The organism is Aeromonas sp. QDB34, from assembly GCF_027705405.1.
GTDB lineage: Bacteria > Pseudomonadota > Gammaproteobacteria > Enterobacterales > Aeromonadaceae > Aeromonas > Aeromonas hydrophila.
In genome coordinates this window covers 509,150-565,847 of sequence record NZ_JAPDBT010000001.1, presented here as the reverse complement: position 1 = coordinate 565,847, position 56,698 = coordinate 509,150, and the positions used below count along the sequence as shown (strand labels likewise).

Genomic DNA, 56,698 nt, shown 5'->3' with positions numbered 1-56,698 from the left:
GGCGGACGAGGCCAACTCCAAGCCCGATCCCCTGATGTTGACGCAAATTCTGGATGAGCTGGGCATTGCCCCGCACCAGGCGGTGATGATCGGCGATTCCATCCACGACATGGCGATGGCCGAGGCGCTGGCCATGCCACGGATCGGGGTGAGCTGGGGCGTGCACGACCGTGCGCGCTTGCTGGCCCATCATCCGCTGGCGGTGGTCGATACCATGGCGGAGCTTCAGCGATTGCTGAGTTAGCCTTGCGATATGACCGATGAATAAACGAAAAACGGGAGCCTTGGCTCCCGTTTTTCATGGCTGGCATGCAGCTCCCATCAGGGCAGGGCGATACCGTGGCAGCCCAGCAGCTCGATCAGGCCGATCAGCGGCAGGCCGATCAGCGCATTGAGATCGCGCCCTTCCAAGGCCTTGAACAGCACGATCCCCATGCCTTCACACTTGAAGCTGCCCGCACAGTCGAGGGGCTGTTCAGCCGCTACATAGCGGCGAATGGCCGCCTCATCCAGCTGGCGAAAATGAACGGTGAAGGGTTCTATCAGCTGTTCGGCGCGGCCAGACGCGGCGTCCAGCACGCACAGGCCGGTATAAAAGGTGACGCTGCGCCCCTGGGCCGCCATCAGCTGGGCCACCGCTCGCTCGACCGTTCCCGGCTTGCCCAGGATCCGACCATCACAGACGCACACCTGATCCGAGCCGATGATCAGCCCCTGATCATGCTGATCGGCGATGGCACGGGCCTTGGCATGGGCAAGGCGAGCCACCAGCGTCTGTGCATCTTCACCGGGCAGCACGGATTCATCGACAATTGGCGCGGCACACTCAAAGGGGAGGCCCAGCTTTTCCAGCAGGGCTTTGCGGTAACGGGAGGTGGAGGCAAGGATCAGGGGGCGCGACATGGCAATCAGGTATCCAGGTTCAGAAACGGGCAGGTGTGGATGGTATCGCCCCCGTGCGGCGAGGGCAAATATCGCCGCCATTCTCTTTTCCAGCATGTCGAGATTGGAAAACACCGCTATCGGCTTATTCATCCGGCCTGACGCTATAGTGCCCCGTCGATGCTACCCATTCGCTGAGGAGTCACCATGGGCCGTTACATGCTCTGCTGTTTTTTGATGATCACGCTCTACCCGGTGGGGATCGATCTCTATCTGGTGGCGTTGCCCAACATAGGCGCCAGCCTTCAGGCCAGCGAGGCTCAGCTGCACACCGCGTTTTCCCTCTATCTGCTCGGCATGGCCGCGACCGTCCCGCTGGCCGGCCTGCTGGCGGATCGCCACGGCCGCAGGCCGGTGATCCTGAGCGGGGCCGGCTTGTTTATGCTGGCGTCGCTACTGGCCGGCAGCGCCGACGACACTGCGCAGTTTCTGCTGGCACGGGTGTGCCAGGGGGCAGGGGCTGGCGCGCTCTACATCATGACCTTCACCGTGCTGCGAGACGTGTTGCCACCGGCCCGGCTGGCGGCCGTGCTGTCGGCAATCAATGGGGTCATCTGCGTGATCCCCGTGCTGGCGCCGCTGCTCGGCTATCTCATCCTGACCGGCTTCCCATGGCCTGCCATCTTTCAGGCCATGGCGCTGCTCGGCGGCGTGGTGCTGCTGATCAACCTGCTGGTGCTGAAAGAGAGCCTGCCGGCGCACCCTGAGCCATCCTCGAGTGCGTCAGCAGCCCGCTTTGCCTTCTTGCGAGTGCCGCAGTTCCTCTGGATGTGTGGGTTGAGCAGTGCCGGCATGACCTGCATTCTGACCTACGTCAGCACTTCGCCCATGATCCTGATGACCCAGAAGGGGCTGGCAACCGCAGAGTATGCCCGCATCATGATGATCATGGCGATGATCAGCATGATCACCTCCTTCTTCGCCCCCTTGTTGCTGCGTCGGCTTCACAAGCACAACTTGCTTGCACTGGCCCACGGTGGATTGGGGTTGGCGCTGCTGCTGATCCTGGCCTCTCATCTTGAGAGCTCCTGGGGCCTGTGGCTGCTGCTGGCGGGCTTTGCCTTCACTTGCATCGGTTTTTCCGCGAGCTTCGGCATCGCCATGGGCGAGGCGCTGGCCAGTTGCCGTCATCAGATAGCCCTTGCCAGCGCCACCCTCTGTCTTGCCCAGATAACCGTGAGCGCCGGCTATATCTGGCTGATGGGGTGGCTTGGCTGTGCACCCAGCACGCTGCTTGCCTGTGCCCTGCTCGGCACCGTGTTACTCTATCTGCTCTTTCGCGCCCTGGGGCCGGTCTTCGACAGCCCCGCCCACGGCGCCCCGGTCATGGAGAATCCCTGAGCATGCGTCCCTTGATCGACCTCGATCTCAATTTGTTGGTGGTATTTCGGCTGTTGCTGCAAGAGCGCAGTGTCACCAAGGCTGCCAAGAAACTCAATGTCACGGCACCCACCGTCAGCAAGGCGCTGGCGCGGCTGCGCGACTGGTTCGACGACCCGCTGTTCCTTCGCACTCAGCGGGGGCTGGAGCCTACCAATCTGTCGCTCACCCTGGAGGAAGAGCTCAAGGAGTGGTTCCAGCTATCGGGCAACATCGCCTCCCTCTGCGGCAATGCCATCCCGGCGGGGGCCGCGTTCAGGCTGGTGCTGGAATCGCCCTTTTACATCAGCTTTCTCAATGATCTACCCATGGTGATTTATGAAACCTATCGCAAATCGACCATCCGGATCATGAACTGGGACCATCACTCCCTCAACGACATCATCAATGGCGATGCCGATCTCGGCTTCTGTGCGAGGGAAACCCACCCCAGCTCGCTGGCCCGGGTCAATCGGCTGCCCTATTACATCGATCACGAGGTGTTGTTCGAAGACAGGCCCATGGTGTTTTTGCGCAAGGATCACCCGCTGCTGCCCCGCACCTGGAACCTCGACAACTTTCTCGCCTATCCCCATGTCAGCGTGGTGTGGGAGGCGAGCGATGCCTGGGCGCTCGACAGCCTGCTGGATGATGAGGGGCTCAGCCGGCAGGTGCCGATCCGGGTCTCCAGCTTCGAGCAGGCGCTGCATATCGCAGCCCAGTCTGACCACGAACTGATCGCGGTGGTGCCCTCCTATTGCGCCAGCTATGCCCGCCAGCACCACAACAATCTGATCTCCTTGCCGCTGCCGCTGGATGAAGCCCTTTATCGGCAACTCGACATCGCCTTCATCCTGCTCTGGCACAAGCGCAACAACCACAACACCAAGGTGCTGTGGCTGCGCGACGAGATCAAACGACTCTACCACCAGCATATCGGGGCAACGGGCGCGGGTTAACCCTGGTCAGCACCTCGCAGGGCCAGAAAAACGGCTATAAGCATAGGAATGGGCAAGGCGGGGTCATGGATGATGAGAGTCGGGATATGGCTGTTATGGTTGCTCTGCGTGCCGGCTTGGGCACAGGGCTGGCACCTGCAGGCGGGGGAGGCGGGCATATTGCTGTGGAGCCGGGCTCATCCTCCCGGCGCCTTTCTGGCTTTGCGCCTGGAGATGAACGTGGCCGCTCCGCCGTCGGCGCTGCTGGCCGTACTGCGTGATACTGCCCGCCATCAGGAGTGGCTGCCCCAGAGCCTGGAGGTAAGGGTGCTGGCCAAACCGGCGCCCGATGAAGATCTGGTCTATACCCGGCTCTCTGCGCCCTGGCCAGTGCAGGAGCGGGAGCTTATCACCCACTCCCGCCTGCAACGCCTGCCAAATTGTGCTCTGGTGCTGACGGTATGGGCCGCCCCTGATGCTCTGCCGCCTTATCCCGGTCGGGTGCGGATCCGCACCAGTGAAGGACGCTGGGAGGCGGTGCCGCAACTCAACGGCACTACCCTGATACGCCTCGAAACCTATACCAACCCGGGTGACAACCTTCCTGGCTGGCTTATCAACCCTATTGCCGCCCAGGCGGCGCTGGACAGTTTTCGGGCCATTCGTCGCCTGATGGAGGCCATCCCGCCCGAACCTTGCGCTTGTCCCCATATGCGGCAGGGGCGCCAAGTCGGGCTGTGCGGCAACCATCCATGAACCCCGTGGGGGCAGGGGAGTGGTTGAGTCACCTGCGCTGTGAAATGCTGCTGTCAAGGAGTGAGCCGGATCCCCACCGTCAGCACAAATGCGGCCAGGATCCGGTGTTGGATCCGTTGGTTTATGGCATAATCAGCCACCGGTGAGCACAAGTTCCGCCATGTGCGGGGGTTGTGAGGTTAAAATCATCGGCGGTAAGGACTTTTTCCTTTGACTATCAGTTGTTGGACCTATAATATTCGCGCCCTATGCAAAAGGTGAAGTTGCCCGTAAAGGTTGATCCAGTCCGTAGTGCCTCGAAGCTGCTCGATTATGTCGGGATAGTGGAAAAGTCGCAGATGCCCAGGCTGGAGGAATCAACCGCAGGCTTGCAGAGTGATATCGATGTATCGCTGCACTTTGGCAAAGATGTCCAGAAGTTGACCGTTATGAAAGGCACTGCCCATGCCAAGGTTGACCTGGTTTGCCAGCGTTGTGGAGAAACATTCGAGCATCTCTGTGAAGCTGAATTTATCTACACTCCGCTGTTCGAGAGAACAAACGAGGAAGAACTGCCGGAAGCTTATGAGCCCATTGAGTTGGACGAAAACGGCGAGATTGATCTTCATCAAATCCTGGAGGATGAACTCATCCTCTCGTTGCCGCAGGTGGCCATGCATCCCATGGATGCTTGCCCGCGCGGTAACATGGAGATGACCTGGGGTGAAATCGAACCTGCTGATGAGCGGCCGAATCCCTTTGCAGTTCTTGAAGAGCTTAAACGTAAGTGAATTTAGGAGTTAGCCTACAATGGCCGTACAACAGAACCGTAAAACCCGTGCCAAGCGTGGCATGCGTCGTTCCCACGATGCGCTGACCACCGCTGCCCTGACTGTTGATCAGACCAGTGGCGAAATTCATCGTCGTCACCACGTGACTGCCGATGGTTTCTACCGCGGTAAAAAGGTAATCGCTTAAGGATTGCCTTTGTCTACGCAAACTGTCGCGCTAGACATCATGGGGGGAGATATTGGCCCCTCGGAAACAGTGCCTGCCGCCGTGCAGGCACTGTCTCTTTTACCCCAGTTAAAACTGATCCTGGTTGGTGACCAACACCAGACCACCCTTCTTTTGCAGCAACATGGCTTGCTGAATCACCCCCGCGTTCGTTTCGTGCATGCATCCCAGGTGGTTGGCATGGGCGACAAACCTATCGTGGCGCTGCGCACCCTGAAAGACTCCTCCATGCGGGTCGTCCTCAATCTGGTGAAAGCTGGCGAGGCCGATGCCTGCGTCAGCGCCGGCAATACCGGTGCGCTGATGGCCATGGCCAAGTGCGTGCTCAAATCCCTGCCCGGGGTCGACCGACCCGCCCTCATCAAGGCGCTGCCCACTCTTTCCGGCAAACGTACCGTGATGCTGGATCTTGGCGCCAACGTCAGCTGCGATGCCGATACCCTGCTGCAATTTGCGGTGATGGGGGCCGTGGTGGCTGAAAAGGTGGAGGGCATTGCCACTCCCAGGGTGGCCCTGCTCAACGTGGGGGAGGAGGAGATTAAGGGCAACGATCTGGTGCGCCACAGTGCCGAGTTGCTGCGCCAGTGCCAGGCGCTCAACTTCGTCGGTTTTGTCGAAGGGGACCGGATCTTCAGCGGCGAGTGCGACGTGATCGTCTGCGACGGTTTTGTCGGCAACGTGGCCCTCAAGACGGCGGAAGGGGTCGTGCGGATGATGGCCCAACTGGCCGGATATCCCCGCAAAAAACGCAGTTTTCTTGGTCGTATTGCCGGATTTATGTTCAAACGGCGTTTTTCTTACCTGAACCCCGACCAGTATAACGGTGCAAGTCTGTTAGGATTGCGCGGCATTGTGGTAAAAAGCCACGGGCGGGCCGAACGGCGCGCCCTGTGTAACGCGATCCTGCTGGCCACGCAAGAGGCCAAGCATCAACTTCCATTGCAAATAGCAGATCGCCTTGAATCTGTCTTTTCCGACAGGGATCTATAAGAACTCTATGCATAGCAAAATTTTGGGTACTGGCAGTTATCTGCCGAACTCGGTACGTACCAATGCCGATCTCGAACAGATGGTGGAAACCAGCGACGAGTGGATTGTGGAGCGTACCGGGATCCGTGAACGTCGCATTGCCGGTGCCGATGAAACCGTCGCCACCCTGTCTCACCAGGCTGCTCTGCGCGCCTTGGACGCGGCGGGCCTGACCGCTGCCGATCTCGACATGATAGTGCTGGCCACCACCAGTGCCGAGAACGCCTTCCCGGCCGCCGCCTGTGAGTTGCAGGGCCTGCTCGGGGTGCAAGGGATCCCGGCTTTTGATGTGGCCGCTGCCTGCGCCGGCTTTACCTACGCGCTCTCCATCGCCGATCAGTTCGTCAAATCCGGTGCTGCCCGCCACGTACTGGTGGTCGGGGCCGATGTGCTGTCACGCATGTGCGATCCGGAAGACCGCGGTACCATCATCCTCTTCGGTGACGGGGCAGGGGCCGTGGTGATCGGCGCCAGCGACACGCCGGGCATTCTCTCCACCCATCTGCATGCCGATGGCCGTTACGGCGATCTGCTCAAGCTGCCGCAGCCGCGCCGCGGTATGCCGGGGGCCGAACTCGAAGCCTACATGTACATGAAGGGCAACGATGTGTTCAAGGTGGCGGTCACCCGTTTGAGCGAGATCGTCACCGAAACCCTGGCTGCCGCCGGCATCGCGCCGAGCGAGCTGGACTGGCTGGTGCCTCATCAGGCCAACTTCCGCATCATCAGCGCCACCGCCAAGAAGCTTGGCATGGGACTGGACAAGGTGGTGCTGACCCTCGACAAGCACGGCAACACCTCTGCCGCCTCCGTGCCCATCGCCTTCGATGAAGGGGTGCGTGACGGCCGGATCAAACCGGGCCAGCTGGTATTGCTGGAGGCCTTCGGCGGTGGTTTTGCCTGGGGCTCGGCGCTGGTTCGCCTCTGATCGTGGTCGGGATGAGCAATCTGGCTCATCCTGCCGCTCTCATTTTTGTCTTATCTAAAGGAATCAATGATGACCCAATTTGCCATTGCCTTCCCGGGACAGGGCTCCCAAACCGTCGGCATGCTGGCCGAGCTGGCCGAACAACATGCCGTGATCAAGGAGACCTTCGCCGAGGCGAGCCAGGTGCTGGGTTATGACCTGTTTGCCCTGGTGATGGATGGTCCGGCCGACGATCTGAACAAGACCTGGCGCACCCAGCCCGCTTTGCTGACAGCCTCTGTCGCGCTGTGGCGCCTGTGGCAACAGCAGGGTGGGGCAACTCCCGCCGTGATGGCTGGCCACAGCCTGGGTGAGTACTCCGCCCTGGTGTGCAGCGGTGCACTGGCCTTTACCGATGCGGTCAAACTGGTCGAGCTGCGTGGTTTGGCCATGCAGGAAGCCGTGCCGGAAGGCACCGGCGCCATGGCCGCCATCATCGGCCTGGACAATGACGCCATCGCCGCCAACTGCGAAAAAGCGGCACAAGGACAGGTGGTCTCCCCGGTCAATTTCAACTCTCCGGGCCAGGTGGTCATCGCCGGCCACAAAGAGGCCGTCGAGCGTGCCAACGTGCTGATGAAAGAGTCCGGCGCCAAGCGTGCACTGCCGCTGCCGGTCTCCGTGCCTTCTCACTGCGCCCTGATGAAACCTGCCGCAGAAAAATTGGCAGCTGCGCTGGACGGGATCGAGATCAAGGTTCCTGCCATCGCTGTCATCAATAATGTCGACGTATCCTGTGAACAGGATCCGGCCGCCATCAAACAGGCTCTGGTGCGTCAGCTGTTCAGCCCGGTTCGTTGGACCGAGACTGTCGAGCGGATGGCCAATGAGGGGGTTACCCTCGAGATCGAGATGGGACCGGGCAAGGTATTGACCGGGCTCGCCAAGCGCATCGACAAGCGCGTGGAAGGTATTCATGCCAACGATGCCGCCTCTTTCGAGCAGGCGCTGGCCCAGATCAAGTAAACAGGAGCAAGTAATGAGCTTTACCGATAAGGTTGTGTTGGTGACCGGTGCCAGTCGTGGCATCGGCCGTGCAATTGCCGAAACTTTTGCGGCCCGTGGCGCCAAAGTCGTCGGCACTGCGACCAGCGAGAGCGGCGCCGAGGCGATCAGCGCCTATCTGGGTGAACAGGGTTGCGGCATGGCACTGAACGTGACCAGCCAGGAATCCATCGAAGCCGTCTTCGCCGCCATCAAGGCGCGTTTTGGCGACATCGACATCCTGATCAACAACGCCGGTATCACCCGTGACAACCTGCTGATGCGGATGAAGGACGATGAGTGGAACGAGATCATCGACACCAACCTCACCTCCCTGTATCGACTGAGCAAACCGGTGCTGCGCGCCATGATGAAGAAGCGCAATGGTCGCATCATCAGCATCGGCTCCGTGGTGGGCACCATGGGCAACGCCGGTCAGGTCAACTATGCGGCCGCCAAGGCGGGGCTGGTTGGTTTTACCAAGTCGCTGGCCCGTGAAGTGGCCTCCCGCGGCATTACCGTGAACGCGGTTGCCCCCGGTTTCATCGAGACCGATATGACCAAGGCGCTCAATGAAGAGCAGCGTGCCGGCATCATGAGCCAGGTGCCTGCCGCTCGTCTGGGCGATCCAAAAGAAATTGCCGCTGCTGTGGTATTCTTGGCATCGGATGATGCCGCCTACATCACTGGCGAAACCCTGCATGTTAATGGCGGGATGTACATGGTGTAATCAATTTGTCGTGAGATCTGTTCAAATTTGCGATAGTACGCCGAAGTTTGGCGAATTTCGTGGTTTGACCAGCGGCAAGCCACTTGCAAACTCACGTCAATTGAATAAACTACCCCAACCAGACGCAATAGCGTATTTTTAAAGGAAAATTCAGGTCATGAGCAACATCGAAGAACGCGTAAAGAAAATCATCATCGAACAACTGGGTGTTAAAGAAGAAGACGTTAAGAACGCTGCCTCCTTCGTCGACGACCTGGGCGCTGACTCTTTGGATACCGTTGAACTGGTAATGGCGCTGGAAGAAGAATTCGATACCGAAATTCCTGATGAAGAAGCCGAGAAGATCACCACTGTTCAAGCGGCTATCGACTACATCACCGCTAATCAGGAATAAGTTCCTGTTCTGAAAGAAGCGGCCCAAGGGCCGCTTCTTTTATGTTTACCCCTTTTCAAAACACCTCTCGGAGACTACCTCAGTGTCAAAACGCAGAGTCGTGGTGACCGGCTTGGGGATGCTTTCCCCGGTAGGCAACACTGCCGAATCCAGCTGGCAAGCCCTGCTCAACGGGCAGAGCGGCATTTCTCCCATCGAACACTTTGATGCCAGCGAGTTTGCGACCCGTTTCGCAGGCCAGGTCAAGGATTTCGATCCCGAGCAGTACGGTATCAACCGCAAAGAAGCTCGCAAGATGGACCTCTTCATCCAGTACGGTATCGCCGCAGGCATACAGGCGCTGGATGATGCCGGTCTCGTCATCAACGAGGCAAATGCCGAGCGCGTCGGTGTGGCGATCGGTTCCGGTATCGGCGGCCTGGGTCTGATTGAACAGAACCACAGCAGCCTGGTCAACGGCGGCCCCCGCAAGCTGAGCCCCTTCTTCGTGCCGTCCACCATCATCAATATGGTGTCCGGTCATCTCTCCATCATGAAGGGTCTGCAAGGGCCGAACATCGCCGTGACCACCGCCTGTACCACAGGTACCCATGCCATCGGCATGGCCGGCCGGATGATCGCCTACGGTGATGCGGACGTGATGGTGGCCGGCGGCGCCGAGAAAGCCTCCACCCCGATGGGGATGGGCGGTTTTGCGGCAGCCAAGGCGCTCTCCAACCGCAACGACGAGCCCACAAAGGCCAGCCGTCCGTGGGATAAAGATCGCGACGGTTTCGTGCTGGGTGATGGCGCTGGGGTGCTGGTGCTGGAAGAGTACGAACACGCCAAGGCCCGCGGCGCCAAGATCTACGCCGAGCTGGTTGGTTTTGGCATGAGTGGCGATGCCTACCACATGACGGCGCCTCCCGCTGACGGCAACGGTGGCGCCCGCGCCATGCAAAATGCCATCAAGGATGCCGGCATCGCCCCCGAGCAGGTGGGTTACATCAACGCCCACGGCACTTCCACCCCCCTGGGTGACGTGGCCGAACTGCGCGGCATGAAAGCGGTGTTTGGCGAGCATGCCAAATCCCTGATGATCAGCTCCACCAAGTCTATGACCGGTCACCTGCTGGGTGCCGCCGGTGCCATCGAGGCGATCATCACGGTACTGGCGCTGCGCGATCAGATGGCGCCGCCCACCATCAACCTGGACAACCCGGATGATGAGTGTGATCTGGACCTGGTGCCTCATGTTGCCAAGGCTGGCAACTTCGAATATGCCCTCTCCAATTCCTTCGGTTTTGGTGGCACCAATGGCTCACTGATCTTCAAACGCGTATAATTCGCCCTGGGCGGATAGTATGGGCCCGATACGACAGTATCGGGCCTTTTTTATCGGAGGGATCCTTTTGCTGATCAATGGAATACCGACAGACAGCGTTTCCGCCATGGATCGTGGCCTGGCTTATGGCGATGGCCATTTCACCACCTTGCTGGTCAAGGATGGTCGCCCCGTCTGGTGGCCGGCTCATCTGGCACGGCTGCAGCAAGCGAGCGCCAGACTCGGCCTTGCCGAGCTGGACTGGCAACGCCTTGGCGACGAGGTCGCCGGGATGGCTCGCGACCAGACGCTGGCGGTGATCAAGGTGATGCTGACCCGAGGCAGTGGTGGCCGGGGGTATGATGGCACTGCCTGCCATGCACCGACCCGGATCCTGTCGCTGGCCGCTTACCCGGCTCACTATTCAGCGTGGCAGCAAACCGGTATTCCCCTGCTGGTGTGTCAACAACGGCTGGGGGATGCCCCCATGCTGGCGGGCCTCAAGACCCTCAACCGGCTGGAGCAGGTGCTGCTGAAAAGCGAACTTGCGGCGCGTTCGGGAGTCGAAGGTATAGTCTTGAACAGCCGGGGATTTCTGGTAGAAGGGGTCAGTGCCAATCTGTTTTGGCGCCGTGGCAGAACGGTATTCACGCCGGATCTAACCCACTGCGGCATAGACGGCATCATGCGGCGCCATGTGATGGCGATGCTAAAACAGATGAGCATTGAACTGCGTGTCGTGGAGGCTCCGCTGGAGTCACTGTGGCAGGCCGAAGAGGTATGGCTGACCAATACCCTGATGGGCATAGTGCCGGTGACCGGCATCGGGGAGACCCAATATGCCAGTCCGGTATTGATCCGCCGCTTACAGGAGCGTTTGGTCATTGAAGTTTAATCGGCTTTACACCCTGCTCGCGGGCGCGGCGCTGACAGTCGCCGTGGCCGGGGGCTATGTACATTACAAATGGCAGCAGGTGGAGACGCTCACCAACAAGGGGCCGACCCGCCTCTTTACCGTCGAGAAGGGGGCCCATGCGGCGCGCCTGATCGCCGAACTGGGGGAGGGGGAAACCAGCCCCTGGGCGGTGCGGCTCTGGCTGCGCGGTCACCCCGAGCTGGTTGCCATCAAATCCGGCACTTATGAAATCAAGGAAGGGGCTCCGCTCAAGGAGACTCTCTCCCTGTTCGCCTCCGGCAAGGAGTTCCACTTCAGCCTGACCTTCGTCGAAGGATCCCGTTTTGAGGATTGGCTGAAGCAGCTGGCCAGCGCCCCTTATCTGGAGCGCTTGACGGTGGAGCAGAGCGAAGCGGATCTGGCCCAGGAGCTTGGCATCGACAATGGCAAGCTGGAGGGGTGGTTCCTGCCGGAAACTTACGCCTATACCACCCATGCCAGCGATATTTCCATCCTGCGCCGCGCCTATCAGGACATGCGAGCCTTCCTGCAGCAGAGCTGGGACAAGCGCCAGGCCAATCTGCCTTACAAGACCCCTTACGAGGCGCTGATCATGGCCTCGATCATCGAGAAAGAGACCGGTCAGCCGGAAGAGCGGGCCCAGATTGCCTCGGTATTCGTCAATCGCCTGCGCCTTGGCATGAAGTTGCAGACCGATCCCACCGTCATCTACGGGGTGAAGGACAAGTATGATGGCAACATCCGCCGCAGCGACCTGACCGATGTGAACCCCTACAACACCTATGTGATCGACGGCTTGCCGCCCACGCCCATCGCCATGCCGGGCAAGGCTTCCATCGAGGCGGCGCTCAACCCCAAATCGACCGACTACCTCTATTTTGTCGCCAAAGGGGGCGGTGCCCACTACTTCTCCAAGACCCTCGATGAACACAATCGGGCGGTCCGCGAATACATATTGAAGAAACCCTAATGTCTAAATTTATCGTGATTGAAGGACTGGAAGGAGCAGGGAAGAGCTCCGCGGTGCGTTATGTGACCGACTATCTGCATGGCCACGGCGTGGCGCGGATCGAGTGTACCCGTGAGCCGGGTGGTACCCCGCTGGCCGAGCGGATGCGGGCCATCGTCAAGGAGGTGCACGACGAGCGCCTTACCATTGAAGCCGAACTGTTGCTGATGTACGCCTCCCGGGTCCAGCTGGTCGAAACCCGCATCAAGCCGGCGCTGGCCGACGGTGTATGGGTGGTGGGCGATCGCCACGATCTCTCGTCCCAGGCCTATCAGGGGGGGGGCCGTGGTATCGATGCCAATCTCATCGGTGCCATCAAACGGGCCGTGCTCGGTGACTTCAAACCGGATCTGACGCTCTATCTCGACATCGATCCAGCCATCGGCCTGCAGCGGGCCCGCCACCGCGGTGAGCTGGATCGGATCGAGCTCGAGCAACTCAGCTTCTTCGAACGCACCCGCCAGCGCTATCTGGAATTGGCTGCCGCCGATGAGTCAATCAAGGTGGTCGATGCTGGCCAAGCGCCGGAGCAGGTGAAGGCGGCCATCGAGGCTGCACTGGCCCACTATCTGAAAGATGAGCCCTCATGTATCCCTGGTTGATCCCGGACTGGCATGCCTTGAGTCAGACCGCCGCGGCCGGTCGACTCGGTCACGCCTGGTTGCTGCTAGGCGATCCCGGTCTTGGCAAGGAGCAGCTTGCGGAACAATTGGCGCGCTTGCACCTCTGCCATCGGCCCGAACGGGGTGAGCCCTGTGGCCAATGTCACTCCTGCCAGCTGTTTGAGAAGGGCCATCATCCGGATCTGGGCACCCTGACGACGGAGAGCAAGACCATCGGGGTCGAGGCCATTCGCGAGATCTGTTCGCGCCTGCAGAATTCGGCCCAGCTTGGTCGCGGCAAGGTGGTGATTATTCCCGATGCGGAGCGCATGACGGAGTCGGCCGCCAACGCCCTGCTCAAAACCCTGGAAGAGCCCGCCGGCGACAGCTTGCTGCTGATGATCGCCTCCCAGGTTTCCCGTTTGCTGCCGACCATTCTCAGTCGCTGTCACAAACATGTCTGCCAGTTGCCTGCCGAGGGTGAGACGGTGCGCTGGCTGGCCGAGCAGGGTCATCAGGCCACGCTGGCCCAGGTACGGATCTGCCAGGGGGCGCCGCTGCGGGTGCTGCGCTATATCGAAGAGCAGCAAGACAGTGCCCGCCGGGATCTGCTGGAGAGTTTTCTCGCGCTGGCACAGACGCCGACCCGGGCCAACCACGTGTGCGGTCTGCTGGCGAGCGATACCCAGGTCAGGTTACACTGGTTGCAGCTGTTCTTGTGCGATGCCCTCAAGACGCAGGCCGGTTGCGGCCATCATCAGCTGGCGATGCCGGATCTGACGGCGCTCAGCCAGCAACTGGCCGATCTTCATTCCAGCGAGAAGCTGCTGGAGGCAGAGCAACAGCTGGTCGAGCTGAAGATGGCCTGCCAGCCGGGGCAGCTCTCCAATCCTACCATCCATCTGATGAACTGGCTGACTCGCTGGTTATAGATCTCGCTACAAAGGTTTTATATGTTACTCGTTGATTCCCATTGTCATCTCGATCGCCTGAGTTATGGCAGCAAGCAGACCAATATGGCCGATGTGCTGGCCAAGGCCGCCGAGCAGGACGTGGGATATTTTCTGTGCGTGAGCGTCACCCAGGCGCAGTTCCCGACCATGCTGGAAGCGATCGCCCCTTATCCTCAAGTGTTTGCCTCCTGTGGCGTGCACCCTCTCAACCAGGAACCTGGCGTCGATGCCGCCTTGTTGTTGACCCAGGCGGCAGATGAAAGGGTGGTGGCCATCGGCGAGACCGGGCTCGACTACTTCTATTCGCCGGAGAACAAGGAAGTACAGCAGACCTCGTTCCGCGAGCATATCCGGGTGGCCCGCACCCTGAACAAACCCCTCATCATCCATACCCGCGATGCCCAGCAGGATACCCTGCAGATCATGCGCGAAGAGGGGGCCGAGCAGGTCGGCGGGGTGTTGCACTGCTTCACCGAGTCGCTCGAGATGGCGGAGGCGGCCATGGCGATGGGTTTTTATATCTCCATCTCCGGCATCGCTACCTTCAAAAATGCAGCTGATCTGCAGGCGGTGGTCAAGGCGCTGCCGCTGGAGCGACTGCTGGTTGAAACCGACTCACCTTATCTGGCGCCGGTTCCGCACCGGGGCAGAGAGAACGAGCCGGCCTTCGTGCGCGACGTGGCCCAGTTCATCGCGGATCTGCGGCAAATGCCGCTGGCTGAATTGGCGCAAGCGACCAGCCACAACTTCTTCGAGTTGTTCAAGTTGGCAAAGCGATAACAAACAACGCCCCGCATAGCGGGGCGTTTTACTATGACAATCAGCACTATCATGGCCCACCCAAAAAACGATCACTGCAGGTTGTTATCTCTCACTTGGTGTCGTGGGTACTGATAAGATCAAATCCACAACCCCTGATAAAACGGAGCAGGGTTGAGAGGGAGCTGAGGAATAAATGAGGGGGGCTGAAATAGGCTAAAAGCACTCTTCATAAGTATCGATAATATTCATTATCGATACTTGATAGATCTGCAAGATCCTGTAAGATCCAACAAAACTCCGCATTAAATCATAGAGTTAAGTGAACTACCCACACATCCAGTCCCAAACTCAGCAGGCTTTGCAGAGTGTCTTCGATCCTCAATTGAACAGCCGGGCCAGACGCTTCCTGCGCAGCGCCAAAGCCGACTCCACTCTCAATGCCTATCAGGCCGATACCCGCATCTTCGTGTTCTGGTGTCAGCTGCATGGGCTCGATCCGCTGCAGACCACCCATCATCACATCATGAACTTCCTGGCAGATCAGGCCGACGGCATCCTGGCTGACTGGGTCTGGCTGGACAAGGAAGAGGGGAAGGGGGAGCTGCGCAACGGTGAACCCCGCAAGCCCGCCACCCTGGTAAGACGGCTCGCCGGCATTCGTTATGCCTTCAAGCAGAAGGGGATCCACCCCATGCCGACCGAGCACGCGGAGATAAAGGAGATGATGCGGGGCATAGTGCGGCTCGGTGACAACCGCAAACGCAAAACGGGGGCACTGACCCTGAAACCACTGGCCTGTGTGCTCGACGAAATCGACACCGGCAATCTGGCGGGGCTGCGGGATTACACCCTGTTGCTGCTGATGTTCAGCGGCGCCTTGCGACGCTCGGAGGCGGCAAGGATTGAGGTGGATGATCTCGACTTTGTGGGGCAGGGGATCCGTCTTCGGCTCAAGCCCAGCAAGCATCAGCTGCATGAAACGGAGATCGCCCTGGTGCCAGGTAAACAATATTGTCCGGTGTCGGCACTGGCGCGCTGGCTCAAACAGAGCAGGATCAGCGAGGGCGCCCTGTTTCGCCGCATGAATCGCTGGGGTCAGCTCATGCCAGAACCGCTCGGTCCGCAGGGTATCAACCTGATGATCAAGCGGCGTACCGGTCAGGCCATCGACGATCTCCAGGTCAGCGGCCACAGTCTACGGCGCGGCTTCATCACCTCGGCGGTCACTGCCGGCAAACCGATGAACAAGATCATCGAGGTCACCCGTCACAAGGACATCCGCACCTTGCAGGAGTATTTCGACGATGCCCACAAGTTCTCGGATCACGCCCTGGATGGCTTGCTGTAATATAACCGCGTCACTCATATTTTTATGTTAAATGATATCTTGTTGATCCAATGATATATTTGCAGCGCACTGAGCTCACCCCATCTAGAGGGGAGAGGAGAGCTAGGCTCCTCACGTTCGCCAGTGCACGGTGAAGAATCGATGAGAGATAACAGGCTATAAAAATCAAAGTTGCAAGGTGATATGAGCCAGGAAATGAAAGTGAGCAGTGCGCAAGACAACGCCGAGCGGCAGCGCCAGCACGTGAAACGCAAGCAGGAAACTCACAGCCGATTGCAATGCTGGATCAGCAATCGCCACGCCGAACGGTTGGCCATGCTGGGGTTGCAGCTCGAAGACAGCCAGGCCTCTCTCATCGAGCAGGCCATCGATCTGCTCTATCAACATGAGCTGGAACAGGAACAAGCAGTACCGCATGTCGAAGTGCCAGAGCCGGCAGAGGTGCTCGAGTAAACGCACCGGCGGCATGATGCTTCATTGCGACATGCGAACGGCGAGCATAAAAAAAGCCAGGTACGAATTCCTTGTACCTGGCATAGGGGAATTGGCTCCTTGCAGAGCCGTGCGCTAACTGGTGTTCGGATAGCCTTAAGCTTAGACAAGGCTCGAGGCTTTTCAAGATCCACGCAAAAGTTCAACCGGAGTGTGGGTTTTCCTGCTCCGGCCACACTCGTTACACGAACAGATTGTTGTCGCGCACCAGCTCGCGGGGCAGGGCATTCTTGACCCGGCTGCCCACCCATTTCCCCATGCCCAGGGTATGACCCTGATAACGGACGATCACCTCGCCAGTGCCGGCGGCTTGCTTCGGCCACACATCCCGCCCCATCATGAACTCCCGTGCATCAGCAATGCCGAGCTCGACGAATCCCTTACTCGCACCGTCACCATAGGCCAGCGCCCACTCATGGGTCAGCCGGTAACCTTTTTTGAAGGTCTCCGCCAGTTTCAGCCCGATGCGATCGAAACGCAGCTTGCCTTGTACCTGTTCGAACAGCTGAGGGAAGAGCCAGATCTCCTCGCTGCGGCCAAACAGATTGCCCTGCGGCACGACCCCGAAGGCGGCTTCAATCTCGCGCAGCATGGGCTCTGACTCCTTGGCCGGCAGCGGCGAGAAGGGAAATTTGCCGAGCTTTCCTGGTTTGAACATGGTGTTGGGCACGGAGTGGTGCTTGCGCAATCTGGCAACGAAAAAGCCTTCACTGTCGAAGATTTGGGGCCAAACATGCAGGTATCCTTCCGGCGTGCAGGCCTGCTCTGCAGCAGGGAAGAGATCGGCCAGCGAGTCAAAGCTGAACGCATCGCCAAACTTGTCCAGCAGTGACTGACAGACGGCCTGGTTCTCCTGCAGGCTCAAGGTGCAGGTGGAGTAAACCAGTACGCCGCCCGGTTTGAGGGCATGAAAGGCACTCTCCAGCAACCCCTGCTGCACCGCGGCAATCTCGTCGATGCTCTCGATACTCCAGTTACGCAAGGCATCTTCATCCTTGCGCACCGAGCCCTCGCCGGAGCAGGGGGCGTCGAGCAGGATGGCATCGAAGGTTTCCGGCAACCACTGGCCGAATACTTTCGCATCGAAATGAGTCATGCCTACGTTGGTCACGCCGCAGCGCTGCAGATTGGCGCTGAGCACCTTGAGCCGGCTACTGGAGTATTCGTTGGCAACCAGCATGCCCTGGTTGTTCATCAGGGCCGCGATCTGGGTGGTCTTGGAGCCGGGAGCCGCCGCCGCGTCCAGCAGCATACCATCGCGCCGGGTCTGCTCGCAGGCAAACAGGGCGGTGACCGGCAGCATGGAACTCGCCTCCTGAATGTAGAAGAGCCCGCTCAAATGCTCGGCGGTGTTGCCAAGGGGCACACTCTCGTCTTCGCGGCTGAGCCAGAAGCCGGTGTCGCACCAGGGCACAGGATCGAGCAGCCAACCGAGCGGCTGCATCCGTGCCACAAACGCCGCCACCGATATCTTCAGGGTGTTGACCCGGATGCTGCGCCGCAGCGGTCGTCGACAACTGGCCACGAACTCATCCATGGAGAGGTGCGCCGGCATGATGGCCGCAATATGGCGCAAGAAGTGATCGGGAAGATAGGTGTTGTCGTGCACGGTGCAGTCTCGTTGACCGAAAAAGAGGGGCGACATCTTATCACAAGGGTAGGAATATTCTGAAAGCGCGACGGGTAAAAACAAGCCCGGCACAGTGCCGGGCTTGAGTGAGCGTGAGTGAGGGGAGCGATCAGGGCTGGATGCGGGGGCTCCACTCCTGCCACTCTTTCTCTGCCTTGGCATGCAGCGGGTAGCTGTGACCGGCCTTGACGGTCGGTCCCATCTCTTTCTCCGGAGTGTTGAAGGCGATACCGCCGGCGAGCAGGCTCTGCACCGTCTCCACCTCGATGGTGCCGCCGGTCAGGCCGATATCCGCCTTGACCCCGGAGACATTCCAGAAGCGGGAGTTGGCCCGCACCAGATGGGCGTACTCCTGCTCCACGTTGACATCGATCAGCACCTCGCTGCCATCGCGGGCCAGCGCTACCTTGGTCACGCTGCCCACCACCATCTTGCGAAACAGCAATGGACTGCCGACGCTCAAACCGTTGACCGACGCGCTCTTGAGGGTGAGCGCCAGACCGGCCGGGCCGCTTTGGCTGAGGGGGAAGCGATCCTTGCCAGCACCCTGACCGGGCTGCGCCTCCACAAAGGCGCCCTTGATCAGGGTATCGAGGTGGGCCACGCCGCCCAGCCCCAGCTTGGCCTGGACCAGGGTAAAGCGGGCACCAGACTGCAGGAAGCGCGCGGCATACTGGCCATCCAGCTCGGCCTTGAAGATCACCTGGCCCAGGGTCGGCTCCAGCTCAATCTGTTCAATCTTGCCGATGTCGACCCCGCGGTAGCGGATCGGGCTGCCGACCCCGAGTCCCGGGTTGCTGTCGGCCACCAGGGAGAGGGTCCGTACCTTGGCCTTGGCCTGCTCCTTGCTGTCAAACAGCTGGTGACTGCTGCGACCCGTGCCGAGCCGATCGAATTCGATGGCGCCGCGCAGCAGGGTGGCGAGGTTCCCCACCTTGACCTGCACGCCATCCACCCGCACCCGGGTATCCAGCGCCGGCTTTTTCCAGAATTGCGGCTGCTGCTCCAGCAGGGGGGCATAAACACCGGCGATCTCAAGCTCGATCTCCACCCCCTCCTTGGCGGCGCGCAGCGCGTTGACCTTGCCAGCCTCGAGCCCCAGATAGAGCACGGGGGAGCCGATGCCGATGCCGTCAGCCTGCTCCGCCTTCAACACCCAGCGACGGGGCTTGGCATCCCGGGTACCGAGCAGGGCCAGCTCCTGGCTGGGATAGAGCCGGTTGACCCGCTCGCCGGCGGGGGCCTGCACCAGCTTGATGCCGCCGCCAATCCAGGCGCTGGCCGGGCTGGTTTCCACCTTGATGCCGCTCAGGTCGGCATCGATCTGCAGCGGCGCCGCCCGATAGAAACGGGCCCGGTTGAGCAGATGCTGATACTGGCTCTGCACGACCAGGGCCACGCTGGCGTTGCCACCGCCATCCAGGGTGAGCTGGCTGATCTGGCCCACCTGCAGACCCTTGTACCAGAGCGGCGCCCCTTCGTTGAGGCCGGCCAGATCGTCGGCCTGCAGCACCAGCTTGATGCCACCCGGTTGTTCTTTGCTGCTCAGCGTCATGGCCTTGACCCGCTCGCCCGCCACATAGTCGAGGCGAATGGCCGGGCCCGCCAGCAGGCGATCCGCATGCTTGATGCCACCGGCGCCGAGGGAGACGCTCTCCCACACCAGACGGCTGTTGCCGGTGATCCGAAACGCCTGTTCCGGGTTGATCAGCGCGGTCACCACCCGGCCCTTGTCGGTGAGGCGAATGGGGTCGATGCGGCCGATCTCGATGCCTTCGAACAGGATGGGCATCCCCTCCTTGATGGGCAGATCCCCCGCCTGGATGGCGATCCGCTCACCGCGGGCCGCCTCGGCCAAGCCTTTGTAGAGGGTAAAGACCTGGCCTTTTTCCGGCTCCGGAGAGTCCTTGGGAGAGTCGAAGGCGATGCCGCCGCTCAGGATGGAGGTGAGACTACCGGCCTCCACATTGACCCCGGCCAAGCTGAAGGAGCCCTTGATGCCGCTGATGTTCCAGAAGCGGGTGTCGGCCTTGATGAGGTGCTCAAAACGCGGCTCGATCACCAGATCCAGGATCACGTTCTGGTTCTCTTCGCCAAGGCGGGTGTTGATGACGCTACCCACCTCGATGCCGCGAAAATAGAGTTTGGCGCCGATGCCGACCGAGCCGAGCGAATCGGCGGTCAGGTGCAGCATCCGTCCCTGGGCCTGATAACCGGGGGGAGGGCCATCCAGCGCGTCGAACTCCTCCTGCAGCGGGTTGTTGTCCCGCCCGGGCTGCAAGTTGATGTAGTTGCCGGAGACCAGGGTATCGAGGCCGGAGATCTCGGTGAGCGATGCCTTGGGGCTCACCAGCCAGAAGTCAGAGCCTTTGCGGATGAGCGGGCGAGCCCGGCTGTCAATCTTGGCCAGCACGGCTATCTTGCGGCCATCCTCGGCCAGCTCCAGCTCCTGCACCACCCCGATGGCGACCCCCTGATAGCGCACCTGGGTCTTGCCCGGCAGGATACCGTTGCCCTGGGCGAAGTTGATGCGGATCAGCTGGCCACTGCTGGCAAACTGCTGGTAGATGAAGCCCCCCGCCAGCAACAGGGCGATAAAGGGCAGCAACCAGACGGGTGACAACCAGCGACGCTTCTCAATGACGGGTTCAGCCCCGATCATACCGACTCCTTAATTGGCTGAGATAAACAGCAGTTCAGATAAAGACAAACAGTTTCAGGCATATGTGATGGCCGACCCTAGCGGGCCGCCTTGTCCCACAGCAGGCGCGTATCCAGCATGCGAGCCGACATCATGGTCAGCACCACCACGCCGGCAAAGGCGGTGGCGCCGGGGCCGGCCCGCACGTTGAGCAGCACGCCGCGATCCACCAGGGCCACCATCAGCGAGATGACGAACAGGTCCAGCATGGACCAGCGGCCGATGAAATCGATGATGCGATACATGATGAGCTGGCGTTTGCGGCGCACCGGCTTGGTTCGCTGCAGCTGCCAGCAGATCCAGCCCAGCCCCAGGATCTTGCCCACCGGCACTATGATGCTGGCGGTGAGGACGATGGTGGCGATGCCCGACATCTTGCTGCGATAGAGCATCATGATACCGCTGAAGATGGTGTCGGACTGCAACAAACCTTTGTTGTAAAAATGGGTGATGGGCAGCAGGTTGGCGGGCAACAGCATGAAGCTGGCCAGCGCCAGCAACCCCCAGGACCAGGCCAGGGAGTGGGGGATGCGCACCTGCAGCCGGCTGTGACAACGAGGGCAGACGCTACCCGCCTGATAGCGTACCAGCAGGCCGCAGGTGTGGCAGCGGCAGAGCCCCAGTTCACGGGCGCTGGTCTGGGACATGATCCGGCTCCTCCAGTGGTACTCGCTCCCAGTAGGGGGCCGGGTCAAACAGGATCAGCAGGGTCAGGTTGAGCAGCATCAGGATCCCCAGGCTCAACAGACCGCCGCCGAGACGCACGTCAGCGATGTCGATCAGCTTGAACAGGGCGACCAGCAGGCTGACGATGTAGACCTCCAGCATGGCCCAGTGACGAAACACCTCCACCGCCTTCAGGGTCGGCGCCAGTATGTGCCAGCGTTTGGCAAGGCCCGAGGCCAGCGCAAAAATCCCGAGCAGCAAGCCCACCGGCGCCAGCACGGCGCACCAGAACACCAGCCCCGCCACCCAGATCTCGTGCTCGAGCAGCAGCACCATGATGCCCTTGAGCAGGTTGGCGTCCGAGTTGACGCCGGCCAGGCGCAGGTAGATCAGCGGTTCGAAGAAGGCGGACGGGAGCAACAGGAAGCCGGTGATGGTCAGCGCCATCAGTTGGGAGGGGCGAAATGCATAACGCCCGTACAGATGCTGATGACAGCGGGGGCAGTGGGCGTGGCGCCTTAGCGGCAATAACTTGCGTTCGATCAGCAAGTCGCAAGCCGGGCAGACGATCACGGGATTGAGATCCGACATTACGATTCAACCTGTTGAAGGAATTGGTGAAATTTACCCTAAAACCCGCGTCCTGTCTTGCCTGGCGGGGGCATGCCACGAAAGTATGATTGACGTTAACGTAAACGTGATATTAGATGGTCTCACCAGACAAGTGAAAGGAGTCATGATGTCCAGCCTTACCCCCTCGGCAGGCCTGCGTTTTCGCACCGCCCTCGCCAACGAACGCCCCCTGCAGATCGTCGGCACCATCAATGCCTACATGGCGCTGATGGCGGAGCGCAGCGGCTTTCAGGCCATTTATCTGTCAGGCGCCGGTGTTGCCAACGCCTCCTATGGCCTGCCGGATCTCGGCATGACCTCCCTCAACGACGTACTGATAGACGCCGAGCGCATCACTGCAGCCACCCGTGTGCCACTGCTGGTCGACATCGACACCGGCTGGGGCGGGGCATTCAACATCGCTCGCACCGTGCGCGCCTTCGAGCGGGCCGGAGTGGCCGCCGTGCACATGGAAGATCAGGTGGCCCAGAAGCGCTGTGGCCACCGGCCCAACAAGGCGGTGGTCTCGCAGGAGGAGATGTGCGATCGCATCAAGGCGGCGGTGGATGCCCGCGAGAATGGCGAGTTCGTCATCATGGCCCGCACCGACGCGCTGGCGGTGGAGGGGATTGGCCCGGCGCTGGAGCGCGCCGCCGCCTACGTGGCCGCCGGGGCCGACATGATCTTCGCCGAGGCGGTGACCGAGCTCGGTCAGTATGACCTGTTCAAGCAGGCGGCCGGGGTGCCCATTCTCGCCAACATGACCGAATTCGGCAAAACCGAGCTATTCGACAAGGAGGCGCTCGCCGCCCATGGCGTCGACATGGTGCTCTATCCCTTGAGTGCCAGCCGGGCGGCCAATCAGGCGGCCCTCAACGTCTATCAGCACCTTCGCCAGGATGGCCATCAGCGGGCCGTCGTCGACACCATGCAGACCCGGGAGTCACTCTACGACTTCCTCGGTTATCACCACTACGAGCAGACGCTGGACCGTCTGTTTACATCCAGGGACTAGGAGGAAAGGCAATGGGACAGCAAAAACCGTTGGGTGGCGCCGGCCTGCGTGGCCAGAGCGCCGGGGAAACCAGCATCTGCACCGTGGGCAAGAGCGGCACCGGGCTCACCTATCGCGGCTATGACATCCAGGAGCTGGCCGATGGCGCCCAGTTCGAAGAGGTCGCCTACCTGCTGCTCAAGGGCGAGCTGCCGGACGAGCAGCAACTCGAGGATTACAAGCGGACGCTGCGCAGCCTGCGCACCCTGCCTGCCGCCCTGCTGGAGGTGCTCGAGCGCATTCCCGCCGATGCCCACCCCATGGATGTGCTGCGTACCGGCTGCTCCATGCTCGGCGATCTGGAGCCGGAAGATGGCTTCGAGCACGAGCATGAGGTGGCGGATCGGCTGCTGGCTGCCTTCCCGGGCATTCTCCTCTACTGGTACAAATTCAGCCACGACGGGGTACGCATCCCCCTCGACACCGACGAGGAGTGCATCGGCGGCCACTTCCTGGCACTGCTGCACCAGAAGGCGCCGAGCGAGCTGGAGCGCCGGGTAATGCACGTCTCCCTCATTCTCTACGCCGAGCATGAGTTCAACGCCTCCACCTTCGCGGCGCGGGTCTGCGCTTCGACGCTCTCTGACATGTTCTCCTGCGTCACTGCGGCCATCGGCACCCTGCGCGGCCCGCTGCACGGCGGCGCCAACGAGGCCGCCATGGCGATGATCGCCCCCTGGCAGGATGAGGCCCAGACGCGGCGCGAGCTGCTGGCCAAGCTGGCGGCCAAGGAGAAGATCATGGGCTTTGGCCACGCCGTCTATCGCACCTCGGATCCCCGCAACGTCATCATCAAGGGGTGGTCGGCCAAGCTGGCCGAGGCAGTGGGCGATGACCGGCTCTACCGTGTCTCCTGCGAGGCGGAGAAGGTGATGTGGGAAGAGAAAGAGCTCTTCCCCAACGCCGACTTCTTCCACGCCAGCGCCTATCACTACATGGGGATCCCTACCAAGCTGTTCACCCCCATCTTCGTCTGTTCGCGGGTCACCGGCTGGTGCGCCCACGTGATGGAGCAGCGCGAACACAACCGGATCATCCGCCCGAGCGCCGATTATGTCGGCCCGGCGCCCCGTCATTTCGTCTCGCTGCAGCAGCGATAAACATGGGCAGCCCTGTCACTCCCTTGCCTCACCCGACCCCGGCAGCACCGGGGTCGATGCGCGCAAGCGGGCGGGCAGGGCGCCGTTTCATCACCCTGTTTCATTCACAACAACGATAAGGAAGTCACGATGTCCGCCAACGTCGACGTCAACCACAGACCAGACCCCGATCAGGTACTGGTCGATATTGCCGATTACGTCTGCAATCACCCCATCACCAGCCAGGCCGCCCTCGACACCGCCCGTTACTGCCTGATGGATACCCTGGGCTGTGGCCTCTTGGCCCTGCGTTTTCCCGAGTGCACCAAACACCTTGGTCCCATCGTGCCGGGCACCGTCGTGCCCTTCGGGGCCCGGGTACCCGGCACCCAGCTCTGCCTCGACCCGGTCAAGGCGGCCTGGGATATCGGCGCCATCATCCGCTGGCTTGATTACAACGACACCTGGCTGGCCGCCGAGTGGGGGCACCCCTCCGACAACCTGGGTGGCATCCTCGCCACCGCCGACTGGCTCTCCCGGACCCGCGTGGCCGAAGGCAAGGCACCGCTCACCATGAGCGATGTGCTGACGGCCATGGTCAAGGCCCACGAGATCCAGGGGGTGCTGGCGCTCGAAAACTCCTTCAACCGGGTCGGTCTCGATCACGTGGTGCTGGTGAAGGTTGCCAGTACCGCCGTGGTGACCCACATGCTGGGCGGCAGCCGCGATCAGGTGATCGATGCGGTCTCCCAGGCCTGGGTCGATGGCCAGAGCCTGCGCACCTACCGTCATGCGCCCAATGCGGGTTCCCGCAAGAGCTGGGCTGCGGGGGATGCCACCTCCCGGGCGGTGCGCCTCGCCCTTATCACCATGAGCGGCGAGATGGGGTATCCCGGCGCGCTGAGCGCCCCCAAGTGGGGCTTCTACGACGTGCTGTTCAAGGGCAACCAGTTCGCCCTGCATCAGGGGTACGCCAGCTATGTGATGGAGAACGTGCTGTTCAAGATCTCCTATCCCGCCGAGTTCCACGCCCAGACGGCGGTGGAGTGCGCCATGAAGCTGCACGAGCAGGTGAAGGGACGGCTCGACGAGATTGACCGCATCGAGCTCACCACCCATGAGTCGGCCATTCGCATCATCAGCAAGGTCGGCGCCCTCAACAACCCGGCCGACCGGGATCACTGCCTGCAGTACATGGTGGCGGTGCCGCTCATCTTCGGGCGCCTCATCGCCGAGGATTACGAGGACGCCGTGGCCATCGATCCCCGCATCGATGGGCTGCGCGGCAAGATGGTGGTGCAGGAGGACAAGCGCTACAGCCGCGAATATCTGGAAGCGGACAAGCGCTCCATTGCCAACGCCATCCAGGTCTTCTTCAAGGACGGCACCCACACCGCCAAGGTGGAGGTGGAGTACCCGGTCGGTCATCGTCGCCGCCGCGAAGAGGGGATCCCGCTGCTGGTAGAGAAGTTCCACCACAACCTGGCCACCCGCTTCCCGGCCAAGCGGGCCGAGGCGATCCTGGCCCTTTGCCAGGATGGCAAGCAACTGGCCGCCACCCCGGTGCACGCCTTCATGGACCTGCTGGTGATCTGACCGCTTGCCTATCGGCGCACTCTGATAAACAAAAAGCGGGCCACTCGGCCCGCTTTGTCATGTCTGCCCGCATGGCTCCCAGGGTCAATCCAATACTGTGTCGTCGCCCGCCAGCAGCGCCTGCATGATGGCCGTCTCGCGGCTGGCGATGGTCTCGAGAAACTCGTTGGCTCGCCCCATGTGATGACATACCCGGTAACCCCGTTCGACAAAGGTAAACAACTCGCCCAGTCCCGCCAGATGGGCCGGCCCCGAGATCAGCCTCAAGGTTGCCCCGAGCAGCGGCTTTCTCGCCAGCCGATCCAGAGTCATCCCCAGTTCGTTGACCAGTTGCAACTGATGACGGCGGCGTACTTCTTCACCGACCTCCTGATAGGCGAGGGCATAGGCCTTGGCGTTCAGCCGCGCCATGCTGCCACCGCGACGCAGAGCCACCACCATCAGGTAGTCGAGCTCCTCGGAGAGGGCATCGAGTTCAATGGCCTGCGCCAGCACCTTGAGACCGGATTCCGGCAACAGTCGCTCGGCGGTCGGCATCACCCGCATCACGTCCGCATCCCGGCGGGCACAGTCCCCCGGCCCATAGAGATCAGTCAGGAAGAACTGCGCGGCCGGCCCGTAGCGCTTGCTCTCCAGCAGATCGCGGTGGGTGCGCCCCAGCCGATCGGCCTGCCATTGGCGCAATGCGTCCCTGTCTTGCTGATCCTGCGGATGGGTGCGCATCTGCTCGCGCAGCGCGGCCACCCGGTTGAGCTGGCGATAGAGTCGCGCCAGGGTACTCTCTTCATCCGGTTGCTGGTCATCGAATGGTTGTTGCTGTTGGGTCATCTGCGGCTCTCTTGACCTGTTTCCAATGGCCTGTCACGGATAGACATGACGACAGGCGGCACCTTGCCGAGGCTCGTCACGTGTTGCCGGCCCAGTGTAACGCGGCGGCAGCCCAGGCGGAATCGATGGAGCTTTTACTCAACAGGCTTTGTTAAGTGAGTCCCAAAAATGTTGCAAATGGCTTTCACTTGTTTGATTCATGTGTTTAATATCAATAAATGTTGTCATCGCTCAGAGAGTTAGCATGTTTCTATACGATCCCCTTGCCGGCAGCAGCCTGTCGACCATCCAGGTCAGCCGCCAACACCCGCTGGGCCTTGCCGGCGCCAGACTGGCCGCCGAAGCCATCGCCCAGGACATGAGCGAAGTGTACGAACTCGACTGCGAGTGGGAAGACGAGGAGGAGACCCGCTTGCTGTTTCGTGGCGCCGGGGTCAACGGCTCTTTGTTCCTCACCGACGATACCCTGTCGCTGGAGGTGCGCCTCGGCCTGATGCTGTTGCCGGTGCGCAGCGTGCTGGAGCAGGAGATCCTCGAATACGTCGATCAGCGCCTGCCTTGCCCAACCCGGCGCTGATGAGGCCAATAAATACTGATCCAGCGCAAGAAACAATCATGAAATAACCGATTCCACTATCGTTACCCGGCCTGATATTTATTATTAAAAGGGCCGATCACACTTTGTTTGTTTTATTTTAAGAGGCATGAAAACTGCCTCCCTTTTTGTCATGAAACATCATCTTGAATTAATCGCCGTGCAGTTTCACCAACATATAAGTGCTATTTGTTCATTCACTCCTGATCAAGCCAATTCATGAAACGGCAGGAGACAAATAACGCGAAACGATAGGGATAATACATGTCTGTGTGTGAACTCATCTCCTGTGTCGATACCGCCTGGCTGCGGATGGACCGGCCCAACAACTTGATGCAGATCGTCGGCGTGCTGATGTTCGACGGTCAGCTGGATGAATCCATCTTGCGGGAGAGCCTGCTGCACACAGTTCGGGTACAGCCGCGCTTCGGGCAGAAGGCCTGCCTGGAAGGGGGCGAATACTACTGGCGCACCGATCCCGACTTCGACCTTGACCTGCACCTCAAGCGGGTGATCCTGCCAGGCAAGGCCGGCAAGGCCGGCAAGGCCGAGCTGGAGCGGCTGGTGGCCGACTTTGCCTCCACCCCGCTCAACCACCAGCGCCCGCTGTGGGAGATGCATCTGGTGGATACCTCTCTGGGCGGCCAGGCGCTGGTGGTGCGTTTTCACCACGCCATGGGGGACGGCTTCTCTCTGGTGCGGGCCATGCTGACCATGATGGACGAGAGCCCGGTGGCGCCCCCCAGGCCGCAGCCCGAGCCGGTGGCCAATGACGACGGCGACGAGGAGCACGATCAGCAGGGCAGTCGCCTGTTGCGGGCCGGCCTCAAGTTGACAGGCCCCCTCTGGTCCAAGTACGTCGAGGTGCTGACCCATCCCACCAAGGCGATGGACTACCTCAAGACCAGCCGGGACGTGACCGCCGAGCTTTACACCATCGCCACCCTTTCCGACGATGCCAATACCCGGCTCAAGGGGGAGACCGGCAGCACCAAGCGAGTAGCCTGGTCAGAACAGATCCCGCTGCCGGACGTGAAGGCGGTGGGGCGAGTGCTCGGCTGCTCGGTCAACGATCTGCTGATCGCCGCCACCGCCGGCGCGTTTCGCCACTACCTGCTGGAGCAGGGCGACCAGACCGACATCGACATCCGGGCGCTGGTGCCGGTCAACATGCGTGCCCCGGATGACAAGGGGGCGCTGGGCAATCGCTTCGGGCTGGTGGCACTGGATCTGCCCCTCAACATCGAACATCCGCTGCAGCGGCTCTATGTGGTGCGGGATCGGATGCAGGCGCTCAAGTCCTCCCTGCAGCCGGCGGTGGTGCTCAACTTGCTGGAAGTGATGGGCATGGCGCCCAAGGCGGTGCAGCAGCAGGCCATCGACATTCTCTCGGCCAAGGCCAGCGCGGTCATTACCAACGTGCCGGGCCCGCAGCAGACCCTCTATCTGGCCGGCGCCCGCCTGCGTCAGCCGCTGTTCTGGGTACCCCAGGCCGGCGACATCGCGGTCGGCGTCTCCATTCTCTCCTATGACAACAAGGTGCAGCTCGGCCTCATCACCGACAAGAAGCGGGTGCCGGACCCGGATCTCATCGTCGAGCGCTTCGCCGTGGAGTTTGAGCAGTTGTTGTTGCTGGTGTTGATGGAGCCGGACCTGATCTACGATCCCGACATGCTGGATCAGCTGCTGCACGGCTGACCGCGCCACTCCTGGATGACGAGGAGCCGGCAAGAAAGGAAGCCTGCAAGAAAAAAAGTGAAAAAGAAAAGAGGCCAACCCGAGGGTTGGCCTCTTTCATTGCGACAATGGTACCTTACTCGTCCGCCAGCTCCTCACGGGCGGCTTCCACGTCGAGCCGCTCCATGGCATCCAGCGGCTCGCACGCGGCGGCCTCGCCGTAGAGCGCCTCGGCGGCCGCCATCTTGCTTTTGCCGTGCATCATCACCATGGCGTTGGCGTACTCCATGCGGGCGATGGCGGAGTGGGGGATGATGGCCAGCGCCGCCTTGAAGTGACGTTCGGACTCATCCTTCTTGGCGCCGTAGGTGATGCCACCGATCATGGCGCCCAGCTTGTCGATGATCTCCGCATGCCAGGCACCGAAAGCGATATGGGCTTCCGCGTGATCAGGTTCAAGGGTCAGCGCCTGCTCCAGGCTGCTCTTGATCTTGTCACCGATGCCGATGGAGAGCGCCTTGGAGACCGAGATCACCTGGCTGTAGCGACCCAGCGCCAGGGCGTGGAAGTACCAGGCGTTGACGTTGCTAGGCTGGCGTTTTTGCAGCTTCTCGGCGTTGCTGGCGGCCAGCTCGAACGCTTCGCGCTTGGCATACTTGTCATCCAGCAGGTAGCTGGCGTGGATCACCAGCGCCTTGTTCGCCACGTTGAGGCCATCCTCGCCGGCGCCCAGCCCCAGAGTGACGGCGCGGGCGAAATCACCGGCGTGATAGGCACGCCAGGCTTCCTGCACTTGTTCATCTTCGGGCCAGGGCTCGGCATCCCCCTGGTGCAGCCGTTCCCAATGCTGCGCAAGGCGCTCCCCGGCATAGTCATAGGCCGCATCCGGCCAGGGGAAGGGGGTGAAATCGGACAATTTGGGCTGTGAAGTGGTCATATGATTCTCCCTGTTAAAAACACAATCAAATACACGATGCTGTCAGTTCGCCGTGGTGGCGGGCTGATAATGGGTGGCGATGGCATCCAGATCGGCGCGGGCATCGGCGCGCAGCCGGGGGGCCACCAGCTGCATCACCTGAAACACCCCGAGCGCGATGTCGGCATCGGCCCGCGGATGCAGCGCCCGCTGGTAGGAGATCCAGAAGGTCCCGACCAGCGCGATGTTGGCGGCCAGCGCCGTCACCTGTGTCTCGTCGCCTTGCAGCAGGCCGCTGCGCCAGAGGCTGTGACAGATGGCTGCGGCGGTCTGCTCCTTGCGCCGCAGCAGGGCCGAGAAGCGCAGCTCCACCTTGTGGTTGCCGCTCATCAGGGTGCTGATGTCGTAATAGAAAAAACGGTACTTCCAGATGAGTTCGAACATCAGGTGCAAGAAGAACCAGATGTCTTCCGCCTCGTTCAGCGGCGGAGTAATGGTATCGAGCAGGTGGGCCATCTCCTGTTCGAACTCGCCGAACAGGGCGTTGACGATCTCCTCCTTGTTGTGAAAGTGGTAATAGAGGTTGCCCTGACTCATCTCCAGCTCGGCCGCGATGGCGGAAGTGGTGACGGTCGGCTCGCCCAGCAGGTTGAACTGGGCGAGGGCGGTGGCCAGGATGCGATCCCGCGTGCGCCGCTTGGGTTTGCAGTCCATGCTACTCCTTCGATTGCCGGCGACCCTTGCCGCCATAGCGGCGAGTCAGCCAGTGCTGCAGCTGGGTCAAAGAGGCATCCAGCGCGGCCACCGAGCCGGTGCCCGGGGTCAGCAGGGAACGCTGTTCATCGGCCAGCGCGCCCAGATCCAGTTCCAGCCCATGTCTGGCGAGAATGGGGCCAAGCTCGGCCCGTCGCTGCCACAGATCCTGGCGGGTATGCTGGAAGGCGTGCTCGCACAGATGGCGCCGATCCCGGTAACTGAACACATTGGTGAAGAACATCTCGCCGTCCGCCGAGGAGGGTTCGAACAGCAGGGCATCCGCGTCGGGATACTGGTGCTTGTAGCGATCCATCCCCACGTGCATGCGCGAGTGGATGATGGCGCGAAACGTCTGGGCCAGCACCACCGGCAGGCCGCGGTCCACCAGCTTGGCAGGGTGTTCGCTGGCCAGTCCCGCATCAAAGGGCACCAGCGGGTTAATGCAAAACACCAGATCGGCCCCCTCCTGCAGCGCCACCGAGGCGTGCAGCGTCTTGATCAACGCCCCGTCCACGTAGTATCGGCCATCGATGAGCGAGGGCGGGAACAGGCCGGGCAGGGCGGCCGAGGCCTGCACCGCGGCGGAGATGGGCACCTGGTCCAGCCCCGGGCTGCCGAAGGCCACAGCGCGGCCGGTATCGAGCTCGGTGGCGATGACGAACAGCCGGCTGGCAAGCTCACGAAAGTCGTTACTGCGACCGGGGCGGGAGAAAAACTGGGTGAGGATCCGATCCACCCCGCGGCTGTCGAACATGCCGGTCGGGATCGCTCGGGACAACCCCTGCAACGAGCCGAGCAGGCTCTTGTTCCAGGGCGAGGAGAGATAGTCGGCCAGACACGTCAGCACCAGCGGTGGCAACGAGGTAAGCCGGTCAAAATACTCCCCGAAGGCGGGACGCAGCAGGGTGGAGGGGTCGAAGAACTCGCCGGTGTCATCGCTTAACAGGATCCGCACCAGCTTGTCCGGCGAGATGCCGTTGGCCAGCGCCGAGGCGATCACCGCTCCCGAGCTCACCCCCACATAGATATCGGCCTGCTCGAAACGCAGCCCCTTGATACTGTCGGCCAGGGCGGCGCAGGCTCCGATCTCGTAGATCCCCCCCAGAGGTCCCCCGCCGGCGAGGGCAACCGCAATCGTGCTCATGATTTGCCTCCCTTCTCATGCAAAACCGGCCCAGCAGAGGGCATGGGCCGGTGGATCATTACGCAATCAGAACAAGCCGGTCAGCGGATCAGAAGAGCGTGGTTTCACTCTTCTCCTTGACCTCTTTGGCCACGCTCTCCACTTCCGTTGCCAGTGCTTTCACCTCTTCCTTCACCTTGGCGATGGGGGCGGCGGCTTTTTTGACCGGCGGCTTTTTGGCTGCAACCGGCTTCTTGGCAGCGGCGGCGGCAGGCTTGGCCTCGTCAGCCGGAGCAACGTCATCCAGGTCCTGGGCATCGATCAGCTGTTGTACCACCTCGGTCAGCTCGGCCATGCGCTTGGAGAGCTTGTCGATGTCCTTGCGGGTCGGAATGCCGAGGCTGGCGACGGCGCGGGCCACGCGCTCCTCGAACACCTGCTCCAGACGTCCCCAGGTACCGGCAGTCTTGTCGGTCATGGCAGCGATCTTCTCGTCTGCGCTCTGGCGGGTACGGGTTTGCAGGGCTTCCCCTTCCTGCACCAGGGCTTCGAAGATTTTACCGCCTTCTTCCTGGGCTTTGGCATAGGCACCCAGACCCGCCAACCAGATCTGCTGGGTTGACTCCTTGATGGTGGAGGTGAGTTGGTTGTCGGTCACCGAACTTGCCAGTGCTTTCAATTTTTTGGCCATGACAATCTCCTTGCTCGTGATATAGATGATGGTAATGACAACAACCTTGATATATTCGTTGTGGCATTACTTGGCTTTCATCTTCAGTCTATGGAGAAAAAATAGAGGGTTCTACCTAATAACGGAACAAGCAACCCTGGTAATTTTGGTCTGGGTCACGAAGAATGATATTCGAATGAATATTTTGCGTTAAAGCGTGATATATCTAACAGCAACTAACAGCCCAATCAGTAAGGGATATAAATACCATGGACTATTTCATCACGGGGGGCAGCGGCTTTATCGGTCGCCGGCTGATTAAAAAAGTGCTGCAGCGCCCGAATAGCCGGGTGCATTTCTTGATGCGTGCCGCCCATCTCGATCGGGTACCCGATCTGCTGGCCTACTGGGGGGTTGAGGCGGATCGCGCCATCCCCGTGGTCGGCGACATGACCCACCCGCTGCTCGGCGTGGGCAGTGCCGAGCTGGAGCCTCTCATCGGCAAAGTCGACCATTTCCTGCATCTCGCCGCCATCTACGATCTCAACGCCAAGGCGGGCATTCAACAGCAGGTCAATGCCGAAGGCACCCGTCAGGCCCTGCAACTGGCCGAGCGGCTCCAGGTCCGCTGTTTCCATCACTGCAGCTCCATCGCGGTGGCCGGTCTGTTCGACGGCCTGTTTCGGGAAGACATGTTCGATGAGGCCGAACACCTCGACATGCCCTATTTCCAGACCAAGCACGAGGCCGAAGGAATCGTGCGCAAGGAGAGCACGCTGCCCTGGCGCATCTATCGACCGGGCATCGTGGTCGGTGATGCCAACACCGGCGAGATGGACAAGGTGGACGGCCCCTACTACTTCTTCAAGACCATCCAGAAGCTGCGCCGCATGTTGCCGCCCTGGATGCCCGCCATCGGGGTCGAAGGGGGACGCATCAACCTGGTGCCGGTCAACTTCGTGGTGGATGCCATCGATCACATCGCCCATCTGGAAGGAGAGGACAACAAGGCGTTCCACCTGACCGATTCCCATCCCATGCGGGTCGGCGACATGCTGAGCACCTTCTCCCGCGCCGCCCATGCCCCTGAGCCGGCCATTCGCATCAATGCCGCCCTGTTCAGCTTCATTCCCCGCCATCTGATGACCATGCTGATGGCGCTGACGCCGGTGCGGCGCATTCGCGATGCGGCGATTGCCGATCTGGGGCTGCCCAAGGACATCTTCCGGCTCATCAACTATCCCACCCGCTTCGACAACCGCGAAACCCAGCGGGTACTGAAGGGGACCGGCATCGAAGTACCGCCGCTGCACAGCTATGCCTGGCGACTGTGGGATTACTGGGAGCGTCACCTCGACCCTGAGTTGTTCATCGATCGCACCCTGCGCGGCCGGGTCGAGGGCAAGGTGGTGCTGATCACCGGTGCCACCTCCGGTATCGGCAAGGCCACGGCAAGAAAGCTGGCCGAGGCGGGGGCCAAGGTACTGACCATCGCCCGGGACGAACACAAGATTGCCGAGACCCAGGCCGAGTTTGCCGAGCTCGGATTGACCCTGCAAGTCTATCAGGGGGATCTGGCCGATCTCGCCCAAGGGGAGGCGATCACCCGCCAGATCGTGGCCGAGCATGGCGGGGTGGACATCCTCATCAACAATGCCGGTCGCTCCATCCGCCGCGCCATCGAAGACTCCTTCGATCGCTTCCACGATCTGGAGCGCACCATGCAGCTCAACTACTTCGGCACCCTCAAGGTGATCATGGGGTTGCTGCCCACCATGATCGAGAAGAAGAAGGGCCACATCATCAACATCTCCTCCATCGGGGTGCTGACCAATGCGCCGCGCTTCTCCGCCTACGTCGCCTCGAAATCGGCGCTCGATGCCTGGGTGCGCACCGCCGCCTCCGAGTTTGCCGACAAGGGGGTCAACTTCTCCATCATCAACATGCCGCTGGTGAAAACCCCCATGGTGGCGCCCACCAAGGTGTATGAGCAGGTGCCCATGATGACGCCGGAAGAGGCCGCCGATCTGGTGTGCGACACCATCATCAACAAGCACGTGCGACTGGCAACCCGGCTCGGGGTATTTGGCCAGGTGATCCATGCCCTGGCACCGCGAGTGGCCCAGGTGATCATGAACACCAGCTTCCGCACCTTCTCCGATCCCAAAGAGGGCAACGAGTCCAAAGCCTCGGCCGATCAGATGGCGGTCTCCACCCTGATCAAGGGGATCCACTTCTAGGGGGACGACAGCGAACTAAGGTAGCAAAAACGGAAAGGGCCTGAGCAATCAGGCCCTTTTCATTTGCGGCTGCGGGCGGGAGAGCAGGGTCAACAACAAGGCCGTGGTACGGCGGGAGTAGAGCAGGGAGAGATGGCCGAGGGCGGCGAGCTCCACGTCCTCCATGCCATCCAGCCGTTGGCGGGACTGGGGCAGCACGAAGTTGTCGTGGCTGGTGCGCACCGAGACCCCGGGCACGCAGAGCGGCACGGCGGCAAAGCGCTGCAACCAGCCGGAGCCGGGCTCCATCTCGCGGGCATTGTCGCCCAGCCCCAGGGTCGCCAGTTGGCTGCCCTGATGGGGGGTGGCCAGGGTGATGAGCTGGGCCACCTTGTCACCGCCCGCCACCGCCAGATAGTCGCGGCACACCAGGCCACCCATGCTGTGACCGATCAGCACCAGTTGCGACGCACCGGTGGCGGCCAACACCTCGTCGATGCGCTTGGCCAAGAGCGGCACCATGTCGTCGAGATGGCCGAAGGGAGGGGTCAGAGTCACGGTCGCCACCGTGTGACCAGCGGCCTCCAGTCTGGCTCGTTGCACCCGCCAGATGCCGCGACTGCAGCCATAACCGTGGATCAGCAGCAAGGGCAGGGGGGAGGGTGTCAGCCTGTCGGGCGCCATCAGCCAGCGCTCGAACGGCAGCAACCAGGTGAAGGTCAGCAGATAGGCTGCTATCTCTCGCCCCACCATGGGCAACCATTCTCGCCAACCGATGGCAGGCACCGGGTAGAAGCGAGAAAAGCCCCAGGTCAGCAGCACCACCAGGGTGCGCAGCCCCAACAGGGCCACCACAACAAACAGGATGGAGAGCGGCGGCGAGAGGCCAATGACCAGATGGGCGATGCCTCCAAGGAGCGTCACCTCAACCAGCAGCAGGATCAGTAGTTGCTTTGTGATCGTCATGGCCCAATCATCCGACCAGTTTGGCATGGAAGTCAAATGACCCTTTCATCAATGTGATGACAGGCGCGCAATCACCCGTCGGCGCGGCAATAAAACACTTCTGCATGGGGTTATTTGCAATGCTGTATATCCATACATATACTTGTAATCACTATCAGAAGGAGGACGCCGCTATGGCCGTTGAGATCAAATATGTTGTGGTACGTGGGGGAGTGGAGAAGATGACCTTTGCCAGCAAGAAAGAGGCCGATGCCTATGACAAGCTGCTGGACACTGCCGATGAGTTGATGCATTTACTGGCGGGCGCGCCCGTTCGCCTTGAACCGGATCAGCAAGAGAGCCTGGCTTTTTACCTGGCGGAACAGCGCGATCTGCTGCAAAACGTGCTGCGCGGGGCCAAGGGGCAGGGGAGCGGCAAGTCGGAGTCGCAGGAAGAGCAGAGTGACGCAGGCAAGCCAAAAGACAAATCCCTCAAGCGTGTAGCGTGAGGAGGACACGGGGGAGGCTGCCTATCACAGGATGAAAACAGCCTCAATTTATGCATTGATGAGAATTTTAAAGCATTTATATGGATGTTTACCCCGAAAATTTTCCAACCAAGGTGCATATCCATTGAATAAATACACTGTGCAGTATCAGCTGTTGATAGCGATGCTGTTCGCTGTACAGCATCGACGTTCCATGCCCGCGTGATGCCGATAACCCCATTTATCGGCATCACCATCACGCAGGCCCCGAGCTGAGTCTCTCATCCACAAGCATCATCATGACCACTATGTTACTTCCACCTGCCATGCCGCTGTTCGATGGTCTGGCCTACCTGGAGGCGGGCAACCCCCAGGTCAATCAATATCTTGCTAACCTCAGCCTCAACGATGTGCCCGATGCCGGGCTGGTCTACGAGCTCGCCGTCGACTGGCTGCTGGAGCAGCGCAACAGCGAGAACAACTACAAAACCTATCGCAGCGAGCTGACCACGTTTTTGCACTGGTGCTTCGGCGAAATGCGCATCAGCCCCAAGGATCTGACCCGGCGCATCATGATGCGTTATCTCGATTACTGTCAGGCGCCGCCGGCAGCCCTGATCGCCTATCGCAACGTAGCCCAGTTCGTGCTCGACAAGGAGTGGGGAGAACGACTGCCCAATCCCCAATGGCGACCCTTCCTTGGCAAACGGGAGCTGGGCCGCGAGCTGCCATACCGCCTCAGCGAACAGGCCATGAAGACCAAGCTCGCCATTCTGTCTGCCTTCTTCCAGTTCTTGATCCAGGAGGAGTACATGGACCGCAACCCGGCGCTGTTACTGCAACGGGTGAAGCGCTCAATGCAGCAGGAGCCGGACGACCATGGTCAGGCCTTCAGCGAGCTGCAGTGGTCCTATGTGATGCAGGCAGCCGACCTGCTGGCGGCCGAATCACCCGAGCAGCACGAGCGCAGCCGCTTCCTGATAAGCCTGATGTACGCCTGTTACTTGCGGATCTCGGAAGTGGCTGCAAGGCCAGGGTTTACCCCGGTCATGGGGCAGTTCCGCCGTGATGGAAAAACCGGCGTCTGGGGCTATTTCATTCCCCGCAGCAAGGGTGGCAAGCGCCGCACCGTGGCGGTGTCCCATGCCTTGCTTGAGGCCCTCAAACGCTATCGGACGTTTCTCGGTCTCTCACCATTACCGGCGCCCGATGAGCAGATTCCGCTGTTTGTGCGCCACAAGGCTGCGGCACATGGCCGGGAACAAGGCGAGCTCAACGCCAACCTCGGGATCCGCCAGCTGCGTGATCTGGTGATGAGCGTCATCCAGACCGCCGCCGAGTTGGCAGAAAAAGATGGGTTTGTGCAGGATGGCGCCGAGATGCGCAACCTGACACCACACTCCATTCGTCATACCGGCATCACCCACGACATCAATCTCAATGGGCGGCCGTTATCACATGTGCAAGCCGATGCCGGCCACGACAGCATCGACACCACCTCCAAGTACCTGCACACCGGCAACAGTGAGCGCCACGAAAGTGCTAATCACAAACCGCTGGATCGGTTGCACGACTAGGCCTTTAAAGATGAGAGATAACGAAGAGGTAAGTTTAGGATCATGGCTGTGATGACCAGCGTTTTTTAACCGACATCACTCCGGACTCTTCCACACCCCAACACTGCGCATAATCTGTTGTCCTTATGTTGAGGGTTTGTCCCCTGCGATAATGCGCAGCAGCAGGGGACCTCGACGAGCGCGGAACGTGGGCCGCGAAGCGGCATCGTTCGAGCGACAGAGAGCCCGTAACATAAGGCGGGTTATGCGCGGTGTGCCTCGCTCGTTCACCATCCACCACTAGGCGTTATTGTCTATTAGGCTCACGTTCTGTGAGATAAAAATAGAGAGAAGGCCTAGATCGCGATTTTTGGTAACAGTTACCATAAATGGTGCTATTCTATTTTGGTCATAGTTACCAAAAAGGATTTTCAGATGCGCGACCCCCATGATGATGCCACCTCCGACCTGCTGCCCACGCCCCGCCGCCGTGGCCGCCCCAGCACCGGAACTGCACTGACCCCAGCCCAAAAACAGGCTGCCTATCGAGCTCGCCAGCGAGCCCGCTCCGTCACCGTGACATTTGACCGTGTGGCCATAGATGCGTTGGACTCACATATCCGTGCTCTAGCTTCTGGATATGAGGTACCAATACCATCAGAACAACTCAGCTCAATACTTGAATCACTTCGTCATGCTACATTGAACCAGTTAGTCTAATAAGCTCTTAATAGTCATAAGGTAAATAGATGAGTGATCTTCTTGGCTTTTTTAAAGACGAACATCAGCCGTTAAAACAATATTGGCTACTGATGAAAACAGCACCATTAGAGCGCTTAAAGCAAATGCAAAAAGGGCTGATATACATGAACAGCCTTGAGTATTTCAGCCATTTAAAAGGAGAGGAGGGGGCAAAGGTCAGAAGTGATGAGCTTGAATCTGTCTATGCTCAATTTCAGGCTGGTGTGCCATATAACAATCGTAGAATAGAAATTAATGTCAGCCATCCATCCTTTGGTGATTTCGATATTCCCAAGGGCACAAAGGTATCAGTAAGTGTGCCATCAGCTAAAAACGTATTCATTTTTTGCTTTATGTGCATAGGTGAGGATGAACATAAGAATATCCGCCATCTCGATGGTGACAAGCTCTACATAGACAAGAGGATGAGTCAGTTCGGATCACATACTCTGATAATTGAAAAGCCATCAGAGTTTTTTAAAAGGTATTCGAGAGCAATGCATAATATACAAGGAGCGCATATAAATCATTATATGGAGGGAGGCTGCGGAATGGTCGATTATAAAAAGATGGCAGAGCATCATGGTAAAATCGGCCTTTTCATGAAAGATATTGAGTACGAATGGCAACGGGAATACCGATTTGTCCTAGGGGCCCCAGACAAATATATGAATAATGCAGGAGCTCTAGAGTTAAACATCGGAGATATTAGTGACATCTCCTTAATCGTTGAAACAGAACTTTTAATAAACTCACCATTTACTGTAAAGAAGCGAGTCGCCTACCTAGATACAGATGGTCATTACAAAATTAGAAACTAACTTAATGGAGTGCGCATTAAAGCCGTCCGCGAGAGGGGCATCAGTTTGCCCTTCCGAGCCGGTCGGCCTGCCCAGCGGCAGAGAGCGCGACCCCGAAGGGGGCGAGGGGCGGGGTAGGGGCTGGCGGTAGGTTCTGCGGGGGTTGTGCTGATTGGGACGCCTATAATGTCCCAATCTTGTGCAGAATCTGCACCCAAACCAGTGATTTGTTCTGCTTTTTAGGTTTTTGGATGTTCTCATCCAGTGTTTTGTACTTTTGATTGAAGCCTCTTTTCCATTTGCATCCTGTTTGGTAGGATGTGCGTAGGGATTGGTCTAATCCCGCCCTCCTCGAGTCCGCTTCGGTCGCCTACGAGGTTGTAGCTCCCTCCTCGGGAAATGTCGCCCACCTGGGCCTATAGCACCCCTCGGGGTAAAAAATCGCGCGTTTATGCGCCACCGTTTAGCCCGGCTCCTGACCCAGCCGGTGTGAGCCGGGATTTTTTATCGTGAGGCTGGGAGCTATAGGTGTTCGTCGATTTCCTCAAATTTTTTATTCCGCTGGCCTATGACCAGCGCTACGCTATCGGCGCCACGTCTTTATATGATGGGGTGCGCGACTGCATCCTCGACCGCGACGATGGGCTCTGGCAGCTCGATTTCGCGGCGTTCTCAGAGCTCACCGGCACCCCACTACAGGCCCGCCAGGTGCGGTTTGAAAGTGGCAAAGCCTCTTACACCGACCTCACCTCCCACTGGGATTCCTACGCCTCCAGCGAGGCCTATCTGGCTGTGCGCACCGTGCAGGCCCGCCATAATATCGGTCTGCCCGCCGGTGTTGAGATCCAGTGCTCACCGGCCACTATCGCTCATATCCAAAACGTAATTTCCGACATAGACAGCCTCGAGCAGGCCGCCTGGATCATCCTGTCCGCGACCGAGCAAGCGCTGCCTGCCATCTGGCCGCACCTGCACCTCGAGGGTGCACTGGTGCTGCGGGTCGACTGTACCGATGCCCTCTATGCCGAAACTCCCGCCCAGGCCCAGCAGATCATCGACCGCTGCCGCCGTGTGGCCTATGGCCAGCGCAAATCCTCTGACACCGTGGGTTACCACACATCTGTTTATTACGGTGAAACGTCCGAGCTGCATCGCGGTGTTGCCTATCACAAGGGGCCCGAACACACGAAAAAGATCGCAGCGGCCGAAGCTGATCTGCGCCGTTCACCCGTCAGCGTGATGGCCAGGCGCCGTCTGGACTGCCTGAAAAACCCGGATTTGGTAGCAATGGCTGACCGACAGGTGCGCCTCGAGGCTCGCTGGCTGAAGCGGGGGATCACCGACCACCTGACCCGGCTGGGTTGCACCCCCGAGGACAATCCCTGGGATGGCCGTCTCCAATCGCTGGTTGCATTGGAGCGGGCCTACAACGCCGAACACAACACCGATAAATCTCTGAAAAAACACTCATTTATCAGCGCCTTCTGGGACTACACCTGGCACCCAGTGCTCGACGCCCTGACCGGGGGAGAGGAAAACATGGATCTCAACGACACCACCGCTATCGAGGCAAAACTGTTCGCCGTTTACCCCAGTCGGCAGGCCCGGGGAGTCCTCCAATTTTACAAATTGTTGCTCCAGTACGGCTGGGCCGACCTGAAAGCCAGCCCGGATTACAGCAAAAGCACGTTCTGCAAAAGGGTTCGCGACCTGGTCGCGCTAGGCGTATCCCGTGCCCAGCTCCAGCAGCTCAATGGCACCGCCGAGAGCCGCATCGATGCCGGGGCGGTCATCCCGATGGTGAGGGTACTCAGGCTCAGCCGCCTGGACGAACTGCCGTCTTGGTTCAAACCCACGCCTGCTGACTGGACGCCGTTCGACCCGACCACCCTGCGGGCCGTAGGCGACGGCATCCAGCCGGTGCGCAGCCGCGTTCCGGCACCGGCGCCGGTGTTCGAGATGCCCGCCGACGAGGAGATCGCGACATTCCTCCAGCGCGGTGGGTCGTTCCCGGACGATCTCGACTGGGACAGTGCCGCCGGTTTGGCCGCCCAGGAACGCCTGCGCCTGCCGTTTGCGCCCTCGCCAACGGCAGAGCAGCGCGAAAAATTCCATCTGCCGCCCCTGACCGGGGCGGGATCGCAATGCCAGCTGCGGCTGGTCTAAACACAGGACAAAACGATGACTCAAACAGCAGATTCTATCGGGGCCAGCGGCCTCTACCTGGTCGGTGAAATCGCCGGTGTAAAACAGGATGCGTTCACCAATGGCGGCAACCAGATCGTTCGCCATACGGTCGGTGTCCGGGTGACCTCAGTGGATGCCTATGGTGGCGAAACTGCTGAACTCGTCGAGGTCCGTCTACCGCAGGCCTCTGTCGATGCGGGCCTGCCGCGCCAGCTTGAGGGGCTGCGTGGCCAGGTGCTGTCCCTGCCGGTCTGGGTGCAGCCGTAACGGGCAAAAGGGGCGCGGGTTTTGCCCTCATGCTCGATAGCAAACAGCAAATTATGGGGCTCTGATGAGCTCGCTGGATATCCTGCTCAGTCTCACACCTGAGCAGGGTGTAGAACTGGCGGCCTCCGTGGCCGCTCTCTGGGGAACGGCCTGGGTGGTCCGGGTCGTAGCTAAAACACTGAAATAAAACAAAAATATTACAGGAGTCGAAAATGGAACAAACCGCTGATATTGGTGCACAACTGGTCTCTGCCGCTACCTCGGCGATGAGTGGCGGGACTGGTGCCGTGGTGGGGGTAGGGGCCGTCATTCTTGGTCTGACGGCAGCGGTAAAACTGCTTCATGTTGTCAAAAGTGCCCTGGGCCGCTAAGCCAACCGAGGCCCCGAAAGGGGCCTTTTTTATTGGTAACCGTTACCAAAATTGAGAGGGATTTTTCATGGGTTTGCTGGTTTTTTTCGCATTCGCGGGGGCACTATGGATCATTTTCGCCTGAAGCTGGCCGCCGTTCTGGTCGGCCTGACGCTGACAGCTCCGGCCTCCGCCCTGACCGTGCCGTTCGTCGATGGACGGACCGGCACGATCGAGACTCTAAACCGGGTCGTCGACGGCAGGGCCTCCGCCCTGGTGCGCTGGACCGATAGCCTCGGGAACGTGCGCAGGTCCGCCGTAGCTCTCCGGCCCATCGCTGCCCAGGGCGGGGCACTGGCCACCCGCATCCTCGGCGGGCGGCTGGTCGCATCGGCCTCGATCGCCCTGTTGCTGGCCGAGGCGATGCGGGGCTCCCTGACCCAGCTCTGGCCTGAGGTGCAGGTCGAAAACGGCGTAGCCATCCGCCCCAGTACGATGCCCGCCTGGCAACAGTGCGAGACGAACCTGGTCTCTGTCGCCGATGCAGGCGGGGCAAAACACAACAGTTATGCATATTTGCCATGTTACGCCTGGGGCAGTGCACCGACGCGGTTGGTGCTGCGTCTGCCGCCCGCGTATCCCTGGAACCCGGATCCCGCCTGGCTCCACGAGTACGGCGTCGGCAGCGACGCCCAGCGCGACGTTTGGTACGTCGAGGCCAGCAACCCAGCTGTGAGCGTACGGGGGATGAGGGAGATCATCAGGCCACAGCCTGAAAAACAACTGCAAATGCCCTCGGTATCTACCCAGCTGACCCCCGAGGAGCTCACCCAGGGGCTAATGACGCCCGAGGTGATCGGTCCGCTCGCACTGAACGACGCGCTCCCCGCTGAACTCTGGGAACCGCTGCGGGTCGAGGATCTCGAGCAGGATCCCGAGACCACCCAGCCGGGGGAGGGCGAGACTGAACTCCCTAGCGACACGTCGATGGGGGATGTCGACAGATCGGTTATTGATGTCCGGGCATGGTTCACCCCCGACAGATGGGGGTGGCTGCCGCGCAGCTGCTCGCTGCCGGGCCCCATCACCCCGATAGATCGCTGGCCGGAGTGGAAGGTCGATTTCTCCCAGTACGAGCGTGATTTTTGTCCGCTCATCGGCGCCTATGTGGTGCCAGCATCCGACCTCACGGCGATTCTGATTTTTTTGTCCATCGTGCTGCGTGTGCGTACAGGAGGGGCCTGATATGTGGGCTGCGTTAACCAGTACGGTGATCGGCAGCATCCTCGCCCGTGCGCTGTTAGCGCTGGGTGTGGGGATCGTATCGATGATCGGATTTTCGGAACTGCTCCAACTGGCCATGACCCGAATCCAGGGCCTGTTCGTCGGCATTCCCGCCGACCTATTGGGGTTACTCGGGTTTATGCACATGGACGTGCCGATCTCGGCGTGGTTTGCCGGTCAGACGGCGGCGCTCGCGCTCTCCGCTGCAACCAGGTTCCTGCCTAAATAAAGTAACAGTGACCAAAATGTCGGAGATAACGAGATGATCACTCTCATTACGGGCACACCTGGCTCGGGCAAAACTCTCAGGTGCGTCGAACTCCTCGCCGAGCTGCGCAACAGTGATGACGCCAAAACCCGCAGCCGGTTGATTTTCGCGAATGTGAACGGCCTTGCACCGGAAATCGGCGCCGTAGCAGAGTTCGACCCCCTGAAATGGATGGATCTACCCGAGGGCTCACTGATCGTGATCGATGAGTGCCAGGATTTTTGGCCATCGCGTCCCAGTGGTTCCAGGCGGCCAGAGAGCGTCGCGGCCCTCAATACCCACCGTCACAAGGGGATCGATTTCGTGCTGCTGACCCAGCACCCTGGCCTGATAGACCAGGATATCCGCGCCTTGGTAGGGCGGCATTTGCATGCCTACCGACCCCGTGCGCAGGAGCATAGCGTCTGGTATGAGTGGAGCTACTGCGAGGCAGCGTGCCAGCCCAAACTCAAACCGATCCCCGAAAAGCGCAAATTCAATAAGCAGATTTTTTCACTGTATAAAAGCACAGTAGAGAACACTCACAAGCCACAATCGTGGTGGCCGATCATCAAAAAAACTCTGCTACCTCTGGGTGCCATCGTCGGCGGCATGGCGATGATGATCGTCTCGTTCTCCGAAATGGCCGCCAAAAATGCCCCCGAACCCGAGGTTGCCCAGGTGGAGGCGGGGCAGGGGACCGAACTGCCGCTCTACCAGGAGGCCTCCGGCGCGGTGCCAACGCTGACCTCAGCGGCACCCACCGCGCCGGCGCTGCCGGTGCTGGCATACCACGGCTGGCAGCGATACGCGGGGAGAACCGATCTACTGCTCTGTCAGGAGGGCGCAGACGGGCGCTGCCAGGTTTCGCTGACCTGGGCGGATGTTCAGCACTGGAGAGAGGAGGGGGGGGTATATCGTGGTGATGGGTGGTCCGAACGGACCGGACCTATGGCAGATCACCGACCGCTCGTTATGGGTGGATGCGCTGGAGCAGGGGGTTCAGCTCGCCAAGCGCTGATGCCCACACCCCGGGCGCCGTAGGCGCCCCTGGCCGGACGGATGGCCGACGGGCGCTCGCGCACGGCGGGCAGGCGGCGGGCCTAGGAAGCACCATAATTTCGGTCACTGTGACCATAAATAGCTGACAGGCGGGTTTCCCGCTCTGCGCTGATGCCGATAAATGGGGTTATCGGCATAATTTGTAAAGACTCTGTGAAGTTTGACCTTCAACATCTCCATTTTGACCTTCAACATCTCTAACGGAGCAGACTATGGGAAATTGGGACGATTTTAGCGATTCAACGGATCCCGTTGATCCGGAATTTCTGGCCGAACGTGAACCAGTCATAGCCGAGCATGTTTTTAGGGTCGCAACCCGTGAGGAGCTGCTGGCCAGAGGCTACGTGCTGCGTCTGGCCGAGTTGAACCTGCCGGCATCACCAGAACTGGACGAGATCGTCAGCGTCCTGCAAACCCAACGCGGTCCTGTGGCGCTCGCGGTCTGGTTTCAGTCGGCCAATGGTTGGCTAGGCAGTGCCAGTCCGGCCGATGTGGTGCGGCGGATCAGCCCAGGGGAAATGTCCGACGTGCTGCATGCGGCACGCCGCGAGGTCGCGCCCATAGAACACGGCTAACCGAGCCATCCAACCCGGTGAGCAATGTTTAGGGCTGGCCGATGGCACCAGCGTTCACCGACAAACCCCGGGCGCGGGCCTCCCGCAGGCAGCGCCGCCAAAAGTGGCCACCGCCAGTGGCGCTCCATTTCACCAGGTAACGATCGGACAGCCAGAAAATCGCCTCCAGCGGCAGATGGGCCAAGTCTTGTTGATGGGTGTACCAGAACGCCCGCCAGTCGTGGATAACTGCCACCCGGTCGACCAACTGCCAGTGGCAGACCCAAAACAGGTGATCCTGGTGTACCAGCGCCAGCGCACCGGCCTGCGGGAACATATCGAACCACAGCAACTGGTAGCCGTCAGGCACAATCATATCGGGGACGGTAGAGAAAACGGACAAAATCGTACGCTAAGCATGCGGCCTGTCAGGTTGAGGCCATAGAGTTTGACGTTTAGGCGTCAGATAATGCAGAAAGCGGCCCTAGTCTGACGCGATGCCAGTGAGCCGACTGACGCCCAGTTGAGGTATAGCCTAGATTGACATGCGCGATGCAACCCTTAACTTGCTTGCACCTATCGTTTCCATGCTAGCTTTATCGTAACGCTAAGGAAGCTCTGAAAAAGCCCATGTTTCGCGAAATCACCGCTCTGTAACCCGCATGGTTGCTGGGATGCATTTCTCGAGCGGGGGCTTTTTCAGACCTTCCTTAGCTTAGCGTACGATTTTTTCCGAATTCTGCGGTTCCCCCATATCCAACCGTCGAAACCGGTGACGCCGCAGCTGTGCCAGCAGGTCGACACCGGCGGTCAGTTCATCCAACCGCCGCCAATCCCGAACCGGGGCGCTATTTCTCATCGGTGACATCCCAATCCCAACCGATCTCATCGGGGTCGACGTCTGCTAGCAACTCGGGTTGCACATCACTGGATTTCCAGTCGATGTCATAAAGGGGGTCATCAAGCTCCTCGAGCAGCTCATCGAGAGTCGGTCGTTTTTTCTCGTTCATCGTAAAAACCTCCCAAACGTTCAAATCCACAACCGCGCATAATGTATATTATGTTAAATTGAATATCTTGTTTCCTGTCACCACCTATTGAACTGTGTATAATGGCAACAATTGATCCTATCTCCGACCGGATGTCTTAAGTGGCTGAATTAACATCAGAACAATTAAAACCTGTTTTTTCGATTGAACAGTTTCCTGCCCTCAGCGAACTCGAACCCATTCCCTTTGCCGCCTTGCAACCCAGAGCCATTTCCGGCATCAAGCGTCTCGCCAGCTTTGATGGAGACTGCCCGGTCATGCTGCTCAGCGGTTTTCCCGGGGTGGATTATGAAGGCGTTTGCCAGACGCTGATCGCCGCCTCCAATGGCAAAGATGGCGACCTGTTCGATCTCTGCTACACCGAGAATCTGAACAACCCGTTCAAGCCCATCTGGCTGCGCCTGCAACCCGGCACCGGCTTCGAGTTCTGTGAAATGGTTGGCGAATTGCTCAAACTGATGAGCCATCATCTGGATGCCGAGCGCCTGGTCACCCGCATCATGCGCAAGCAGAACAACGATCCCAAGATCGATGACTTCCTCTCCGATCTGGCGGCGCACGTGGCACAGGGGCTCGAGTTTCAACATCCGGTACTCATCAACCTGCTGATCCACCATGAAGAGCAGGAAGCGCCGGTCATCTATGGGCGTGATTTGAACTGGGATACCCTGTTTGGCTCCATCAACTATCAGACCGAGCAAGGTTCGGTTTATGCCAACCAGCACCTGCTGGAACCGGGTCTGCTGCGTCAGGCCAACGGTGGCTATCTGATTTTGCAGCTGGACGAGCTGCTGGATCAGCCCCATCTCTGGTTCAAGCTGAAGAATGCGATGCAAAAAGGTGAGCTGGACTGGAACGCCTATCAGGAAGGCAAGACCCTGACCCCCTTCTTCACCCCGGAAGCCACCCCCATCAAGCTCAAACTGATCCTGGTCGGCGATCGGCTGGATGTGGCCGAGTTCCAGATGCTGGACCGTGACATGTCCGAGCGCATCTTCCTGCGCGCAGATCTGGTCTCCGAGGTGAACATTGAAGAGGATCTGCCCGATTATCTTCAATATCTGGCCTGGCTGCGCGAGCGCTGGGAGCTGCTGGACTTCACCCCGGCTGCCCTCGCCGCCCTTTGCCGCCACGCCAGCCGGCTGTGCGACCACCAGGAGTGGCTGTCGCTCTCCGAGGTGCAACTTTCTGCCATCATGCGGATGGCCGACAGCCTGGCACGCGAGCTGGAAGCGGACGTCGTCACCGACGAGCACATTCGCGGCGCGCTGGAAGAGCAGGATTATCGCCTCAACTATCTGGTCGAGCAGTCCGATCAGGGCGTCATCGACGGCCAGATCCTGCTGCAGACCGATGGTGAAGAAGTGGGCCAGATCAACGGCCTCTCCGTCATCCAGGTCTCAGGGCATCCCTATGATTTCGGTGAGCCGGTGCGCCTCACCGCCACCGTGCATCTGGGTGATGGCGATGTGGCGGACATCGAGCGCAAAGCTGAGCTGGCGGGTCATATCCACGCCAAGGCGATGATGATCATCCACGGTTATCTCTCCAACAAGTTCGGTGCCGAGAACCCTTCCCCGCTGTCGGCCAACCTGGTGTTCGAGCAGTCCTATCACGAGATCGATGGTGACAGCGCCTCGTTGACCGGTCTGTGTGCCCTGCTCTCTGCCCTCGCCCGCCAGCCTATCTACCAGCACTTTGCGGTGACCGGCGCGGTCGATCAGTTCGGCAATGTGCAGGCCGTCGGCGGCGTCAACGAGAAGATTGAAGGCTTCTTCCGGGTGTGCAAGATCCACGGTCTCACCGGCAAACAGGGGATCCTGCTGCCTGGCACCAATGCCCAGCAGCTCAACCTGTCCGATGAGGTAATTGCAGCTGTCGAAGCCGGCCAGTTCCATATCCATCCGGTGGATCATGTGGAAGAGGCCATCGAGCTGCTGACTGGTTGTGTTGCTGGTGAGCCGGATATGCCGGATACCCTGTTCGGCCGGATCCAGCAGCGGCTGGATGAGCTCAATGGCACCGACGTCATCAAGGGTGGCGTGCTACGCCGCCTGCTTGGTCGAGTGTTCGGACGGTGAGAAAAGAAGTGATCGGAGTTGTTTAGCGAACAACTGTACGCTAAATTGGCCCGGCTTTGACCCATTTGAAGGATAAACAGCGTGACCGTAGACAATACCACCATTGATGCCCGCCTTTCCCTGTGTGAACAAGGCAAAGACTCGTTTACCCGTGAAGAGCTGCTCGCCTGCAGCCGTGGCGAACTGTTTGGTGAGGGTAACAGTCAGCTGCCCGCCCCCAACATGTTGATGATGGATCGCATCGTCAAGATCAATGACAACGGTGGTGAGCATGGCAAGGGCGAAATCCTGGCAGAGCTCGATATCACGCCGGATCTCTGGTTCTTCGATTGCCACTTCCCGGGTGATCCGGTCATGCCTGGCTGTCTCGGTCTGGATGCCATGTGGCAACTGGTCGGTTTCTTCCTGGGCTGGAAAGGCGGCCCTGGCAAGGGTCGTGCACTGGGTGTTGGCGAGGTGAAATTCACCGGCCAGATCCTGCCGACCGCCAAGAAAGTGACCTACAAGATCACCTTCAAGCGCGTCATCAACCGCAAGCTGGTGATGGGGATCGCCGATGGCGTGGTGGAAGTGGATGGTCGCCCGATCTACAGCGCTACCGATCTGAAAGTGGGTCTGTTCAAGGACACCACCGCATTCTAAGTACTGACCCGTAGGTCAAACTGAACAACGTAAAGGGGCCATCATGGCCCCTTTCCTTTTGCAATGAGTGATGAAGTACCGGCTACTTCATGAAGAGGCCTGAGCCCCGCCCTTCCATGGCATCACGCCAACCACCAAGCCAATGCCCACGGGCATCCAGGCATTGATACGGACACGCTTCTTTCTGTTTGCCGACCACGCCAGCCTGATAACCACGAGCACGAGCTCTTTCCAGACGGTCCCGTTTTTGTCTCTTCATCATCTACGACCCTCTTCCGTGGAACAAAAAAAGCGACCAATTTTTCATCGGTCGCTTTCATCTTTACCCCAGGGTGTCGGCAGGGTCAAACAAAAAATTTCATGCTATCCGGTCATTGTGACACAAGACACTGAACCGCATTAATTTTTAGTGACACAACTTTTTAGCGCTGGAAACGGCGCAGCCAGGCGAATGGCAAGGCCAGCAGAGTCAACCAGAACAGGCTGCCGCCACCGCTGCCGCCATCCTGACCGGTCTGGTTGTTGACCGGTGCGTTGGCGACCACATAACCGGCCGGATCGTTGTTCTTGTAGTCGGTTACGACTGGCGCCAGCTTGACGCTCACCACGGTAGCATTGGTGCGGTTGTTCAGATCGCTCTCGCTGTTGTAGCGATAAGCCGTGGCCGCAACGGTACCGTTGCTGCTGATGCCGCTGGCATAGGCGATGTGGTAGTAGTAACCGTTCTGGGTACACTGCTTGGCACCCGCATCATCCAGACCGCAGATGAGATCGTTCAGATACCAGTTGTTGCCGGTCGCCGCGTTGAGCAGGAAGCCTTCCTGCATGCGGTTGGTGCCGTTGACCACGGGCTGGGTCTGGTGGCGGGAATCACGCCAGCCAACCACCATGTTGTGGTTGTTGATGGCGGCCGCTTCCGAGCCGGAGCCGCTGAGCGGCTTGTCCTGCAGGGAGACCACGGCGTTGGTGGTCGGCGTGTTCAGGTTGAACACGAACATCTCGACCGGGCGGTTCTGGCCCTTGTTGATGCGATAGAGCTGGTTGCCGATCACATAACCGTTGTCATTGACCCCCACGGCCCAGCTGTGTTGCAGCTTGGCGTCATCCTTGCCGGGCTCGCCTTCGGCCAGCGGGATGATCTGGGTAGTGCCTACCTTGCTGCCATCCAGATCCAGTGTCCAGTAAGCGGCCAGGTTACGACCGTCCAGGTAGTTGGTGCCGATCTCGCCGGTGGAGGAGTACCCTACCCCGTACAGATTGCCGTTGAATTTACCCACCCCAAGCGCGGAGGCGGTCTGCACCACTTCGTTGCGGGCGCGGGCATACTCGTTGGCCTGCAGCAGCTTGTTGAAGGTGCCGGTACTGTTAACCAGCCAGAAGCTGGCCTGGGTGTTGAGGCCCGGGCAGTAGCGGTAGTCGCCGTACTGGCCGTCGTTGCCGGCAAAGCACCAGTTGTACGTTTCGGAGTTGACGGCAATGTTCTTGCCGGTGGCGGCGGTACCGGTCACCAGATACTGGCCGTTGTCCAGTTTCTTGATGCTGGTCGGCACGCTCAGGCTGTGAGTGCCGGCGCCGTCTTTCAGCTCGACAGGGTTGCCCTCCTCGACCACGGCGAAGGCAGTGCGCAGCTTGCCACTCATCTTGTAGCCTGCCCGGGTACCGGGTACGTCGCCCAGCGCAGTCACCAGACCGTCGGTCTCGCCCAGCTGTACGTAACCTACGTTGTTGCGCTGGTCGACCCCGTCGAGGAAGTCACGACGCCACTGATAGGCGAAGTTGCTGTTGTCGTTCCAGAAGGAGTTGCAGACCGAGTTGGAGAGCATGCAGCCCTGCTCGAAGCGGAAACGATCGACCAGGAAGTCGGCGAAACGCACGGTCGAGAAGTGCTCGGCCATGTTGTTCTTGGTATTGATCCCGATGATCCCGTTGCCGTCGCCGCTGATCCCGCTGGCGTAACCCTTGTCGGACCCATCGACAATGGTGAAAAAGGGACTTTGTGCCGCCTGGGCATGCAGGCTGGCGCTGACCAGAATGGCCAGCATGGATAATTGCTTTTTCATCTACTTCCTTAGTCCTGATGTTTCAACGCTTCCAACTCCTCCCAACGGGAGAAGGCTTGTTCCAATGCAGCCTCTGCTGCATTCAGGGCATCCAGTTTGGCTTGAGTCTGGTCGCTCGGCAGGGAGAAGAAACCGGGGTGGTTGATCTCGGTCTGCAGGGCATCCAGCTCTGCCTCCAGCTGTTCCAGTCGAGCCGGTAGATTATCCAGCTCCAGCTGCAACTTGTAAGAGAGCTTTTTGGCTTTTGTGGCAGCAGGCACCGGCGCCACGACAGGCTCTGGCGTTTTGCTCTGCGCCTGTTTGGCGACTTGCTGCGCAGACTGCTGTGCCTGTTGTTGAGCGCGGGTGGCCATCATGTCGGCGTAACCGCCCACATAATCGCTGATCTGCCCGTCCCCTTCAAACAACCAGCAACCGGTCACGGTATTGTCGATGAAACGACGATCATGGCTCACCAGCAACAGGGTGCCGGGGTAGTCCGCCAGCAGCTCTTCCAGCAATTCCAGCGTTTCGACATCCAGGTCGTTGGTTGGTTCATCGAGGATCAGTAAATTACTGGGCTTCAAGAACAATTTGGCCAACAGTAAACGGTTTTTTTCGCCCCCTGACAAGGCTTTCACCGGGGTGCGTGCCCGTTTTGGTTCAAACAGGAAGTCCTGCAGGTAACCGAGAATGTGGCGGGAGCGGCCGCGCACCATCACTTCCTGTTTGCCCTCCCCGACGTTGTCCACCACCGTCTTCTCGGGATCGAGCTGCTCGCGGTACTGATCGAAGTAGGCCACCTCCAGATTGGTGCCCCCCTTGACCGTGCCACGACTTGGGCTCAACTGGCCGAGCAGCAGCTTGATCAGCGTCGACTTGCCGCAACCGTTGGGGCCGACCAACGCAATCTTGTCGCCGCGCAGCACCTGCAGATCCAGCCCCTGGAACAGGGTGCGATCACCAAAGTCCAGCCCCAGGCCTTCACTTTCAAATACCAGCTTGCCGGAGCGGCTTGCCTCATCCAGCTGCAGCTTGGCCTTGCCCTGCAGTTCACGGCGCTGGGTCCGCTCCATCCGCATCGCCTTGAGGGCGCGCACGCGTCCCTCATTGCGGGTACGACGGGCCTTGATCCCCTGGCGTACCCACACCTCTTCCTGGGCCAGCTTGCGATCGAATTCGGCGTTTTTGAGCTCCTCGACCCGCAACCACTCCTCTTTCCCCTGCAGGTACTCGTCGTAGTTGCCGGGCCAGGAGGTGATCACACCGCGGTCCAGATCGATGATCCGGGTCGCCAGCTTGTGGATGAATTCCCGGTCGTGGGAGATGAAGACGATGGCGCCGCGAAAATCCTTAAGGAACTCTTCCAGCCAGTTGATGGCATCGATGTCCAGGTGGTTGGTCGGCTCGTCCAGCAGCAACAGATCCGGATCGCAGGCCAGTGCGCGGGCCAGTGCCACCTTGCGCAGCCAGCCGCCGGAGAGGCTGTCGAGGGTCACGTCGGGATCCAGACCGAGCAGGGTCAGCACCTGGTTGATGCGAGTCTCGAACTGCCAGCCATTCTGGTAGTCGAGCTGCTCCTGCAGCTGGCTCATCTTGCGGATGTTGGCATCGGAGGCATCGTGTGCCAGTTCCATGGAGATATGGTGATACTGCTTGAGCAGCTCCCCTACCCCGGCCAGCCCTTCGGCGGCGTAGTCAAACACGGTGAGCTCGCTCGACGCGGGGGGATCCTGCTCGAGACGGGTCACTTTCAAATCTTGTTGCAGCACCAGACGGCCGTCATCTAGCGGCAGTTCGCCGGCGATGACCTTCATCAGGGTGGACTTGCCCGCTCCGTTGCGCCCCACCAGGCAGAGGCGCTCGCCCCGCTCGATGGTGAGCTCGGCCTGATCGAGCAGCGGAAAATCACTGAACGACAACGACGCGCCGTGCAATGTCAAAAGAGCCATTCTTGTTCCTTATTGCTAATGAAAAAACGGGTGGCAGACTGGATCTCCCCCCGTTTCATCGTCAAATCGCCCGCTCACCCCTGCCTGACAAGCCACGCTTGCAGTTCAGCCAGGGTGAAGGGCCAACCCAGTTCACGCCCCGCCTCATCGCGCAATACCGGAATGCGGACCCGATAAGTTGCCAGCCACTGCTCATCATCCATGATGTCGCACTGGCGAGTATCGGCCGCAAGACCGGCCTGCTCCACCAGCGCCCACGCCTGTTCGCACAGGTGGCAACCGTCGGTGTGAAACAGGGTCAGCATCAGGCCTCAGTCTCCGCATGGGTGATGATCCAGCAGTTGTGGATATGCTGGTTGCGCTCGAAATCCTTGGGTCGGGTCTTGCCGGTGATGTTCTGGGCCTTGAGACCAATGGCCTCGAGACCAGCCAGATCCATCTTGAAGTGGCGCTTGTTGTTGGAGAACACCAGGGTGCCACCCGCAGCCAGCAGCCGCTTCAGGTGCTGCATCAGCAGCAGGTGATCGCGCTGCACGTCGAAGCTCTCATCCATCCGCTTGGAGTTGGAGAAGGTGGGCGGATCGATGAAGATGAGGTCGTACTGCTCGTCCGCCTCGGAGAGCCACTTCAGGCAGTCGGCCTGCACGAACTTGTGCTCTCGGCCCACCAGCGAGTTGAGGCGCATGTTGTCTTGTGCCCAGTTGAGGTAGGTGCGCGACATGTCCACCGTGGTGGTTTCGCTGGCACCGCCGAGCCCCGCGTGCACGGTGGCACTGCCGGTGTAGGCAAAGAGGTTCAGGAAGCGCTTGCCCTTGGCCATCTGACCCAGCATGCGGCGGGTCTGACGGTGGTCGAGGAACAGCCCGGTGTCGAGATAGTCATAGAGATTGACCCACAGACGGGCGCCATACTCCTGCACTTCCATCCTGTGCTGCTCTTCGGAGAGCTTCTGGTACTGCTGTTTGCCTTCCTGACGCTCGCGCACTTTCAGGATCACCTTCTCGCCGTCCATGCCGGTCACCTTGATGGCGGCCTGCACCATGTCGAGCAGGCGTTGACGGGTCTTCTGGGCGGGAATGTCCTTGGGCGCCGCGTACTCCTGCACCACCAGATAGTCCTGATAACGGTCGATGGCGGCGTTGTATTCCGGCAGATCGGCGTCATAGAGGCGATAGCAGTCGAGGTTCTCTTTCTGTGCCCACTTCTCCAGGGTCTTTAGATTCTTGCGCAGACGGTTGGCAAAGTCCTGCGCCACCTCTTTCTGGGAAGCAACGGAGTCCTGTGCAATCTGGTAGTTGCGCAGCTGACATTCGAGGGCGCCGTTGAACAGGCGGTATTGCTTGTCGGCGCGCAGACGCAGACAGCTCAAAAGCTCGGGGGATGCGGAAAGAATGGAGACTTTCCAGCCCTGGAAGCTGCGACGCAGGGCATCGCCGAGGGCCTGATGCACTTCCAGCAGTGCCGGGAACTCGCCAAGACGCTCGCCATAGGGGGGGTTTGAGATCAGCATACCGACCTGACGGGCCTCCCCTTCCACTGCCGGCATCGGCAGCAGGTTTTCCAGCGCGGTGACATCGGCCTGTTTGAAGATGATGAGATGGGCCACGCCGGCGGCTTTGGCGTTGTCGCGGGCTTTGAGCAGCACGCGGCTGTCTGCATCACAACCAAACAGCTTCACTTCACAACGCTGCATGCCGCGCTTGGCCCGAACCTGAGCCTCCATCAGCAGGCTCTGCCACAGCTCGCTATCGTGTTGCAGCCAGCGATCGAACCCGAAACGCTCACGGCGCAGGGCCGGTGCCATGTCGGCGGCGATAAAGGCGGCTTCCACCAGCAGCGTACCGGAGCCACACATGGGGTCCATCATGGGCTCGCCGGCCCAGCCACTACGGGCAATCATGGCGGCGGCCAGGTTCTCTTTGAGTGGCGCCTCGCCGGTGCCCTGACGATAGAAGCGCTGGTGCAACGCGGGGCCTGACAAGTCCAGCGTGATATTGGCCTTGCCCTTGCCCAGGTGCGCCATGATGCGAATGTCCGGCGACTTCTTGTCCACGTCAGGACGCACATGACCGCGCTTGGTGAAGCGATCGACGATGGCATCCTTGATCTTCAGAGCACCGTACTGGGTATTGCGAATGGCCGGATTGGTACCGGTAAAATCCACGGCAATGGTGGAGGTACCGGAGAAGTGCTCTTCCCAGGGAATGGTGTGAGCACCCAGATAGAGATCCAGGTCGTCATTCATCTGGAATTCGGACAGCACCAGCACGATGCGGGAGGCGAAACGGCTCCACAGACAGGCCTTGTAGCCAATCGCCAGTTCGCCTTTGAAGTGCACGCCAGCCACGGTCTCACGGACCTGCTCTGCGCCCAGGTTGGTCAGCTCGACGGCCAACAGGTTTTCCAGCCCTTTGGGGCAGGTTGCAAAAAATTCTTTCATCACGCTCACGGGGAACCCATAAAAATAGTGCCGCATTATACCTTAAGCCGCCATCCGGAGCAGCAAAAGCTTGCCAGTGACGACATAAACCGAGGGCATCTGACATGCGCCTCCTCCGACCTTTTGGCCGTTCTGGCAAGGCATGCGCGCAGGAAGGATCTGACGAAGAAAAAACGTACCAGCCGCTCGACAAGTTCAAACAATAACCTGGTGCACTCCGGCATCTCTTATTGGCGCGGCATTACCTTGTTGAGGCAGCAACCATATATGACATGGCCATGGTCAGGAATAGGTGAGCTGTCCCGCTGCCATATCTGACAGGCGTCAAACAAGACTCAACTCGTTATTATTCCCACGACAGAGCAAGTCCTTTCTGTAAACCCCGTGTTTGGCTCTCCCGTTATCGTCCGTAAACGGGAGGGCTATTTTTTTCCTCCTCTCTCTGTTCATATCGCTATTGTCCGACTGTCACATCTATCAGGTTTCAAGAGAAACTACAGGATTTAGAATAATCCCGTGTTGTTGATACAACCGCTTATTCCTCCTGTAGTGTGTGTTTGCCGCCCTCTGATCAAATTGATCGGAGGGCATTTTTTGCACAAAAGCAGTCGCCTGAAATAATCAAGGCTAATGATAGGAACAGAATGGGGACGAGTGAGTGTTCATCAGGATGAACTGAATGAGAGGATAAAGGCTTGCTATAAAATAACCCGAGGTTCAACTCACCTGGCGATATTGCGCCTGTGCCACCGGCCTTGGGCTCATGCGATTGTTCATCACCTTGATCACGCCAAAACGGGGCAGTGTCTTGCTGGTGGTCAATATCAGATCGTCAGTCAGGTTCAAACAGACGCTGGCCTGTTCACCTGCCTCGATCACCAGAAACTCCCCCTTGCCGTGAGGGGTGCCCATGCACACCAGCGCACCGGTTTCGGGAATAATGGCGGGGTGGGTTTCCCCAAAGAACCAGCTTTGTGGCATCAGGGGTTTGTAAAAGCGGCTGACGGCGATGGCATTGAGTACCAGCTGAACCTGATGCGGTACGCTCCATTCCAGTTCGGCAACCCTGTCCATCAGCTGATAATAGAGCGCTGCATCATCCACGCAAAAAGGCTGGGTGGTGAAGGAGCTTGGCACCAATTGTCGCCCTTTATATTCGGTGGCGAAGATCATGCGATCGGATAAATCCAGCATCAGACGATCATCATGAGCATCATAATGCCACTGCCAATTGTCATTGGGTTGGATACACATGCAGGTGCCCTTACTGAAGTCGTTACTCGACTCTATTCCATGTCGAGAATTTCAGCAACTTTAAATAAAGGGCACCGATTTATTTCTTATATATGGGTCACAATCTCTTTGACCAGATCCGGGCCCTTATAAATAAAGCCGCTGTAAATCTGGACCAG

Annotated in this window: 57 protein-coding genes (2 of these 57 cut by a window edge); 37 read left to right on the top strand and 20 right to left on the bottom strand. The window is 59.8% G+C overall.

Annotated features, from left to right (window positions below):
• Window positions 1–244 carry the 3' portion of an HAD family hydrolase gene (locus OKC29_RS02570; protein ID WP_182859872.1) on the top strand. 404 nt of this gene lie to the left of the window's left edge, so 244 of the gene's 648 nt are visible here — the last part of the coding sequence; its start codon lies off the left edge, out of view; the stop codon is at window positions 242–244.
• Between the two features lie 77 nt (window positions 245–321).
• Here OKC29_RS02570 and OKC29_RS02565 read toward each other — a convergent pair whose 3' ends face one another.
• Window positions 322–903 (bottom strand): Maf family protein, encoded by a 582-nt coding sequence (locus OKC29_RS02565; protein ID WP_182859873.1) that lies wholly within the window; start codon window positions 901–903, stop codon window positions 322–324.
• A 186-nt stretch (window positions 904–1,089) separates the two neighbouring features.
• Between OKC29_RS02565 and OKC29_RS02560 the strand changes: the two genes are divergently transcribed.
• The 18 genes from OKC29_RS02560 (at window position 1,090) to OKC29_RS02475 (ending at window position 16,441) form a co-directional block, all read left to right on the top strand.
• On the top strand, window positions 1,090–2,283 hold the full coding sequence (locus OKC29_RS02560; RefSeq protein WP_182859874.1) for an MdtL family multidrug efflux MFS transporter: 1,194 nt from the start codon (window positions 1,090–1,092) through the stop codon (window positions 2,281–2,283).
• A gap of 2 nt (window positions 2,284–2,285) precedes the next feature.
• A complete protein-coding gene (yidZ, locus tag OKC29_RS02555) occupies window positions 2,286–3,260 on the top strand; it encodes an HTH-type transcriptional regulator YidZ (RefSeq protein ID WP_182859875.1) in 975 nt (324 codons plus the stop codon).
• A gap of 69 nt (window positions 3,261–3,329) precedes the next feature.
• Entirely contained in the window at window positions 3,330–3,995 is a 666-nt protein-coding gene (locus tag OKC29_RS02550) for an START domain-containing protein (RefSeq protein ID WP_182859876.1), read from the top strand.
• A 248-nt stretch (window positions 3,996–4,243) separates the two neighbouring features.
• The gene (yceD, locus tag OKC29_RS02545) at window positions 4,244–4,765 is read left to right on the top strand and encodes a 23S rRNA accumulation protein YceD (protein WP_182859877.1); all 522 of its coding nucleotides are present in this window, start codon (window positions 4,244–4,246) and stop codon (window positions 4,763–4,765) included.
• A gap of 19 nt (window positions 4,766–4,784) precedes the next feature.
• Window positions 4,785–4,952, top strand: coding sequence for a 50S ribosomal protein L32 (rpmF, locus tag OKC29_RS02540; RefSeq protein WP_005300935.1), 168 nt, complete (start codon window positions 4,785–4,787; stop codon window positions 4,950–4,952).
• A 9-nt stretch (window positions 4,953–4,961) separates the two neighbouring features.
• Entirely contained in the window at window positions 4,962–5,981 is a 1,020-nt protein-coding gene (plsX, locus tag OKC29_RS02535; protein ID WP_182859878.1) for a phosphate acyltransferase PlsX, read from the top strand.
• Between the two features lie 7 nt (window positions 5,982–5,988).
• Complete coding sequence (locus OKC29_RS02530) at window positions 5,989–6,948, top strand: beta-ketoacyl-ACP synthase III (protein WP_016350719.1); 960 nt, start codon at window positions 5,989–5,991, stop codon at window positions 6,946–6,948.
• 69 nt (window positions 6,949–7,017) lie between these two features.
• On the top strand, window positions 7,018–7,953 hold the full coding sequence (fabD, locus tag OKC29_RS02525) for an ACP S-malonyltransferase (protein ID WP_024944762.1): 936 nt from the start codon (window positions 7,018–7,020) through the stop codon (window positions 7,951–7,953).
• A 13-nt stretch (window positions 7,954–7,966) separates the two neighbouring features.
• Window positions 7,967–8,701 (top strand): 3-oxoacyl-ACP reductase FabG, encoded by a 735-nt coding sequence (fabG, locus tag OKC29_RS02520; RefSeq protein ID WP_005300916.1) that lies wholly within the window; start codon window positions 7,967–7,969, stop codon window positions 8,699–8,701.
• Between the two features lie 157 nt (window positions 8,702–8,858).
• Entirely contained in the window at window positions 8,859–9,095 is a 237-nt protein-coding gene (gene acpP, locus OKC29_RS02515; RefSeq protein WP_005300909.1) for an acyl carrier protein, read from the top strand.
• An 82-nt stretch (window positions 9,096–9,177) separates the two neighbouring features.
• A complete protein-coding gene (fabF, locus tag OKC29_RS02510; protein ID WP_017408413.1) occupies window positions 9,178–10,419 on the top strand; it encodes a beta-ketoacyl-ACP synthase II in 1,242 nt (413 codons plus the stop codon).
• A 19-nt stretch (window positions 10,420–10,438) separates the two neighbouring features.
• Entirely contained in the window at window positions 10,439–11,293 is an 855-nt protein-coding gene (pabC, locus tag OKC29_RS02505) for an aminodeoxychorismate lyase (RefSeq protein WP_182859879.1), read from the top strand.
• The gene (gene mltG, locus OKC29_RS02500) at window positions 11,283–12,284 is read left to right on the top strand and encodes an endolytic transglycosylase MltG (RefSeq protein ID WP_182859880.1); all 1,002 of its coding nucleotides are present in this window, start codon (window positions 11,283–11,285) and stop codon (window positions 12,282–12,284) included. The genes pabC and mltG overlap by 11 nt, the downstream gene beginning before the upstream one ends.
• Window positions 12,284–12,925 carry a dTMP kinase gene (gene tmk / locus OKC29_RS02495; protein WP_182859881.1) on the top strand — a complete coding sequence of 214 codons (642 nt, stop codon included), beginning with the start codon at window positions 12,284–12,286 and terminating at the stop codon, window positions 12,923–12,925. Before mltG ends, tmk begins: the two co-directional genes overlap by 1 nt.
• Entirely contained in the window at window positions 12,910–13,857 is a 948-nt protein-coding gene (gene holB, locus OKC29_RS02490) for a DNA polymerase III subunit delta' (RefSeq protein WP_182859882.1), read from the top strand. Before tmk ends, holB begins: the two co-directional genes overlap by 16 nt.
• Before the next feature lie 21 nt (window positions 13,858–13,878).
• Window positions 13,879–14,658, top strand: coding sequence for a TatD family hydrolase (locus tag OKC29_RS02485; protein ID WP_182859883.1), 780 nt, complete (start codon window positions 13,879–13,881; stop codon window positions 14,656–14,658).
• Window positions 14,659–14,959: 301 nt separating this feature from the next.
• Complete coding sequence (locus tag OKC29_RS02480; protein WP_073350284.1) at window positions 14,960–15,988, top strand: site-specific integrase; 1,029 nt, start codon at window positions 14,960–14,962, stop codon at window positions 15,986–15,988.
• 183 nt (window positions 15,989–16,171) lie between these two features.
• Window positions 16,172–16,441: a RepB family protein gene (locus OKC29_RS02475; protein WP_073350282.1), complete on the top strand. Its 270-nt coding sequence runs from the start codon at window positions 16,172–16,174 to the stop codon at window positions 16,439–16,441.
• 220 nt (window positions 16,442–16,661) lie between these two features.
• Here OKC29_RS02475 and rsmF read toward each other — a convergent pair whose 3' ends face one another.
• From rsmF to OKC29_RS02455, 4 genes are all read right to left on the bottom strand, one after another.
• Window positions 16,662–18,089, bottom strand: a complete 1,428-nt coding sequence (gene rsmF / locus OKC29_RS02470) for a 16S rRNA (cytosine(1407)-C(5))-methyltransferase RsmF (RefSeq protein ID WP_162275686.1) — start codon at window positions 18,087–18,089, stop codon at window positions 16,662–16,664.
• Between the two features lie 130 nt (window positions 18,090–18,219).
• A complete protein-coding gene (locus OKC29_RS02465) occupies window positions 18,220–20,772 on the bottom strand; it encodes an MlaD family protein (RefSeq protein WP_073350278.1) in 2,553 nt (850 codons plus the stop codon).
• 77 nt (window positions 20,773–20,849) lie between these two features.
• Window positions 20,850–21,458 carry a paraquat-inducible protein A gene (locus OKC29_RS02460; protein WP_016350707.1) on the bottom strand — a complete coding sequence of 203 codons (609 nt, stop codon included), beginning with the start codon at window positions 21,456–21,458 and terminating at the stop codon, window positions 20,850–20,852.
• Window positions 21,436–22,068 (bottom strand): paraquat-inducible protein A, encoded by a 633-nt coding sequence (locus tag OKC29_RS02455; protein ID WP_016350706.1) that lies wholly within the window; start codon window positions 22,066–22,068, stop codon window positions 21,436–21,438. The genes OKC29_RS02460 and OKC29_RS02455 overlap by 23 nt, the downstream gene beginning before the upstream one ends.
• 148 nt (window positions 22,069–22,216) lie before the next feature.
• Here OKC29_RS02455 and prpB point away from each other — a divergent pair, with 148 nt between their 5' ends.
• The 3 genes from prpB (at window position 22,217) to OKC29_RS02440 (ending at window position 25,818) form a co-directional block, all read left to right on the top strand.
• Window positions 22,217–23,104, top strand: coding sequence for a methylisocitrate lyase (prpB, locus tag OKC29_RS02450; protein ID WP_024945212.1), 888 nt, complete (start codon window positions 22,217–22,219; stop codon window positions 23,102–23,104).
• A gap of 11 nt (window positions 23,105–23,115) precedes the next feature.
• Complete coding sequence (prpC, locus tag OKC29_RS02445) at window positions 23,116–24,243, top strand: bifunctional 2-methylcitrate synthase/citrate synthase (protein ID WP_073350276.1); 1,128 nt, start codon at window positions 23,116–23,118, stop codon at window positions 24,241–24,243.
• A 129-nt stretch (window positions 24,244–24,372) separates the two neighbouring features.
• Window positions 24,373–25,818 carry a bifunctional 2-methylcitrate dehydratase/aconitate hydratase gene (locus OKC29_RS02440; protein WP_073350274.1) on the top strand — a complete coding sequence of 482 codons (1,446 nt, stop codon included), beginning with the start codon at window positions 24,373–24,375 and terminating at the stop codon, window positions 25,816–25,818.
• 84 nt (window positions 25,819–25,902) lie between these two features.
• Here the strand turns inward: OKC29_RS02440 and OKC29_RS02435 are convergent, their stop codons facing one another.
• On the bottom strand, window positions 25,903–26,646 hold the full coding sequence (locus OKC29_RS02435; RefSeq protein ID WP_073350272.1) for an FFLEELY motif protein: 744 nt from the start codon (window positions 26,644–26,646) through the stop codon (window positions 25,903–25,905).
• 199 nt (window positions 26,647–26,845) lie between these two features.
• Between OKC29_RS02435 and OKC29_RS02430 the strand changes: the two genes are divergently transcribed.
• Together OKC29_RS02430 and OKC29_RS02425 are read left to right on the top strand one after the other, a co-directional pair.
• Window positions 26,846–27,223 carry a polyhydroxyalkanoic acid system family protein gene (locus tag OKC29_RS02430; protein WP_073350270.1) on the top strand — a complete coding sequence of 126 codons (378 nt, stop codon included), beginning with the start codon at window positions 26,846–26,848 and terminating at the stop codon, window positions 27,221–27,223.
• A gap of 282 nt (window positions 27,224–27,505) precedes the next feature.
• Window positions 27,506–28,939: a wax ester/triacylglycerol synthase family O-acyltransferase gene (locus OKC29_RS02425; protein WP_073350268.1), complete on the top strand. Its 1,434-nt coding sequence runs from the start codon at window positions 27,506–27,508 to the stop codon at window positions 28,937–28,939.
• A gap of 115 nt (window positions 28,940–29,054) precedes the next feature.
• Here the strand turns inward: OKC29_RS02425 and OKC29_RS02420 are convergent, their stop codons facing one another.
• The 4 genes from OKC29_RS02420 to OKC29_RS02405 all read right to left on the bottom strand — a co-directional run bounded on the left by OKC29_RS02420 (window position 29,055) and on the right by OKC29_RS02405 (window position 32,404).
• Entirely contained in the window at window positions 29,055–29,855 is an 801-nt protein-coding gene (locus OKC29_RS02420; protein WP_073350266.1) for a hypothetical protein, read from the bottom strand.
• 42 nt (window positions 29,856–29,897) lie between these two features.
• On the bottom strand, window positions 29,898–30,548 hold the full coding sequence (locus OKC29_RS02415) for a TetR/AcrR family transcriptional regulator (RefSeq protein WP_073350264.1): 651 nt from the start codon (window positions 30,546–30,548) through the stop codon (window positions 29,898–29,900).
• Between the two features lies 1 nt (window position 30,549).
• The gene (locus OKC29_RS02410; RefSeq protein ID WP_073350262.1) at window positions 30,550–31,734 is read right to left on the bottom strand and encodes a patatin-like phospholipase family protein; all 1,185 of its coding nucleotides are present in this window, start codon (window positions 31,732–31,734) and stop codon (window positions 30,550–30,552) included.
• 88 nt (window positions 31,735–31,822) lie between these two features.
• On the bottom strand, window positions 31,823–32,404 hold the full coding sequence (locus OKC29_RS02405; protein ID WP_073350261.1) for a phasin family protein: 582 nt from the start codon (window positions 32,402–32,404) through the stop codon (window positions 31,823–31,825).
• A 248-nt stretch (window positions 32,405–32,652) separates the two neighbouring features.
• Between OKC29_RS02405 and OKC29_RS02400 the strand changes: the two genes are divergently transcribed.
• Window positions 32,653–34,623, top strand: coding sequence for an SDR family oxidoreductase (locus OKC29_RS02400; protein ID WP_073350259.1), 1,971 nt, complete (start codon window positions 32,653–32,655; stop codon window positions 34,621–34,623).
• 48 nt (window positions 34,624–34,671) lie between these two features.
• On the opposite strand, the gene OKC29_RS02395 is transcribed toward OKC29_RS02400, so the two are convergent.
• Entirely contained in the window at window positions 34,672–35,568 is an 897-nt protein-coding gene (locus OKC29_RS02395; protein ID WP_060389423.1) for an esterase/lipase family protein, read from the bottom strand.
• Window positions 35,569–35,741: 173 nt separating this feature from the next.
• On the opposite strand from OKC29_RS02395, the gene OKC29_RS02390 reads away from it, so the two are divergent.
• The 10 genes from OKC29_RS02390 (at window position 35,742) to OKC29_RS02345 (ending at window position 45,104) form a co-directional block, all read left to right on the top strand.
• On the top strand, window positions 35,742–36,056 hold the full coding sequence (locus tag OKC29_RS02390; protein ID WP_073350255.1) for a YebG family protein: 315 nt from the start codon (window positions 35,742–35,744) through the stop codon (window positions 36,054–36,056).
• Window positions 36,057–36,334: 278 nt separating this feature from the next.
• Window positions 36,335–37,612 carry a tyrosine-type recombinase/integrase gene (locus tag OKC29_RS02385; RefSeq protein WP_073350253.1) on the top strand — a complete coding sequence of 426 codons (1,278 nt, stop codon included), beginning with the start codon at window positions 36,335–36,337 and terminating at the stop codon, window positions 37,610–37,612.
• A 728-nt stretch (window positions 37,613–38,340) separates the two neighbouring features.
• Window positions 38,341–39,153, top strand: coding sequence for a hypothetical protein (locus tag OKC29_RS02380; RefSeq protein WP_083557447.1), 813 nt, complete (start codon window positions 38,341–38,343; stop codon window positions 39,151–39,153).
• Window positions 39,154–39,660: 507 nt separating this feature from the next.
• A complete protein-coding gene (locus OKC29_RS02375; protein ID WP_073350249.1) occupies window positions 39,661–41,298 on the top strand; it encodes a phage/plasmid replication protein, II/X family in 1,638 nt (545 codons plus the stop codon).
• Window positions 41,299–41,313: 15 nt separating this feature from the next.
• Window positions 41,314–41,586, top strand: a complete 273-nt coding sequence (locus tag OKC29_RS02370) for a DNA-binding protein (protein WP_073350247.1) — start codon at window positions 41,314–41,316, stop codon at window positions 41,584–41,586.
• A gap of 212 nt (window positions 41,587–41,798) precedes the next feature.
• Window positions 41,799–41,957, top strand: coding sequence for a hypothetical protein (locus OKC29_RS02365; protein WP_153810816.1), 159 nt, complete (start codon window positions 41,799–41,801; stop codon window positions 41,955–41,957).
• A 105-nt stretch (window positions 41,958–42,062) separates the two neighbouring features.
• The gene (locus OKC29_RS02360; protein WP_073350245.1) at window positions 42,063–43,181 is read left to right on the top strand and encodes a hypothetical protein; all 1,119 of its coding nucleotides are present in this window, start codon (window positions 42,063–42,065) and stop codon (window positions 43,179–43,181) included.
• A gap of 1 nt (window position 43,182) precedes the next feature.
• Window positions 43,183–43,449 carry a DUF2523 family protein gene (locus OKC29_RS02355; protein ID WP_073350243.1) on the top strand — a complete coding sequence of 89 codons (267 nt, stop codon included), beginning with the start codon at window positions 43,183–43,185 and terminating at the stop codon, window positions 43,447–43,449.
• 33 nt (window positions 43,450–43,482) lie between these two features.
• Window positions 43,483–44,511 carry a zonular occludens toxin domain-containing protein gene (locus tag OKC29_RS02350; protein ID WP_073350241.1) on the top strand — a complete coding sequence of 343 codons (1,029 nt, stop codon included), beginning with the start codon at window positions 43,483–43,485 and terminating at the stop codon, window positions 44,509–44,511.
• A 230-nt stretch (window positions 44,512–44,741) separates the two neighbouring features.
• Window positions 44,742–45,104, top strand: coding sequence for a hypothetical protein (locus tag OKC29_RS02345; protein ID WP_073350239.1), 363 nt, complete (start codon window positions 44,742–44,744; stop codon window positions 45,102–45,104).
• Window positions 45,105–45,132: 28 nt separating this feature from the next.
• On the opposite strand, the gene OKC29_RS02340 is transcribed toward OKC29_RS02345, so the two are convergent.
• Together OKC29_RS02340 and OKC29_RS02335 are read right to left on the bottom strand one after the other, a co-directional pair.
• Window positions 45,133–45,459, bottom strand: coding sequence for a hypothetical protein (locus OKC29_RS02340; RefSeq protein ID WP_270668798.1), 327 nt, complete (start codon window positions 45,457–45,459; stop codon window positions 45,133–45,135).
• Window positions 45,460–45,931: 472 nt separating this feature from the next.
• Window positions 45,932–46,093, bottom strand: a complete 162-nt coding sequence (locus OKC29_RS02335) for a hypothetical protein (protein WP_153810815.1) — start codon at window positions 46,091–46,093, stop codon at window positions 45,932–45,934.
• A 140-nt stretch (window positions 46,094–46,233) separates the two neighbouring features.
• Between OKC29_RS02335 and OKC29_RS02330 the strand changes: the two genes are divergently transcribed.
• Both OKC29_RS02330 and fabA read left to right on the top strand, forming a co-directional pair.
• Entirely contained in the window at window positions 46,234–48,213 is a 1,980-nt protein-coding gene (locus OKC29_RS02330; RefSeq protein ID WP_073350232.1) for a Lon protease family protein, read from the top strand.
• An 81-nt stretch (window positions 48,214–48,294) separates the two neighbouring features.
• The gene (fabA, locus tag OKC29_RS02325) at window positions 48,295–48,855 is read left to right on the top strand and encodes a 3-hydroxyacyl-[acyl-carrier-protein] dehydratase FabA (protein WP_016350690.1); all 561 of its coding nucleotides are present in this window, start codon (window positions 48,295–48,297) and stop codon (window positions 48,853–48,855) included.
• An 82-nt stretch (window positions 48,856–48,937) separates the two neighbouring features.
• Here fabA and rmf read toward each other — a convergent pair whose 3' ends face one another.
• The 7 genes from rmf to pyrD form a co-directional block, all read right to left on the bottom strand.
• Window positions 48,938–49,117, bottom strand: a complete 180-nt coding sequence (rmf, locus tag OKC29_RS02320) for a ribosome modulation factor (protein WP_005315693.1) — start codon at window positions 49,115–49,117, stop codon at window positions 48,938–48,940.
• A gap of 160 nt (window positions 49,118–49,277) precedes the next feature.
• Window positions 49,278–50,915, bottom strand: a complete 1,638-nt coding sequence (locus OKC29_RS02315) for a DUF3466 family protein (RefSeq protein ID WP_073350230.1) — start codon at window positions 50,913–50,915, stop codon at window positions 49,278–49,280.
• 8 nt (window positions 50,916–50,923) lie between these two features.
• On the bottom strand, window positions 50,924–52,846 hold the full coding sequence (gene uup, locus OKC29_RS02310; RefSeq protein WP_073350228.1) for an ATP-binding cassette ATPase Uup: 1,923 nt from the start codon (window positions 52,844–52,846) through the stop codon (window positions 50,924–50,926).
• A gap of 74 nt (window positions 52,847–52,920) precedes the next feature.
• Window positions 52,921–53,151: a glutaredoxin family protein gene (locus tag OKC29_RS02305; protein ID WP_073350226.1), complete on the bottom strand. Its 231-nt coding sequence runs from the start codon at window positions 53,149–53,151 to the stop codon at window positions 52,921–52,923.
• A complete protein-coding gene (gene rlmKL / locus OKC29_RS02300) occupies window positions 53,151–55,322 on the bottom strand; it encodes a bifunctional 23S rRNA (guanine(2069)-N(7))-methyltransferase RlmK/23S rRNA (guanine(2445)-N(2))-methyltransferase RlmL (RefSeq protein ID WP_162275684.1) in 2,172 nt (723 codons plus the stop codon). The genes OKC29_RS02305 and rlmKL overlap by 1 nt, the downstream gene beginning before the upstream one ends.
• Before the next feature lie 681 nt (window positions 55,323–56,003).
• The gene (locus OKC29_RS02295; protein ID WP_011706138.1) at window positions 56,004–56,540 is read right to left on the bottom strand and encodes a cell division protein ZapC; all 537 of its coding nucleotides are present in this window, start codon (window positions 56,538–56,540) and stop codon (window positions 56,004–56,006) included.
• A gap of 86 nt (window positions 56,541–56,626) precedes the next feature.
• Window positions 56,627–56,698, bottom strand: the 3' end of a protein-coding gene (gene pyrD, locus OKC29_RS02290) for a quinone-dependent dihydroorotate dehydrogenase (RefSeq protein WP_073350224.1). It continues 939 nt past the right edge of the window; only the last 72 of its 1,011 coding nucleotides appear in the window; its start codon lies beyond the right edge, outside the window; the stop codon is at window positions 56,627–56,629.

Bases quoted from the DNA above. Each gene is read 5' to 3' on its own strand.
- OKC29_RS02565 (WP_182859873.1), bottom strand. From the start codon at position 903: ATGTCGCGCCCCCTGATCCTTGCCTCCACCTCCCGTTACCGCAAAGCC.
- OKC29_RS02560 (WP_182859874.1), top strand. From the start codon at position 1,090: ATGGGCCGTTACATGCTCTGCTGTTTTTTGATGATCACGCTCTACCCG.
- yidZ (WP_182859875.1), top strand. From the start codon at position 2,286: ATGCGTCCCTTGATCGACCTCGATCTCAATTTGTTGGTGGTATTTCGG.
- OKC29_RS02550 (WP_182859876.1), top strand. From the start codon at position 3,330: ATGATGAGAGTCGGGATATGGCTGTTATGGTTGCTCTGCGTGCCGGCT.
- yceD (WP_182859877.1), top strand. From the start codon at position 4,244: ATGCAAAAGGTGAAGTTGCCCGTAAAGGTTGATCCAGTCCGTAGTGCC.
- rpmF (WP_005300935.1), top strand. From the start codon at position 4,785: ATGGCCGTACAACAGAACCGTAAAACCCGTGCCAAGCGTGGCATGCGT.
- OKC29_RS02530 (WP_016350719.1), top strand. From the start codon at position 5,989: ATGCATAGCAAAATTTTGGGTACTGGCAGTTATCTGCCGAACTCGGTA.
- fabD (WP_024944762.1), top strand. From the start codon at position 7,018: ATGACCCAATTTGCCATTGCCTTCCCGGGACAGGGCTCCCAAACCGTC.
- fabG (WP_005300916.1), top strand. From the start codon at position 7,967: ATGAGCTTTACCGATAAGGTTGTGTTGGTGACCGGTGCCAGTCGTGGC.
- acpP (WP_005300909.1), top strand. From the start codon at position 8,859: ATGAGCAACATCGAAGAACGCGTAAAGAAAATCATCATCGAACAACTG.
- pabC (WP_182859879.1), top strand. From the start codon at position 10,439: ATGGGCCCGATACGACAGTATCGGGCCTTTTTTATCGGAGGGATCCTT.
- tmk (WP_182859881.1), top strand. From the start codon at position 12,284: ATGTCTAAATTTATCGTGATTGAAGGACTGGAAGGAGCAGGGAAGAGC.
- holB (WP_182859882.1), top strand. From the start codon at position 12,910: ATGTATCCCTGGTTGATCCCGGACTGGCATGCCTTGAGTCAGACCGCC.
- OKC29_RS02485 (WP_182859883.1), top strand. From the start codon at position 13,879: ATGTTACTCGTTGATTCCCATTGTCATCTCGATCGCCTGAGTTATGGC.
- OKC29_RS02475 (WP_073350282.1), top strand. From the start codon at position 16,172: ATGAGCCAGGAAATGAAAGTGAGCAGTGCGCAAGACAACGCCGAGCGG.
- OKC29_RS02465 (WP_073350278.1), bottom strand. From the start codon at position 20,772: ATGATCGGGGCTGAACCCGTCATTGAGAAGCGTCGCTGGTTGTCACCC.
- OKC29_RS02460 (WP_016350707.1), bottom strand. From the start codon at position 21,458: ATGTCCCAGACCAGCGCCCGTGAACTGGGGCTCTGCCGCTGCCACACC.
- OKC29_RS02455 (WP_016350706.1), bottom strand. From the start codon at position 22,068: ATGTCGGATCTCAATCCCGTGATCGTCTGCCCGGCTTGCGACTTGCTG.
- prpB (WP_024945212.1), top strand. From the start codon at position 22,217: ATGTCCAGCCTTACCCCCTCGGCAGGCCTGCGTTTTCGCACCGCCCTC.
- prpC (WP_073350276.1), top strand. From the start codon at position 23,116: ATGGGACAGCAAAAACCGTTGGGTGGCGCCGGCCTGCGTGGCCAGAGC.
- OKC29_RS02440 (WP_073350274.1), top strand. From the start codon at position 24,373: ATGTCCGCCAACGTCGACGTCAACCACAGACCAGACCCCGATCAGGTA.
- OKC29_RS02435 (WP_073350272.1), bottom strand. From the start codon at position 26,646: ATGACCCAACAGCAACAACCATTCGATGACCAGCAACCGGATGAAGAG.
- OKC29_RS02430 (WP_073350270.1), top strand. From the start codon at position 26,846: ATGTGTTTAATATCAATAAATGTTGTCATCGCTCAGAGAGTTAGCATG.
- OKC29_RS02425 (WP_073350268.1), top strand. From the start codon at position 27,506: ATGTCTGTGTGTGAACTCATCTCCTGTGTCGATACCGCCTGGCTGCGG.
- OKC29_RS02420 (WP_073350266.1), bottom strand. From the start codon at position 29,855: ATGACCACTTCACAGCCCAAATTGTCCGATTTCACCCCCTTCCCCTGG.
- OKC29_RS02415 (WP_073350264.1), bottom strand. From the start codon at position 30,548: ATGGACTGCAAACCCAAGCGGCGCACGCGGGATCGCATCCTGGCCACC.
- OKC29_RS02410 (WP_073350262.1), bottom strand. From the start codon at position 31,734: ATGAGCACGATTGCGGTTGCCCTCGCCGGCGGGGGACCTCTGGGGGGG.
- OKC29_RS02405 (WP_073350261.1), bottom strand. From the start codon at position 32,404: ATGGCCAAAAAATTGAAAGCACTGGCAAGTTCGGTGACCGACAACCAA.
- OKC29_RS02400 (WP_073350259.1), top strand. From the start codon at position 32,653: ATGGACTATTTCATCACGGGGGGCAGCGGCTTTATCGGTCGCCGGCTG.
- OKC29_RS02395 (WP_060389423.1), bottom strand. From the start codon at position 35,568: ATGACGATCACAAAGCAACTACTGATCCTGCTGCTGGTTGAGGTGACG.
- OKC29_RS02390 (WP_073350255.1), top strand. From the start codon at position 35,742: ATGGCCGTTGAGATCAAATATGTTGTGGTACGTGGGGGAGTGGAGAAG.
- OKC29_RS02385 (WP_073350253.1), top strand. From the start codon at position 36,335: ATGACCACTATGTTACTTCCACCTGCCATGCCGCTGTTCGATGGTCTG.
- OKC29_RS02380 (WP_083557447.1), top strand. From the start codon at position 38,341: ATGAGTGATCTTCTTGGCTTTTTTAAAGACGAACATCAGCCGTTAAAA.
- OKC29_RS02370 (WP_073350247.1), top strand. From the start codon at position 41,314: ATGACTCAAACAGCAGATTCTATCGGGGCCAGCGGCCTCTACCTGGTC.
- OKC29_RS02365 (WP_153810816.1), top strand. From the start codon at position 41,799: ATGGAACAAACCGCTGATATTGGTGCACAACTGGTCTCTGCCGCTACC.
- OKC29_RS02360 (WP_073350245.1), top strand. From the start codon at position 42,063: ATGGATCATTTTCGCCTGAAGCTGGCCGCCGTTCTGGTCGGCCTGACG.
- OKC29_RS02355 (WP_073350243.1), top strand. From the start codon at position 43,183: ATGTGGGCTGCGTTAACCAGTACGGTGATCGGCAGCATCCTCGCCCGT.
- OKC29_RS02350 (WP_073350241.1), top strand. From the start codon at position 43,483: ATGATCACTCTCATTACGGGCACACCTGGCTCGGGCAAAACTCTCAGG.
- OKC29_RS02345 (WP_073350239.1), top strand. From the start codon at position 44,742: ATGGGAAATTGGGACGATTTTAGCGATTCAACGGATCCCGTTGATCCG.
- OKC29_RS02340 (WP_270668798.1), bottom strand. From the start codon at position 45,459: ATGATTGTGCCTGACGGCTACCAGTTGCTGTGGTTCGATATGTTCCCG.
- OKC29_RS02335 (WP_153810815.1), bottom strand. From the start codon at position 46,093: ATGAACGAGAAAAAACGACCGACTCTCGATGAGCTGCTCGAGGAGCTT.
- rmf (WP_005315693.1), bottom strand. From the start codon at position 49,117: ATGATGAAGAGACAAAAACGGGACCGTCTGGAAAGAGCTCGTGCTCGT.
- OKC29_RS02315 (WP_073350230.1), bottom strand. From the start codon at position 50,915: ATGAAAAAGCAATTATCCATGCTGGCCATTCTGGTCAGCGCCAGCCTG.
- uup (WP_073350228.1), bottom strand. From the start codon at position 52,846: ATGGCTCTTTTGACATTGCACGGCGCGTCGTTGTCGTTCAGTGATTTT.
- OKC29_RS02305 (WP_073350226.1), bottom strand. From the start codon at position 53,151: ATGCTGACCCTGTTTCACACCGACGGTTGCCACCTGTGCGAACAGGCG.
- rlmKL (WP_162275684.1), bottom strand. From the start codon at position 55,322: ATGCGGCACTATTTTTATGGGTTCCCCGTGAGCGTGATGAAAGAATTT.
- OKC29_RS02295 (WP_011706138.1), bottom strand. From the start codon at position 56,540: ATGTGTATCCAACCCAATGACAATTGGCAGTGGCATTATGATGCTCAT.